Annotated in this window: 45 protein-coding genes and 9 pseudogenes (1 of these 54 only partly in view); 20 read left to right on the plus strand and 34 right to left on the minus strand. The window is 69.5% G+C overall.

The features are described from left to right. From ACFP2V_RS25670 to ACFP2V_RS25685, 4 genes and pseudogenes are all read left to right on the plus strand, one after another. On the plus strand, positions 1-834 hold an 834-nt coding region (locus tag ACFP2V_RS25670; protein WP_381217126.1), incomplete at its 5' end, for a methylmalonyl-CoA mutase family protein. A gap of 48 nt (positions 835-882) precedes the next feature. Continuing rightward, the gene (locus tag ACFP2V_RS25675; RefSeq protein WP_326755480.1) at positions 883-1,338 is read left to right on the plus strand and encodes a cobalamin B12-binding domain-containing protein; all 456 of its coding nucleotides are present in this window, start codon (positions 883-885) and stop codon (positions 1,336-1,338) included. Beyond that, positions 1,305-2,210 carry an ABC transporter ATP-binding protein gene (locus ACFP2V_RS25680; protein WP_079047581.1) on the plus strand — a complete coding sequence of 302 codons (906 nt, stop codon included), beginning with the start codon at positions 1,305-1,307 and terminating at the stop codon, positions 2,208-2,210. The genes ACFP2V_RS25675 and ACFP2V_RS25680 overlap by 34 nt, the downstream gene beginning before the upstream one ends. Positions 2,211-2,299: 89 nt before the next feature. After that, positions 2,300-3,133: pseudogene (locus tag ACFP2V_RS25685) on the plus strand (IS5 family transposase). A 437-nt stretch (positions 3,134-3,570) separates the two neighbouring features. On the opposite strand, the gene ACFP2V_RS25690 reads toward ACFP2V_RS25685, so the two are convergent. The 6 genes and pseudogenes from ACFP2V_RS25690 to ACFP2V_RS25715 all read right to left on the minus strand — a co-directional run bounded on the left by ACFP2V_RS25690 (position 3,571) and on the right by ACFP2V_RS25715 (position 9,335). Then, the gene (locus ACFP2V_RS25690; protein ID WP_211273129.1) at positions 3,571-5,073 is read right to left on the minus strand and encodes an aldehyde dehydrogenase family protein; all 1,503 of its coding nucleotides are present in this window, start codon (positions 5,071-5,073) and stop codon (positions 3,571-3,573) included. 49 nt (positions 5,074-5,122) lie between these two features. After that, positions 5,123-5,920 (minus strand): enoyl-CoA hydratase, encoded by a 798-nt coding sequence (locus tag ACFP2V_RS25695; RefSeq protein WP_381217132.1) that lies wholly within the window; start codon positions 5,918-5,920, stop codon positions 5,123-5,125. Further along, a complete protein-coding gene (gene mmsB / locus ACFP2V_RS25700; protein WP_055625445.1) occupies positions 5,917-6,846 on the minus strand; it encodes a 3-hydroxyisobutyrate dehydrogenase in 930 nt (309 codons plus the stop codon). Before mmsB ends, ACFP2V_RS25695 begins: the two co-directional genes overlap by 4 nt. Then, entirely contained in the window at positions 6,843-7,946 is a 1,104-nt protein-coding gene (locus tag ACFP2V_RS25705) for an enoyl-CoA hydratase/isomerase family protein (RefSeq protein ID WP_381217137.1), read from the minus strand. Before ACFP2V_RS25705 ends, mmsB begins: the two co-directional genes overlap by 4 nt. Further along, a pseudogene (locus ACFP2V_RS25710) lies at positions 7,943-8,065 on the minus strand (acyl-CoA dehydrogenase family protein); the annotation flags it as partial. The gene ACFP2V_RS25705 and the pseudogene ACFP2V_RS25710, both read right to left, overlap by 4 nt. A 49-nt stretch (positions 8,066-8,114) precedes the next feature. Continuing rightward, positions 8,115-9,335, minus strand: a complete 1,221-nt coding sequence (locus tag ACFP2V_RS25715; RefSeq protein WP_055625447.1) for a CaiB/BaiF CoA transferase family protein — start codon at positions 9,333-9,335, stop codon at positions 8,115-8,117. A 108-nt stretch (positions 9,336-9,443) separates the two neighbouring features. Here ACFP2V_RS25715 and ACFP2V_RS25720 point away from each other — a divergent pair, with 108 nt between their 5' ends. After that, entirely contained in the window at positions 9,444-10,367 is a 924-nt protein-coding gene (locus ACFP2V_RS25720) for a LysR family transcriptional regulator (protein WP_381217140.1), read from the plus strand. Positions 10,368-10,402: 35 nt separating this feature from the next. Here the strand turns inward: ACFP2V_RS25720 and ACFP2V_RS25725 are convergent, their stop codons facing one another. Further along, on the minus strand, positions 10,403-11,641 hold the full coding sequence (locus ACFP2V_RS25725; RefSeq protein ID WP_381217309.1) for an IS701 family transposase: 1,239 nt from the start codon (positions 11,639-11,641) through the stop codon (positions 10,403-10,405). A gap of 208 nt (positions 11,642-11,849) precedes the next feature. Between ACFP2V_RS25725 and ACFP2V_RS25730 the strand changes: the two genes are divergently transcribed. Continuing rightward, entirely contained in the window at positions 11,850-12,254 is a 405-nt protein-coding gene (locus ACFP2V_RS25730; RefSeq protein WP_381217143.1) for a type II toxin-antitoxin system PemK/MazF family toxin, read from the plus strand. Positions 12,255-13,581: 1,327 nt separating this feature from the next. On the opposite strand, the gene ACFP2V_RS25735 is transcribed toward ACFP2V_RS25730, so the two are convergent. Continuing rightward, a complete protein-coding gene (locus tag ACFP2V_RS25735; protein ID WP_381217146.1) occupies positions 13,582-14,541 on the minus strand; it encodes a dioxygenase family protein in 960 nt (319 codons plus the stop codon). Further along, positions 14,538-15,590, minus strand: coding sequence for a maleylacetate reductase (locus tag ACFP2V_RS25740; RefSeq protein WP_381217149.1), 1,053 nt, complete (start codon positions 15,588-15,590; stop codon positions 14,538-14,540). Before ACFP2V_RS25740 ends, ACFP2V_RS25735 begins: the two co-directional genes overlap by 4 nt. 277 nt (positions 15,591-15,867) lie before the next feature. On the opposite strand from ACFP2V_RS25740, the gene ACFP2V_RS25745 reads away from it, so the two are divergent. Further along, a complete protein-coding gene (locus tag ACFP2V_RS25745) occupies positions 15,868-17,268 on the plus strand; it encodes an MFS transporter (protein ID WP_381217152.1) in 1,401 nt (466 codons plus the stop codon). 14 nt (positions 17,269-17,282) lie between these two features. Next, positions 17,283-18,830, plus strand: a complete 1,548-nt coding sequence (locus ACFP2V_RS25750; protein ID WP_055626783.1) for an acyl-CoA synthetase — start codon at positions 17,283-17,285, stop codon at positions 18,828-18,830. A gap of 69 nt (positions 18,831-18,899) precedes the next feature. On the opposite strand, the gene ACFP2V_RS25755 is transcribed toward ACFP2V_RS25750, so the two are convergent. Further along, the gene (locus ACFP2V_RS25755) at positions 18,900-19,361 is read right to left on the minus strand and encodes a MaoC family dehydratase (RefSeq protein ID WP_055626781.1); all 462 of its coding nucleotides are present in this window, start codon (positions 19,359-19,361) and stop codon (positions 18,900-18,902) included. A 13-nt stretch (positions 19,362-19,374) separates the two neighbouring features. After that, on the minus strand, positions 19,375-20,610 hold the full coding sequence (locus ACFP2V_RS25760) for an FAD-dependent oxidoreductase (protein WP_055626780.1): 1,236 nt from the start codon (positions 20,608-20,610) through the stop codon (positions 19,375-19,377). A gap of 335 nt (positions 20,611-20,945) precedes the next feature. Here ACFP2V_RS25760 and ACFP2V_RS25765 point away from each other — a divergent pair, with 335 nt between their 5' ends. Then, a complete protein-coding gene (locus ACFP2V_RS25765; protein ID WP_381217156.1) occupies positions 20,946-22,568 on the plus strand; it encodes a helix-turn-helix domain-containing protein in 1,623 nt (540 codons plus the stop codon). Between the two features lie 192 nt (positions 22,569-22,760). Here the strand turns inward: ACFP2V_RS25765 and ACFP2V_RS25770 are convergent. From ACFP2V_RS25770 to ACFP2V_RS25785, 4 genes and pseudogenes are all read right to left on the minus strand, one after another. Next, positions 22,761-23,054: pseudogene (locus ACFP2V_RS25770) on the minus strand (aldehyde dehydrogenase family protein); the annotation flags it as partial. Further along, a pseudogene (locus tag ACFP2V_RS25775) lies at positions 22,996-23,684 on the minus strand (CoA transferase). The pseudogenes ACFP2V_RS25770 and ACFP2V_RS25775, both read right to left, overlap by 59 nt. Before the next feature lie 53 nt (positions 23,685-23,737). After that, positions 23,738-23,815, minus strand: a pseudogene (locus ACFP2V_RS25780) (CoA transferase); the annotation flags it as partial. A 69-nt stretch (positions 23,816-23,884) separates the two neighbouring features. Continuing rightward, positions 23,885-24,592: a nitroreductase gene (locus ACFP2V_RS25785; RefSeq protein WP_248843980.1), complete on the minus strand. Its 708-nt coding sequence runs from the start codon at positions 24,590-24,592 to the stop codon at positions 23,885-23,887. A 173-nt stretch (positions 24,593-24,765) separates the two neighbouring features. On the opposite strand from ACFP2V_RS25785, the pseudogene ACFP2V_RS25790 reads away from it, so the two are divergent. Beyond that, positions 24,766-25,147: pseudogene (locus ACFP2V_RS25790) on the plus strand (IS6 family transposase); the annotation flags it as partial. A 41-nt stretch (positions 25,148-25,188) separates the two neighbouring features. Here ACFP2V_RS25790 and ACFP2V_RS25795 read toward each other — a convergent pair. Together ACFP2V_RS25795 and ACFP2V_RS25800 are read right to left on the minus strand one after the other, a co-directional pair. Continuing rightward, complete coding sequence (locus ACFP2V_RS25795) at positions 25,189-25,590, minus strand: SMI1/KNR4 family protein (RefSeq protein ID WP_055626775.1); 402 nt, start codon at positions 25,588-25,590, stop codon at positions 25,189-25,191. Positions 25,591-26,240: 650 nt separating this feature from the next. Beyond that, a pseudogene (locus tag ACFP2V_RS25800) lies at positions 26,241-26,693 on the minus strand (rhomboid family intramembrane serine protease); the annotation flags it as partial. 360 nt (positions 26,694-27,053) lie between these two features. On the opposite strand from ACFP2V_RS25800, the pseudogene ACFP2V_RS25805 reads away from it, so the two are divergent. Together ACFP2V_RS25805 and ACFP2V_RS25810 are read left to right on the plus strand one after the other, a co-directional pair. After that, a pseudogene (locus ACFP2V_RS25805) lies at positions 27,054-27,239 on the plus strand (tyrosine-type recombinase/integrase); the annotation flags it as partial. Positions 27,240-27,375: 136 nt separating this feature from the next. After that, a pseudogene (locus ACFP2V_RS25810) lies at positions 27,376-27,552 on the plus strand (SDR family NAD(P)-dependent oxidoreductase); the annotation flags it as partial. Between the two features lie 155 nt (positions 27,553-27,707). Here ACFP2V_RS25810 and ACFP2V_RS25815 read toward each other — a convergent pair. The 10 genes from ACFP2V_RS25815 to ACFP2V_RS25860 all read right to left on the minus strand — a co-directional run bounded on the left by ACFP2V_RS25815 (position 27,708) and on the right by ACFP2V_RS25860 (position 37,771). Then, positions 27,708-29,171 carry a 4-hydroxyphenylacetate 3-hydroxylase family protein gene (locus ACFP2V_RS25815; RefSeq protein ID WP_381217161.1) on the minus strand — a complete coding sequence of 488 codons (1,464 nt, stop codon included), beginning with the start codon at positions 29,169-29,171 and terminating at the stop codon, positions 27,708-27,710. Between the two features lie 132 nt (positions 29,172-29,303). Further along, a complete protein-coding gene (locus ACFP2V_RS25820; protein ID WP_381217164.1) occupies positions 29,304-30,164 on the minus strand; it encodes an alpha/beta fold hydrolase in 861 nt (286 codons plus the stop codon). 37 nt (positions 30,165-30,201) lie between these two features. Further along, positions 30,202-31,092 (minus strand): alpha/beta fold hydrolase, encoded by an 891-nt coding sequence (locus ACFP2V_RS25825; protein ID WP_381217167.1) that lies wholly within the window; start codon positions 31,090-31,092, stop codon positions 30,202-30,204. Then, positions 31,092-32,258, minus strand: a complete 1,167-nt coding sequence (locus tag ACFP2V_RS25830; protein ID WP_381217170.1) for an acyl-CoA dehydrogenase family protein — start codon at positions 32,256-32,258, stop codon at positions 31,092-31,094. The genes ACFP2V_RS25825 and ACFP2V_RS25830 overlap by 1 nt, the downstream gene beginning before the upstream one ends. Positions 32,259-32,306: 48 nt before the next feature. Beyond that, entirely contained in the window at positions 32,307-33,185 is an 879-nt protein-coding gene (locus ACFP2V_RS25835) for a VOC family protein (RefSeq protein WP_381217173.1), read from the minus strand. A gap of 37 nt (positions 33,186-33,222) precedes the next feature. Then, the gene (locus tag ACFP2V_RS25840) at positions 33,223-34,422 is read right to left on the minus strand and encodes a flavin reductase family protein (RefSeq protein ID WP_381217177.1); all 1,200 of its coding nucleotides are present in this window, start codon (positions 34,420-34,422) and stop codon (positions 33,223-33,225) included. Further along, a complete protein-coding gene (locus ACFP2V_RS25845) occupies positions 34,415-35,221 on the minus strand; it encodes an ABC transporter ATP-binding protein (protein ID WP_381217180.1) in 807 nt (268 codons plus the stop codon). Before ACFP2V_RS25845 ends, ACFP2V_RS25840 begins: the two co-directional genes overlap by 8 nt. Continuing rightward, positions 35,218-36,006 (minus strand): ABC transporter permease, encoded by a 789-nt coding sequence (locus tag ACFP2V_RS25850; RefSeq protein ID WP_055626764.1) that lies wholly within the window; start codon positions 36,004-36,006, stop codon positions 35,218-35,220. The genes ACFP2V_RS25845 and ACFP2V_RS25850 overlap by 4 nt, the downstream gene beginning before the upstream one ends. Then, a complete protein-coding gene (locus tag ACFP2V_RS25855) occupies positions 36,003-36,803 on the minus strand; it encodes an ABC transporter permease (RefSeq protein ID WP_055626763.1) in 801 nt (266 codons plus the stop codon). Before ACFP2V_RS25855 ends, ACFP2V_RS25850 begins: the two co-directional genes overlap by 4 nt. Continuing rightward, entirely contained in the window at positions 36,800-37,771 is a 972-nt protein-coding gene (locus ACFP2V_RS25860; RefSeq protein WP_381217184.1) for an ABC transporter substrate-binding protein, read from the minus strand. Before ACFP2V_RS25860 ends, ACFP2V_RS25855 begins: the two co-directional genes overlap by 4 nt. Positions 37,772-38,021: 250 nt before the next feature. On the opposite strand from ACFP2V_RS25860, the gene ACFP2V_RS25865 reads away from it, so the two are divergent. From ACFP2V_RS25865 to ACFP2V_RS25880, 4 genes are all read left to right on the plus strand, one after another. Next, positions 38,022-38,789 (plus strand): IclR family transcriptional regulator, encoded by a 768-nt coding sequence (locus ACFP2V_RS25865; RefSeq protein WP_381217187.1) that lies wholly within the window; start codon positions 38,022-38,024, stop codon positions 38,787-38,789. A 371-nt stretch (positions 38,790-39,160) separates the two neighbouring features. Continuing rightward, positions 39,161-40,564 carry an MmgE/PrpD family protein gene (locus ACFP2V_RS25870; RefSeq protein WP_381217190.1) on the plus strand — a complete coding sequence of 468 codons (1,404 nt, stop codon included), beginning with the start codon at positions 39,161-39,163 and terminating at the stop codon, positions 40,562-40,564. Between the two features lie 70 nt (positions 40,565-40,634). After that, positions 40,635-41,474, plus strand: a complete 840-nt coding sequence (locus ACFP2V_RS25875) for an alpha/beta fold hydrolase (protein WP_381217193.1) — start codon at positions 40,635-40,637, stop codon at positions 41,472-41,474. Between the two features lie 19 nt (positions 41,475-41,493). Continuing rightward, positions 41,494-42,666, plus strand: a complete 1,173-nt coding sequence (locus tag ACFP2V_RS25880) for an acyl-CoA dehydrogenase family protein (protein ID WP_381217196.1) — start codon at positions 41,494-41,496, stop codon at positions 42,664-42,666. 111 nt (positions 42,667-42,777) lie between these two features. Here the strand turns inward: ACFP2V_RS25880 and ACFP2V_RS25885 are convergent, their stop codons facing one another. Next, positions 42,778-43,524, minus strand: a complete 747-nt coding sequence (locus ACFP2V_RS25885) for an IclR family transcriptional regulator (RefSeq protein WP_381217199.1) — start codon at positions 43,522-43,524, stop codon at positions 42,778-42,780. A gap of 195 nt (positions 43,525-43,719) precedes the next feature. Here ACFP2V_RS25885 and mhpD point away from each other — a divergent pair, with 195 nt between their 5' ends. The 4 genes from mhpD to ACFP2V_RS25905 all read left to right on the plus strand — a co-directional run bounded on the left by mhpD (position 43,720) and on the right by ACFP2V_RS25905 (position 48,010). Further along, positions 43,720-44,541, plus strand: a complete 822-nt coding sequence (mhpD, locus tag ACFP2V_RS25890) for a 2-keto-4-pentenoate hydratase (RefSeq protein ID WP_381217202.1) — start codon at positions 43,720-43,722, stop codon at positions 44,539-44,541. Then, the gene (locus ACFP2V_RS25895) at positions 44,538-45,485 is read left to right on the plus strand and encodes an acetaldehyde dehydrogenase (acetylating) (protein WP_381217205.1); all 948 of its coding nucleotides are present in this window, start codon (positions 44,538-44,540) and stop codon (positions 45,483-45,485) included. Before mhpD ends, ACFP2V_RS25895 begins: the two co-directional genes overlap by 4 nt. After that, the gene (gene dmpG, locus ACFP2V_RS25900) at positions 45,482-46,516 is read left to right on the plus strand and encodes a 4-hydroxy-2-oxovalerate aldolase (RefSeq protein WP_381217208.1); all 1,035 of its coding nucleotides are present in this window, start codon (positions 45,482-45,484) and stop codon (positions 46,514-46,516) included. The genes ACFP2V_RS25895 and dmpG overlap by 4 nt, the downstream gene beginning before the upstream one ends. Positions 46,517-46,800: 284 nt before the next feature. Then, positions 46,801-48,010 (plus strand): IS3 family transposase gene (locus ACFP2V_RS25905; RefSeq protein WP_381217211.1). Its coding sequence is split into 2 segments (ribosomal slippage): positions 46,801-47,072 and positions 47,071-48,010, totalling 1,212 coding nucleotides; the frame shifts between segments, so codons are not numbered across the junction. A gap of 266 nt (positions 48,011-48,276) precedes the next feature. Here ACFP2V_RS25905 and ACFP2V_RS25910 read toward each other — a convergent pair. The 6 genes from ACFP2V_RS25910 to ACFP2V_RS25935 all read right to left on the minus strand — a co-directional run. After that, positions 48,277-50,256, minus strand: a complete 1,980-nt coding sequence (locus ACFP2V_RS25910; RefSeq protein ID WP_381217213.1) for an oxidoreductase — start codon at positions 50,254-50,256, stop codon at positions 48,277-48,279. A 48-nt stretch (positions 50,257-50,304) separates the two neighbouring features. Further along, the gene (locus ACFP2V_RS25915) at positions 50,305-51,288 is read right to left on the minus strand and encodes a substrate-binding domain-containing protein (protein ID WP_381217216.1); all 984 of its coding nucleotides are present in this window, start codon (positions 51,286-51,288) and stop codon (positions 50,305-50,307) included. 1 nt (position 51,289) lies between these two features. Then, on the minus strand, positions 51,290-52,510 hold the full coding sequence (locus ACFP2V_RS25920; protein WP_381217219.1) for an FAD-dependent oxidoreductase: 1,221 nt from the start codon (positions 52,508-52,510) through the stop codon (positions 51,290-51,292). A 30-nt stretch (positions 52,511-52,540) separates the two neighbouring features. After that, positions 52,541-53,590 carry a cupin domain-containing protein gene (locus ACFP2V_RS25925; RefSeq protein ID WP_381217222.1) on the minus strand — a complete coding sequence of 350 codons (1,050 nt, stop codon included), beginning with the start codon at positions 53,588-53,590 and terminating at the stop codon, positions 52,541-52,543. A gap of 159 nt (positions 53,591-53,749) precedes the next feature. After that, complete coding sequence (locus ACFP2V_RS25930) at positions 53,750-54,511, minus strand: GntR family transcriptional regulator (protein ID WP_381217225.1); 762 nt, start codon at positions 54,509-54,511, stop codon at positions 53,750-53,752. Between the two features lie 155 nt (positions 54,512-54,666). Continuing rightward, positions 54,667-55,836: the 3' portion of an ABC transporter ATP-binding protein gene (locus tag ACFP2V_RS25935; RefSeq protein WP_381217228.1), read on the minus strand. It continues 21 nt past the right edge of the window; 1,170 of the gene's 1,191 nt are visible here — the last part of the coding sequence; the start codon falls outside the window, past its right edge; its stop codon occupies positions 54,667-54,669.

Genomic DNA, 55,836 nt, shown 5'->3' on the forward strand with positions numbered 1-55,836 from the left:
CGCCTGTCGTTCTTCTTCGTCTCCCGGACGACGATCCTGGAGGAGGTCGCCAAGTTCCGTGCGGCCCGCCGGATCTGGGCCCGGCTCATGAAGGAGGAGTTCGGGGCGAAGAACCCCAAGTCGCTGATGCTGCGCTTCCACACGCAGACCGCCGGTGTCCAGCTGACCGCCCAGCAGCCCGAGGTCAACCTGGTCCGCGTCGCCGTGCAGGGCCTGGCCGCGGTCCTCGGCGGCACCCAGTCGCTGCACACCAACTCCTTCGACGAGGCCATCGCGCTGCCCACCGACAAGAGCGCCCGCCTGGCCCTGCGCACCCAGCAGGTCCTGGCCTACGAGACGGACGTGACGGCGACCGTCGACCCGTTCGCGGGTTCCTACGTCGTGGAGAGGATGACCGACGAGGTGGAGGCCGCGGCGCTGGAACTGATGGAGCGGGTCGAGGACCTCGGCGGCGCGGTCGACGCCATCGAACACGGCTTCCAGAAGAGCGAGATCGAGCGCTCCGCCTACCGCATCGCCCAGGAGACCGACTCCGGTGAGCGGGTCGTGGTCGGCGTCAACCGCTACCAGCTCGACGCCGAGGAGCCGTACGAGCCGCTGCGCGTCGACCCGGCGATCGAGGCCCAGCAGGCCGAACGCCTGGCGAGGCTGCGCGCGGAGCGCGACCAGCGGGCGGTGGACACCGCCCTGGCCGCCCTGAAGAAGGCCGCGGAGGGCGAGGACAACGTCCTGTACCCGATGAAGGACGCCCTGCGCGCGCGGGCGACGGTGGGCGAGGTGTGCAACGCGCTGCGGGAAATCTGGGGGACCTACGTGCCGAGCGACGCCTTCTGAACGTTCGTAACGGTGCTCATCACAGGACGCCTTGAGAAGTGAGTGGCAATGACAACAACACCCAGTCCCCTGCGTGTATTGGTGGCCAAGCCCGGTCTGGACGGTCATGACCGCGGGGCCAAGGTGATCGCCCGGGCCCTGCGCGACGCTGGGCTCGAGGTGATCTATACCGGCCTGCATCAGTCGCCGGAGCAGATCGTGGAGGCGGCCATCCAGGAGGATGTCGCCGGAATCGGCCTGTCCGTGCTGTCTGGTGCCCATCTGACGCTCTTCGCCAGGGTTCTCGACCTGCTCAAGGAGCTCGACGCGGCCGACATCACGCTCTTCGGCGGCGGCATCATCCCGACAGGGGACATCCCTCCGCTGGAGCGGATGGGCGTCGCCCGCGTCTTCACCCCGGGCACGCCCACCCAAGAAGTCGTCGAGTGGGTCAAGGCGCACGTGGGGGTTCCGTCGCCGATCGCCCCCGTATGCGGCGGCAGTCCGACGGGAGTGGGTTCGTGAGAGCAACCGTGGCCGCGCTGAACGGCGTGAGCGTCCTGCGGTACCCGGAAGGTCAGGTCATCCTCGACCGCGTCGACTGGACGATCCGGGCCGGTGAGCACTGGGCTCTGCTCGGCCCCAACGGTGCCGGCAAGACGAGCATGTTGCGGCTGGTCGGCGCCCTCATGCATCCGACCAGCGGCAGCGTCGACGTGCTGGGCCACCGGATCGGCCGCGTCGACCTGCGCGAACTGCGCACCCGCATCGGTTTCGTGTCCCCGGGGCAGGAGGTGCCGCGCGACGCTACCGTGCACGCGGTCGTCCTCACCGGCGCGACGGGGACCGTGCAGCCGCTGTGGCGTGAGTACGGCCCTGCCACGCGCGAGCGGGCCCACGAACTGCTTGGCGAGCTGGGCTGCAAGGACCTGGCGGACCGCCCGTACGGCGTCTGCTCCGGCGGCCAGCGTGCCCGGGTCCTCATCGCGAGGGCCCTGATGTCCGAGCCGTCCCTGCTGCTGCTCGACGAGCCGTACAACGCGCTCGATCTGCCGTCCCGGGAGGACGTGATCGACGCCCTGCACTATCTCGCGACGACCCGCCCCGACCTGACCACCGTCACCGTCACCCACTACGTGGAGGAACTGCCGGCCAGCACCGGACACGCACTGCTCCTGCGAGGCGGGAGGGTCCAGGCGTCCGGTCCGGTCGAAGAGGTGCTCACCAGTGACGGCATGAGCGCGTGCTTCCAACGGCCCATCGAGGTCGAGCGGCGCGACGGCCGCTGGACCGCCCGCTCCGGCCGCGGGATGTCCCACACGGCGCTCGACCGAGGACCCCGGACCGGCGGCGGATCCAGAGCCGAGATCGGACCGCCCGTCTTCGAGCACCGTTAGGCCGTGTTTTAGGACTGGGCTACTTGCCGCGCCTCGTGCCGTGGTGATCGCGGTGGGGGCGTGGGGCTCTCTCGGATGAGCAGTGGGCTGTGCTGGAACCGCTGTTGCCCGTGGCACAGGTCGGCAGGCCATCTGCATGCCGACGCAGACTGGTTGATGGGATCCGACGGCGGGTGCGGACGGGGGCTCCATGGCGTGATCTGCCGGTGGAATACGGACCCCGGCAGACGGTCTATGGGCTCTTCCGCCGCCCAGCGGGCCGGTGTGTGGCAGATGGTGCTGGTCGGTCTCCAGGCCCGGGCGGATGCGGCAGGGCTGATCACGTGGGAGGTGAACGTCGATTCCACGATCTGCCGGGCGCATCAGCACGCGGCCGGCGCCCGCCGGGACGGACAGGGCCAGAAAGAGCCGCCCGGTGGCATCCGCGTTGAGCCGGACGACCATGCACTCGGCCGGTCCCGGGGCGGCTGGACCACCAAAATCCACCTGGCCTGCGAACAACGCCAAAGGCCCTTGTCTCCGCTGGTCACCGCAGGCCGGCGGAGGGGGGAGAGGCCGCATTTCCCGGCGTGCTGGAAGGCATTCGCGTGCCCCGGCTCGGGCCCGGCCGCTCGCGTCGGCGACCGCTGCGGGTGCGCGGCGACAAGGCCTGTTCCTCGCGCGCCAACCGTGCCTGCTTACGCAAGCGCAAGATCCGCAGCACCATCCCGGAACCGGCCGACCAGATCGGCCACCGCAAACGCCGCGGCAGCAGCGGCGGTGGTCCCCCGGCCTTCGACCGCGAGGACTACAAGGCCCGCCACGCTGTGGAGTGCGGCATCAACCGCCTCAAACGCAACCGGGCGGTGGCCACCCGGTTCGACAAGCTCGCCGTCCGTTTCCAGGCCACCGTCCACGTCGCAGCGATCAACGAATGGCTGTGACGTGGACGGCGGTGTCGGCCCCTCATGCCATGCTGACCATGACCGGGTGCCGGCACAGGAAGACCGGTTGGACCGGTTCGAAAAGCCGGCGGAACTGCTGCTCCAGCGCGCTGGCCAGGAGGAGCAGATACGCCGCAGCGCCGTCGGGCGACGAGGAACGAGTTCACGTCCCCGCCCGGGCGGAACCGTTTGCCCTCGGCGGTGACTGCGACCCCGCGCACCGCCGAGTCTTCGGAGCGTTACCGCGTCCCGGAGTGTGCGGGCTGCGGGCAGGTTGAAGGCGTGGGGGTCTCCGGACGTTCAAGGATGATCCTGCCGGCCCCGCCGTCCCGCTCGCACCGCGCGCAGCGGGGTTGCAGGTGGACCATCAAACCATTCCGGAGCAGTGCGTCCAGGCCTGCCCGCCACCGGTGCACATCCTGACCACACCGTATTGCTCAGCGCCGGATGCTCACGTTGATCTGCTTGGTTTGAGTGAACGAGGCGATCGCGCCCTCGATGGAGAACTCCCGCCCGGTCCCCGACTGCTTGTAGCCGCCGTAGGACTGCCCGACCATCTGGCTGCCGCCCTGATTTACCTGCACCCAGCCGGACTCGATCCGGTGGGCGGTGGCAAGGGCTTCGTCGAGGTCGGCCGACCAGACGTAGGCCGCCAGACCGTAGTGGGAGTCGTTGGCCATGGCGACGACCTCGTCCACGTCTCGCCACGGGATGACCACCAGAACCGGGCCGAAGATCTCCTCACGGGCCACACGCCAGCTGTTGCGCACACCGGCCAGGATGGTCGGGCCCTGGTAGAAGCCTTCGAGGCCCTCGGGGCTGAAGGTGCTGCCGTCGAGCACGACGCGCACGCCGGGCTGGCTCTTGCCGTCCTCGACGTACTCACGCACCGTCTGGTGCTGCTTGGCGTTGATGATCGTCCCCATGTCGGTGGCCTCATCGAGCGGGTCGCCGACCTTAAGCGCACCGACCTGGGCCGCCAGTCGGTCCAGGAAGGCCTCGTAGACGTCTTCGTGCACGAACAGCCGTGAGCCTGCGGTGCAGGACTGGCCCTGGCGGGTGAAGCGCATCGCCAGGAGCACGCCGGCGGCGGTCGCGTCGATTCGGTCGGGGGTCGCGGCGGAGGGGAAGACAATGCTCGGGCTCTTTCCGCCGAGCTCAAGCGACACGTGGGCCAGACGCTCACTGGCAGCGGTGGCGACGTGCCGACCAACCGACGAGGAGCCGGTGAAGGAGACCTTGTCGATCCCGGGGTGCTGCACGATCGCCTCCCCCACGATGCTGCCGCGTCCCGTGACCACGTTGAGGACGCCGGCGGGCAGGTGCTCGGCGGCGAGCTCCGCGAGCCGGAGGATGGTCAGCGGTGCATCCTCGGCGGGCTTGACGACGAGGGCGTTGCCGGCGGCGAGTGCGGCCGGGATCTTCATTGCGGCGATCATCAGCGGGGAGTTCCACGGCAGGATCGCGCCGACGACGCCGAGCGGCTCCAGCCGGGTGTACTGGAGCTGGTTCTCGCCCGCCGGCAGCACGGTTCCCTTGAACTCGCCGGCCACGCCGGCGAAGTAGCGGAACAGCGAGACGAGCGTGGCCGCCTCCGGACGCGCCTGGGTGCGCAAAGCGTTGCCCGTGTCCTGTGTGGTCAAGGCCGCCAGGGACTCCGCCTCGCCCTCGAGGGCGTCGGCGATCTGCAGCAGGGCTCGCTGCCGGGCCGTGAAGTGCAGGGCGGCCCAGGCCGGCTGCGCCGCTCGGGCGGCAGCGACAGCGCGGTCGACGTCGGCCGCGGAGCCGTTGGGGACCCGGGCCAGGACGGTGCCCGCCCGCGAGGGGCACACGACCTCGGTCCAGGCGCCCTCGACCGAGTCGACCCACTCACCGTCGATGTACATGGGCCAGTCGGGGGCGTCGGTGCTGTTCAGTTCGAGAACAGTCTGGTGCTTCAACGGATGCCAGCTTTCTGAGCAGGGGGTCTGGTCGGTGGGTCGGGATCGCTCAGCCGTGCTTGAAGGTGGGTGGCCGCTTCTCGACGAACGCGGTCATCCCCTCGGCTCGGTCTGCGAGGGCGAAGGTGGCGTGGAAGGTGCGCCGCTCGAAGGTGACGCCCTGGGCGAGGGTGGATTCGAATGCCTGGGCGATGGCTTCCTTGGCGGCGTAGGCCGCCGGCAGCGACATCGCGGCGATCTTCTCCGCGGTCTCGATCGCCTCGTCGAGGAGGCGCTCGGTCGGCACGATCCTCGAGACCAGTCCGGCCCGTTCCGCCTCGGCGGCATCCATCATTCGGCCTGTCAGGATCAGGTCCATCGCCTTGGCCTTGCCCACCGCCCTGGTCAGCCGCTGGGTTCCGCCGATGCCGGGGATCGTCCCGAGGGTGATCTCGGGTTGCCCGAACCGTGCGTTCTCGGCCGCGATCAGCAGGTCGCACATCATCGCGACCTCGCAGCCGCCGCCGAGGGCGTACCCGGCCACGGCCGCGATCGTGGGTGTGCGCACGGCCGCGAATCTGTCCCATGCCGAGAAGAAGTCGGAGAGCAAGACGTCGGCGTATGTCAGGCTGGCCATTTCCTTGATGTCGGCACCAGCGGCGAACGCCTTTTCCGAACCGGTCAGCACGATCGCGCCGATGCCATGGTCCTGATCGAACTCGGTTGCGGCAGCGACGACCTCTGTCATGAGCGCGGCGTTGAGGGCGTTCAGGGCCTGAGGGCGGTTGAGCGTGATGATGCCGACTCGCCCGCGGCGCTCGACGATGATGTTCTCGTAGCCATTCTGCTGTTCGGGGGTCGCGGTCATGGGGTTACCTCCTGGGCGGGTTCGAACGGTTCCTGGCGGACTTGCTCGACGATGGCCGAGAAGTCGCGGGTGCGGCCGCTGCCGACGGCGAAGTCGCGGTACAGGTCGGTGGCGAGCCGGCCGAGCCTGACGTCGGTCAGCGTGGCGTCCGCCGCCTTCATGGCGAGGGCGAGGTCCTTGGCCATCAACGGCGAGGCGAAGCCGGGTGCGTAGTCCCGGTTGGCGGGGCTGGTCGGGACCGGGCCGGGGACCGGGCAGTTGGTGGTCAGCGCCCAGCACTGTCCGGAAGCAGTGGACGCCACGTCGAAGAGCGCCTGGTGAGTCAGCCCGAGGCGCTCGCCGAGGACGAACGCCTCTGACACGGCGATCATCGAGACGCCCAGGATCATGTTGTTGCAGATCTTCGCTGCCTGCCCGGCACCGACACCGCCGCAGTGCACGACGCGGCCGGCCATCGGCTCGAGAATCGTGTGCGCCTCGTCGATGTCGGCCTCGTCGGCGCCGACCATGAACGTGAGCGTGCCGGCCGCGGCTCCGACCACCCCGCCGGAGACCGGCGCGTCGATCGCACGGTGGCCCGCCTCGACCGCATGACCGGCGGCGGTCCGAGCGTCCTGGACGGCGACCGTGGAGCAGTCGATCAGCAGAGCGCCCGTGGGGACGGCTTCCAGCAGCGGTGTGTCGCCACGGCGGCCGAGGTAGACGTCGAGGAGGTGGTCGCCGGTCGGCAGCATCGTGATGACGGCCTCTGCCCCGGCGGCGGCCTCCGCCGCGGACCCCGCCAGGACGACGCCCTTCTCCACGGCCTGCTCACAGGCGGCCGGTGAGGGGTCGAACCCGGTCACGGCGTAGCCCGCCTTCACGAGGTTCGCCGCCATCGGGCCACCCATGTTGCCCAGACCGACGAACGCGATCTTCCTGTTCATGCAGTTCCTTCCTGCTCCGGCGCCGCGGCCGGGCCTACTGACGAGGTGGGGTCGAACTCCAGCTCTGCGTCCTCCAGCGACGCGAAATGGGCGTCGACCTCGGCGGGATCGACGTCGGCTACCTGGGGCGGCTCCCAGCGCGGATTGCGGTCCTTGTCGATGACCTGCGCCCGGATGCCCTCAGCCATGTCGTGGCCGCGCAGAAGGCGGACCGCCAACCGGAACTCCTGCGCGAGCGCCTCCTCCAGCCGGGTCATCCGGCGGGCGGCGCGTAGCGCGCGGAGAGTGACAACCAGGGAAGTGGGTGACTTGGAGCGGATCGCCGTCAGGGCCTCGGCGGCCTCCGGCTCGGGTCGCCTGTTCAGCGCGTCGAGGATCTCCGCGACGGTGTTGTGGGCGAAGGCGGCGTCGACCCAGGTCCGCTGCTCGGCGAGCTTCGAGGGCGGTGCCGGTCGGGCGACCTTCGTGAGCGCCTCGTCGACCGGGTGGTCCACGAGCAGGTCGACGAGAGTCTCGAGATCGGCGGAATCCACGAAGTGGTCGGCCAGCCCGAGTGCTATGGCGTCGCCGGCGGTCATGTGGCCCGCGGTGAGCGCCACGAGGGTGCCGAGCTCGCCGGGGGCACGGGAGAGCAGCCAGGTGCCGCCCACGTCCGGGACGAACCCGATGCCGGTCTCCGGCATTCCGACCCTCGTCTTGTCGGTGACCACTCGGTGGCTGGCGTGGGCGGACACCCCGACGCCGCCACCGAGCACGATCCCGTCCATGAGCGCGATGTAGGGCTTGGGGTAGGAGGCGATGAAGGCATTGAGGCGGTACTCGTCGCGCCAGAAGTCCACAGCCCCGTGTCCACCGGATACGGCGTCCTGGTAGATCGAGACGATGTCGCCGCCCGCGCACAGACCACGCGCCCCCGCCCCCTTGACCACTACTGCGGTCACGGCCGGGTCGGTCGCCCAGTCGTCGAGCGCCGCCTGCAGCAGGCCCACCATCTCGTGGGTGAGTGCGTTGATCGAACGAGGCCGGTTGAGGGTCAACAGGCCAAGGGGACCACGTCGCTCGGCGAGGACCGAAGGCTCAATGGTCGGCTGGTCACTCATGCTGCTACCTCCAGTACTGTTCTGTTGATGATGAGCCGCATGACCTCGTTGGTGCCCTCGAGGAGCTGGTGCACCCGTAGGTCACGCACGATCCGCTCCACGGCGTACTCCGACAGGTATGGACGTGCGAGCTCTCGGCGAACTTTCGAACCGCTTGCATCATCGCCCTCAGGCCGACTTCGTCGATGCCCACGGCTTGTCTTCCGTGCCCAACGCAGCGGAGGTCAGTCCGAGCCACGCACGGACGGAGTCGTCGTGCTCGCCCAAGAGGGGCGGGTGGGTGTGGTGCTCCCGGGCGCCGGCATACGGGTTGTCGTCGAAGCGCAATGCCGGACCGGGCAGCTCGACCGGCCCGAGGGTGGGATGGTCGACCTCGACCAGCAGGCCCTGGGAACGGGTTTGGTCCCAGGTATAGACCTCGTCCAAGGTGCGTACCCGACCGGCGGGGACGCCCGCGTGCTCGAGCAGCTTCAGCCAGTGGTCGGCCGGCGCCCCCCGCAGCACGGTCTCCAACCTTGCGGTCACGCGGTCGCGGTGCTGAACGCGCAACTGGTTGCTCGCAAAGCGCGGGTCCTCGACGAACAGGTCCAGCACCTGGCACAGGCGCCGCCAGATCGCGTCGTTGCCGCAGGCGATTTGGATCGGGGCATCGGCAGTGCGAAAGATGCCGTACGGCGCGATGGAGGGGTGGTGGTTGCCTTCCCCCGTGGGCACTTGACCGGCGACGGTGTACCGGGTTCCCTGGAAGGCGTGAGCGCCGACGATGCTCGAGAGCAGGCTGGCACGGACCACCCGACCGCGACCGGTGCGTTCGCGTTCGAAGAGGGCGGCCACGATTCCGTAGGCGCCGTTCATCCCTGCCAGCAGGTCACCGATCGGAACACCCACCTTCGTCGGCTCGCCGGCCGGGCCAGTGAGGCTCATCAGTCCTGCCTCGCCCTGGGCGATCTGGTCATAGCCCGCACGCTGCCATTCGGGCCCGTCGTGCCCGAAACCGGTCAGTGAGCAGATCACCAGCCGCGGGTTCAGTTCGCGCAGACGCTGCTCGCCGAACCCCAGCCGCTCCAGCACTCCCGGCCGGAAGTTCTCCACCAGCACGTCGGCGACCTGGAGCAGCGCCGTGAGGAACGACCGGCCCTCCTCGGACTTGAGGTTCGCGGTCACCGACTCCTTGTTCCGGTTGCACGAGAGGAAATAGGTCGAGATGCCGTCGTCGCCGACGAACGGCGGGCCCCAGTGGCGGCTGTCGTCCCCATCGGGGCTCTCCACCTTGATCACCCGCGCGCCGAGATCCGCCAGCATCATCGTCGCCTGTGGCCCGGCGAGGGCTCGGCTCAGGTCGACGACCACCACTCCACTCAACGGCGCGATGTTGTGGACCTGCGGCATGGCGACTCCCGAGAGTAGGTGGACAAGAACGCGGCGACGAGAATTTGCTAGGACGCCCTAGTAAGTCTCTGGCAGCTCCTATCCCATATGCCTTCGACCCGAGGAGCAATGTCCAACCCTGCGGACTCACTCTGCAAGAATGCACACGTGGCAGACCTGCGAACCGACGACCTACTGGTGCTGTTGGCCGCTGCCCGGCGCCGCACATTCAGCGCCGCCGCCCGAGACCTTCGGGTAGATCACACGACGGTGGCCCGCCGGGTGCAAGCGCTCGAGGCTGCGATGGGCGGCCGACTGCTCGTCGAGGCGCCCGGTGGCTGGGAGCTGACCCCATTGGGCGAGACCGCCTGCGAGGGCGCCCGGGCGGTCGAGGCCGCGGTCGCCTCCCTGAGCCGCGACCCTCAAACCCGCGCGCTGCAGGGCCTGGTGCGCGTCACCGCCCCGGAGGTCTTCATGGCCGAGGTGGTGGCACCAGCCGCGGCGACGGTCAGCGAAGCACATCCAGACGTACACCTCGAGCTGATCTCGATGACCCGGACGACACCGACTCACGGCCCGAGCGCCGACCTCGACATCGGAGTCACTCGCTCGGTCTCGCCCCGTCTCCACACCACTCGGCTTGCCGGCTACCAGCTGGGACTGTTCGCTTCCCGCTCCTACCTCGAAGCCTGCGGCCCCCTGCACTCCCGCGACGATCTGCGCGACCACCTGCCCGTCTACTACGTGGAGTCGATGCTTCAGGTCACAGACCTCGATCTCATCGACCGGTTCTTCCCGGGCCGACCGGGACTCCTGGGAGCGACAAGCGTCGCGGCACAGGTGGCCTTGGTAACGGCTGGAGCGGGGATAGGCCTTCTGCCCGTGTACTTCGCCCGACGACACCGCGACCTGGTACCAGTTCTCGAGAACGAGGCGGTTGCGAACCTCAGCTACTGGATGACCGGCCGCCCCGCCAACTTGCGTCGCACGGAAGTCGCCGCGGTCAGCGACGCCATTGTTCGTCAGGCAAGGGCAAACCTCGGCGACGCCTGACGCCCGCCTAGTACTCCAGCTGTAGATCGTGATCTTCATGTCTGGTTCGCGGCTTGTCGGCGGTAATGGCTGGCTTGGGCTCGGGCCTGATGGCGGCGTCGCCAGTCGGACCAGCCGAGTAGGTGGGCCACATCGTGCACGGGCCGGACGACGAGCGTCGTGAATAGTTTCTGGATCTCGTTGCAGGTGAGCGGGATCAGCCCGTTGGGGGCGGGGTCGCGGGCGTGTTCGTGGGCACGGACGACGGCGAGGAAGGCGTGGGCGAGCATGGCGAGGGTGACCCAGCGAGACCACGAGGTGAAGCGGCGGAGTTGGTGCTCGTCCAGTCCGGCCAGGCCCTTTCCGGCCTGGAAGGTCTCCTCCACCCGCCATCTCGACCCGGCGACACGCACCAGCGTGGCCAAAGGCACCGTCGCTGGCGACCAGCAGCGGTAGTAAGCCAGTTCACCGGTGGTGCGGTTGCGGCGGATCAGCAGTTGATGGCTGCCGGGGCGGGGTTCGGCCAGGTCGATGACGGCCCAGTCGTAGAAGCGGTGTCCCTTGGCGCCGGCCCCTGCCGACAGCTTCTGCCAGGCCCGCTTGGGCACCTTCGCGGCCAGGGCATCCGCGCGGAACTTCCCCGCGCCGGTGGTGACTTCATGGGAGCAGGCGACGGCGAGCACGTAGCCGACCTGGCGCTCTTCCAGCGCGGTTCGCAGCTTCGGGTTGCCGCCGTAGACCTCGTCGCCCGCGACCCAGCCGGCGCGGTGCCCGGCATCGAGAAATCGGCCGATCATGCGGGCGGCCAGCTCCGGCTTGGTCGCGAAGACGGTGTCCTCGTCCAGGCCCGCGGCTCGGCAGCGATCTGGGTCGCGCGTCCAGGAGCGCGGGATGTACAGCTCACGGTCCACTGCCGCGTGTCCGCGGCGGCCCGCGTAGACGAGGTAGACGGCGACTTGCGCGTTTTCGATCTTCCCGGCGGTGCCGGTGTACTGGCGCTGGACACCGACGGTGTGCGTGCCTTTCTTCACGTCCCCGGTCTCGTCGACCACCAGCACCGCGTCCTCGTCGTGCAGATGCTCCAGGACGTATTCGCGCACGTCGTCGCGCACGGTGTCGGCATCCCATCGGGCCCGGCCGAGCAGGTGCTGCATGCCGTCCGGGGTGGCCTCTCCGGCCCACTCGGCGATGCTCCAGCAGTTTTTGCGTGGCAGGTCCGACAGCAGCCCCAGCACCAGATCCCTCACGCGGCGCCGGGGTTCAACCCGTGCGAACCGGCCTGCTATCCGGCTCATCAGGACCTCGAACGCCTCCTGCCAGCGGGCAGGGTCTACGCTGTGACCCGCGGCCACCGCATGATCGTTAGTCTTCACACACCGATGATCAACGGTGGCCGCACCCGTCTTCACCACCCGTCGGTCACGACGTGCGAAGACGGGGCCGCATCCGGTATCCCGCTCGGGCATGCAGCGTTCGCCCGCCGTCTCGTGCCAGGAGGACCACATGCAACGCGGCGAAGTCTGGTGGGTCGACTTCGACGAGCGACGCCCAGTCGTGCTGCTGTCGGATGACGAGTCATCCGGGTTCCAGGTCATGCAGGTCGTTGCGCCAGCGGGCGTCGACATCAGCGGCCTGGGCGTTGAAGTGGCGATAGGCGCCCGGGAAGGACTGCCCTTCGAAGGCGTGCTGCGGTTCGCGTTCCCGCGTCCAGGCTTTACTCCTTGCACCTGGCTGACCACCGTGGCCCGGGACGACCTGATCGAGCGGGCGGGCGTGTTGTCCTCCGCGAAGCTCAGCGAGGTCGGGGAAGCCCTTCGTGCCGCTGGACAGAGGAGGGAGTGGACCCCGATGACGGCTGCCAGGCTCCACGAGATCAAAGATGCCCGCCGTCTCGGAGGACTCGAGTAGCGGACGCCTCTGCTGGCCAGCTCGATCTCGTCGACGACCGGCGGCGGCCCCCTCTCCACCACACTCCAGCAACAAGATCACGATCTACAGCTGGAGTACTAGCCGTGCCACTCAGTAAAGGCGACGAGGTCCCGGCGACGGTACGGCTCCGCTTCCGGGTGGCAGTGGGGTCGAAGACGCGGCGGGGTCCCAGGAGCCGAAGGTCTTCCGGGTCAAGAACCCGTCGGCAGTTCTTCGGGGCACCAGCGCGGAGCGGTCCAGGCCGACACTGCCTCGGTCAGCAGGGATGCGTCGATGCTGCGGTATGAGAACACCGCGCGGCAGTTCCTGGCCCAGCGAGATGCCGGGACCCCCGCTTGGCAGGCCTGACCGGCGCCGGACTCAGTTCCTTCCTCCTGGCCGAGTGCGATCGCTGCAGCATGGACGCGGCCAAGGGTCGAGTCGCCGAGTTCCGTGCGCTGTTGCGCTACCTGTTCCTGCGCGGGCTCACCCCCACGCCGTTGGCGGCGACGACCCAGTCAGTGGCCGACTGGCATCACACCAGCCTCCCGCCGACCGCCTCAGCCGACGGCGTCCAAGCGTTGCTGGACAGTTGCGACCGTGGCACGCCAGGTGGGTACGTGACTTCGCGATCATCACCCTGGTCGCCCGGCTTTGGTCTGCGCTCGATCGAAGTTGCCAGTGAAGTCGGGGGACATCAACTGGCGGGCCGGTGCGGTCACCATCCGCAGCAAGGCCCGCCGTCGCGACGCGATGACGCTGCCACGGAGGTCGGGCAGGCGGTGGCCGGCTACCTGGTCGGCGCGCGACTTGCAACAGACCCAGCACCGCGCAGGCTGTTCCTGACCTGTCGTGCTCGTCGTGCCCGCGCGGACCTCTTCGGGGACGTCGTGGAGCGGGCATGCCGACGTGTCGGCATGCCCCTGGTGGGACCCCACCTCTCCAGCGCTGTCAACAGTCACGCCCCGGCCCGGCAGATGCTGACCCGCGGGTGTTGCTGACCGATATCAGCCAGGTGCTGCGGCACCGCGACCTGGCCATCACCGCGCTCGCGACAGCGAAGTAACCGGCATAGTTCCGAAATCGGCCTAGGCATGATTCATACCGACGTCGGCGCAGATCGACGAGCTCGGCTCCGCGCCGCTTGACGACACCGGCGCACAGCTTCGCGTCGACGACGGGCTCGGGCGACGCGAGCGCCGATCATTGCGGTCCACGACCGGTCGCCTGCACGAACGTCGAGTGGGACGGCGAGCAGCGCAGTTGTGTGGCGAACAGAGTCCGCCGCGTACACGCCGCGGAGATCTGACATCTTCACACTCCCGCGTCACACTCCTGCGGGTGCGAGGACGATGTCGAACCGGACGCGTGACCAGGTGCCGTCAATGACGCGTCCGTCGGGGGTCGGGGTGCCGGCAGCCTGGGGCTCGAACCTCTTGATCAGCGACTGCTTGACGCCGAAGACGGTGTCCTTCCACCCGATCGGGTCACCCTCGGGGAAGATGTGGGTCACCAGCGTGCGGGCGCCCTCGTGGCTGACCATGAAGTGCAGATGCGAGGCGCGCAGCGGGGAGCGGCCGACGGCGTCGAGCATCCTGCCGACCGGCCCGTCGTTGGGGATGGGGTACGGCGTCGGGGTGAGCCCCCAGAAGCGGTAGCTGCCGTCGGCCTCGGTGAACAGGTGCGCTCGCGCGGCCCGCTTCCCCGCGTCGTACTGCACGTCATACAGACCGGTCTCGTCGGCCTCCCACACCTCGATCCGCGCCCCGGCCAGCCGGTTGCCGTCGGTGTCGGTGACCGTGCCCTCGACCCAGCACGGCTCACCCGGTGCCTCGAATGCCATGTCCCCGCCGTTGTCGATGGCGGGGGAGTCCTCGACGAAGAACGGCCCGAACACCGTTGCCTCGGTGGCATCGGCATAGGCGGCGTTGTTGACGTTGATGGTCTGCATCGACGCACCCAGCGTGTCACTGAGGAGGATGAACTCCTGGCGCACGTCGTCGGTGATGTGCCCGGCCTTGGTGAGGAAGTCGATCGCGGTCCCCCACTCCTCTTCGGTCAACCGCACCTCGCGGATGAAGGAATGCAGGTGCTTGACGAGGGCGACCATCAACTCCTTCAGCCGCGGGTCCTCACACGCCTCGAAGGACGCCACCACATGGTCGACGAGCTGCTGCTCGACGGCCTGCTGCTCCGGGCTCACCTCTCGGAAGATCGTGCCGCGGGCATCCGCACCCGCAGTTTTGGGGTTCACCTGCGCGCGCTGTTTGGAAGCGGCGGTGGTCATAGCTCGGCTCCTTCCCAGGCCGCGCGCAGAAGCGCGGTCAGGTTCTCGTCGGTGACGGGGGTCGGGTTGTTGGCCGGGATCGCCGCCAGCACCGGGGCGACGGCCTTGGCGACGCCGTCCTCGGGCAGGCCGTAGTCCTTGAGCGCACGCGGCGCGTCCAGCCGCTCCCGCAGCGCGCGCAGCCCCTCGGTGGCGGTCGCAGATCCGAACGCCGCCGCGATACGCCGCTCCGCCTCCGGCGCGTTGGGTGCGTTGAACGCCAACACATACGGCAGCACGACCGCGTGAGTCTGGGCATGCGGGAGGTCGAACATCCCACCCAGGACGTGGCAGATCTTGTGGTGCATCCCGCTGCCGGCGGACGCGAACGCGACCGCCGCGAGGTAGGCACCATAGAGCGTCTGCTCGATCCCCTCCACACTCGCCGAGTCGGCCTTCACCCGCGGTAGCCCGGCCGCAAGGCCACGGATCGCCTCCTGCGCCATGGCCTGGTCGATCGGGTCCACCCGGGGGCCCCACATCGCGTCCACGCAGTGCGCGAGCGCGTTCAAACCGCTCGCAACCGTCATGTCGCCCGGCAGCGTCGTGAGCAGCGTAGCGTCGTAGACGATGGATGCCGGCAAGACCTTCGGGTCCACACCGGTCGTCTTCGTCTCACCGGCGGTCAGCCCCCACACGTTGGTGGCCTCGGATCCGGCGTACGTCGTCGGCACCGCCACGATCGGCAGGCCCGCAGTCAGCGCGACCGCCTTTGCGAGCCCCGTGGTCGACCCCCCACCGACCGACACGAGGACGTCCGCCTTGGCGGTGGCCGCGGCGTCACGCGCGCGGTCGGCCACCTGGACCGGAACATGCATCACGACCTCGTCGTGCCGAAGGGCGACCGGCAGTACCTCTGCGATCGGGTCGGCCAGCTTCTTTTCGCGGTCGGACGCGATCAGCATGACCTTCGAAGCGCCGAGTGCCTCGACCTCGGCCTTGACCGCAGTAGCCGCCTCACCGGAGGCGAAGGTGACGCGCTGGGGCAGGGACTCGTGAGTGAATTTCATGGATTCCACTCTCGCGATTATTGGACACAGGCGATGACACCGGCGAGGGTCCGACTCTCCGAATCCCTGCCGAATCCTTGGACGAAGCGTCCAGCCATGCTGCTTGCACGTGGTTCCATCGGAGAGCCAGCCGCCTGGCTGTATGTAATGGCCAATCCGCGAGGCAGCTTTCGTCCGGTCTGTACGTCGCTTCCCGCGAGTGCCTGCCCTCATTGTTGTCGTGCATCAGTTGTGACTGCCGTCACGCTGGCTGATTGTTTTAAGAGGGGACCCCTACATGGGAACAACCGCGGCTGTAAAGAGCCAGCGTCAGCAACTACGCCTGGCCGTCGTGTCCGGTTATCTGGGCACCACCATCGAGTACTACGACTTCCTGCTCTACGCCACGGCGTCGGCACTGGTCTTCGATAAAGTCTTCTTCTCGGACCTGAGCCCCGCACTGGCGACGATCGCAAGTCTGGGCACGCTGGCGGCGGGTTATATCGCCCGGCCGCTGGGCGGCGTGATCTTCGGCCACTTCGGTGACCGAGTCAGCCGCAAGCGCATGCTGGTCCTGAGCATGACGATCATGGGTGTGGCCAGCACGCTCATCGGCCTGCTCCCGACCTATGCATCGATCGGCGCGTGGGCCCCGGTGCTGTTGGTCTTCATGCGCGTGATCCAGGGCATCGCCGTTGGCGGCGAGTGGGGCGGCGCCGTTCTGATGGCGGCCGAGCATGCCACCTCCCGCCGCGGCCTCTGGGCCAGCTTCGGTAACGCCGGAGCTCCGAGCGGCATGGTGCTGTCGACCGCGATCCTGACGCTGTGCTCGGGGGCGATGAGCAATGCCGCGTTCATCAGCTGGGGGTGGCGCATCCCCTTCCTGTTCAGCGCGGTGCTGCTGGTGATCGGCCTGGTCGTGCGGCTGCGGCTCGATGAGCCGCCTGCGTTCACCGGCGCCGTCAAGTCGGCCCCGTCCCGTCTTCCGTTGCTGGACGTACTGCGGCACCACCCGAAGAACCTCGTCCTCTCGATCGGTATGGGGGTCGGCTACTTCGTCTCCCAGGCCACTCTGACGACGTTCGTCATCGCCTACGCCGTCAACCACGGGTTCGAGCGGCAGACCGTGCTCAATGCACTGACGACGTCGTCAGTGGTCGCCGTGATCGCCACTCTCATCGCCGGCGGGCTCTCGGACCGCTTCGGTCGCCGCGCCCTCGTCGCCGCCGGCGCCGGCTCACTGGCCATCTGGTCCTTCGTTCTGTTCCCGCTCATCGACAGCGGCTCGACTGCCCTCCTCGTGCTGGCGGTCGTCGTCGGTCAGGGAATTCTCCTGTCGTGCTGGTTCGGCCCGCTGGCGGCGTTGTACGCCGAGCTCTTCCCGACGCGGTACCGGTACACCGGCGCCTCGCTCGGCTTCCAGATCTCGGCCATCGGCGGCGGCCTCGCCCCCGGCGTCTTCGCCTCTGTCGTTTCCTTCAGTGGCGGCCCGCTGATGGTCTCGATCATCATGGCGGTGCTGTGCCTGATCTCGATCGGCTGCGTCCTGGCGCTGCGAGAGACGTCGCGACTGAGCCTCGACGACCTGCACACCCCTGCGACCGATACAGCATCCGCCTCCGATCCCCTGCCGACGCCGCCGGGTCCCGCCGGCGACGCCCAGGCCGAAGCCATCCTCCGCCGCGAGGTCCAGCAGTGACTCGGGACATCACCATGCATGCAGACATCAACCCCGCCACGTCGGTCAGCAGGAACGCGAAGTACTTCCGTGACTCGAGCGCGCTCATCTACGCCGGCGGCAACCTCACCTACGGAGAGCTCGAGGACCGCGCAGCGCGCGCTGCGTCCGTGTTCGCCGAGCACGGGATCGCGGCCGGCGACCGCGTCGCCTACCTCGGCATGAACAGCTCCGCCTACATCGTCACGATGCTCGCATCGATGCGCCTCGGAGCGATCTATGTCCCGTTGAACTTCCGGCTCACGGCCCCCGAGCTCCGGTCAGCCCTCCAGCACAGCGGTGCCACGGTTCTGGTCGGCGAAGGCGCGTACGCCGACGCGATCGATGAGATCAAGGACCAGACGGCGCTGAAGGCACTCCTGCTCGTCGATGACGATCCGGAGGCGCCTGCGCAGGCGGGCCGGCGCCGATGGGAGAGTTGGAGTGAGCTGACCAAGGCGGCGACCGCCTGGAGGCCCGCGATCTCGCGGGATTTCGACGATCCGGCTGTCATCCTCTTCAGCAGCGGGTCGACCGGGCGACCGAAGGGCATTGTCCTGACCCACGGAAACCTGTGGTGGAACTCGCTCAACACCGATCTCCGAATGGACACCCAGCGTCGCGACGTCACGCTCGCGGGCGCCCCGCTGTTCCATATCGGCGCGCTCAACAGCTTCACGCTGCGGTCGCTGGTCCGGGGCGGGACGGTCCTCATCCGACGCCGCTTCGACCCGGTCGACTTCCTCAACGATATCGAGAGCTACCAGGTCAAGACGACGTTCGCGGTGCCGACGATGCTCGACGCGCTCGAGGCGGTGCCGGACGCGTGGTCCCGCCTGTCAGGTCTGCGGACTCTCGTCGTCTCCGGCGCGCCGGTGCCACCCGAGCAGATCAGGCGGTTCGCCGAACGCGGGGTGCCGATCCAGCAGGCATGGGGCGCCACGGAGTTCGCTCCGACGGCTACCCACATGCCCGTGGAGGCCACGCTCGACAAGCCCGGCTCGGCGGGTGTTCCCATGCCCTACACCGAGGTACGCGTCGTCGACCCCGCAACCGGAGAGTTCGTCGAGCCCGGGACGCCGGGCGAACTGGTCGTACGCGGGCCGAACGTCACCCCTGGATACTGGGAGGACTCCGTCGCGACCGCGGCCGTGTTCGACGACGAGGGCTGGTTCCACTCGGGCGACATCGGCTACGAGGACGAGGACGGCTACTTCTTCATCATCGACCGCATCAAGGACGTCATCATCACCGGCGGCGAGAACGTCTACCCGGCAGAGGTGGAGCGCGTGCTCCGCGCAGTGCCGGGCGTCAGCGACGTGGCGGTGGTGGGGATGCCCGACAGGGAGTGGGGCGAGACGGTCGTTGCGGTCTGCTGCCCGACCGAAGGAGCCGAGGTCACCCTGGAGCGGGTTCGCGAGTACGCAGGCACCCAGATCGCCCGCTACAAACTGCCGCGACGGCTGGAGATCGTTGCGACGATGCCGCGGAATGCGACTGGGAAGCTCGACAAGCCCGGGATCCGAGCCCTGCTGCACAAGTGACGAATGAACGAGGGGGTCGGTACCGGAACTGGTACCGACCCCCTCGTGGTCTGCCTGGGGCAGTGTCGCTCACGCCTCGCCGTAGTAGCGCATCAGCATGTCGGCGACACACGCCGGACGGGCGAAGCCATCGCCCTCGACCACACACCGCCATACGGCGTCGACCGCGTCCGCCGTCGGCTCCCGCAGCTCCGCGAGGTCGACGACGAGGCGTAGCTTCGACCCGGACGGCACTGCCTCGGGGAAGCGGACCTTCTCGAAGCCGTAGGCGAGGATCAGTCGGGTCCGGTCCACCCGGAAGATCTGCTGCAGCAACCCGCCGATGATGGCCAGCGAGTGGCCCCCGTGAGCGATCGTGCTGCCGAACGGCGAGCTCGCCGCACGCTCGGGATCGGTGTGGACCCAGTTGTGGTCGTAGCTGAGGTCAGCGAAAGCGTTGATCGCAGCCTGGTCGATCGTGACCCAAGCGCTCTCGCCGATTCGCTCCCCGACGAGGGAGCGCAGTCCATCAAGGCCGTCGATGTGTCGCATCCGTGTGTCCTTGTCAGAAGCGGGAGCGCTGGCTGACGGGTGCGGTCGGGCCCATCGGGGCACGGTCCAGCCACCTGCCGGCGCGCTCGTAATGCGGTGCGATGAGAGCGGCCATCCGCTGCTTGGTGCGGTTCCAGAGGCCGCGGCCTTCCATGTGGACCAGGGCGGCCGCGGCCGCATCGCGGTTGGCAAAGCCGGCGTCTCGTCGCTCGGTCGCGATGGCGTCGATGATCTCGGCGGACTTTGCCGTGTCGCCAGCCGCCAGGGCATCGGCGATCGCCTCGATCTCGAAGATGGCGTCCGGGATGCCCGAGTTCAGGCCCCGACCGCCGCCGAACGGCGGGAAGAGGTGCGCCGCTTCCCCCGCGAGCAGCACCCGCGAGTTGGCGTCGGTGAAGGCCGAGGCCACCGAGTGGTTGAAGCGGTAGGTCGAGGACCACATCTGGCCGTCGGCGTACCCGGGCCCGGCGACCGCGGTGATCCACTGACTCAAGCCCGGTTCGGACGAGAATGCCTCGACGTTGTCCCCGGGGTTGCACTCAAGATCAAAGCGCCAGCCACCGCCGAAGGGGACCACGAGGACGTTGCGTCCGCCGACTGCGGGGTGGCGGTAGTGGAAGGTGCGGGTCAGCGACATCGGGTTGTCCGGGACATCCCTGACGTCGACGATGATGAAGCTCGATTCCGAGCGTCCGCCGTCCATGGTGATGCCGAGTGCCTTGCGGACGGTCGATCGGGCTCCGTCCGCAGCCAGGACGTAGGAGGCGCGGACCAGCGATCCATCCGCGAGGGTCAGGGTGACGCCTTCGGTATCCGTGGCCAGATCCGTGAGGCCGTTGCCCCAGCGGAACTCGACGCCTTCGCGTCGGCAGCGGTCCAGGAGCACGACCTCCTGGTCCTTCTGCGAAAGGCTGATGCCGAAGCGTCCCGGTTTCGCCGCCGGGAAGCGGCGGTAATAAACCTCGCGACCGGCGTAGGTGGTCCGCAGGTCCAGCCATGAGCGGCTCTGCTGGATGAGGGGCTCGGTCACACCGGGCGCGATCTGCTCGAGCAGGTCCAGGGACTCACGGAAGATGAACGTGGCTCGGCTTCCGGGTCGGATGCGGTCCTCGGGCTCCGCTTCGACCACTACCACCGGGAGGTCGTGATGGCGGGCGGCGAGCGCGGCGACCAGGCCCACTGGGCCGGCTCCCACCACGACGAGCGGAAGGACCTCAGGTACAGCAGCGGGTGAGGTGGCGTCATTCATACCCCAACCTTGCGGCCTCGAGGCCCGACCGCACTATGTTCGATCCGACCGGCAAATGAGTCGATCCTCGTGTGTTTCGTCCGACGCCCAGTCGGTCAAACAGCGCGCGATTCCCCACTCGCGGCTACTGCCTCACCGAGCGCCTGCCCACGCCGAGCTGCATGTGGTCCCGCACGCCGGGCACCGGATCCAAGCCGCGAAGGCGGAGCGGTCCGCCGAGCTGGCGCCGGCGGTTCCCGGCCCAGTAGGCCAACACGGAGCAGGCATCCGGGATTCGGATCTCCCGCTTCGGTTGGTTCAGACCAAGGATCTGCACCTTGTCGTATTCTCCATACATGCCGACATCTGAGTTGTCCGCGGCCGATGTCCTCATCGCTGTACGCGATATCGCCGAGACGACGACCGCCCGGGAAGTGCCCGCGTCCGCTCTCGTTGCGGCTCGCTCCATGCTCGGCGTCGACGCTGCAGTCTGGATGGATGTCGAGGGCGACGAAGTCACCATCCAGGCCGTCTCCGGTTTCCTTCAGCCCGAGACCCACCGAAGTCTGCGGATGAGTGCCCACGAGGGACTCATCGGCATGGTGCTCACCCAGGGCGAGCCCGTGGCCCTGCTGGACTACCTCCGCGAGACGTCCACTCCTCCTTCCCGGCGTGAGCTCCTCAGGCGCGAAGGCGTCGTCTCGGCAGCCGGCGTACCTGTCCCCGGCGAGGGCAGCCGCGGTGTCGTGGTCCTCATTTCCCGCACGGCACGCGAGTTCGCGGAGGCGGAGTTGCGGATGGCCATCGGCGTTGCCGGCATCGCCCAGCAGCTCAGGGACCTGCGCGTCGAGGCTGAGCGAGCTGCGGCGGCAACTCGGTTCCACCGGGCGGTCGACGCACTCTCGTTGGCCCTCCTGCGCGGCCAGTCTGCTGACGTCGCATTGGAGGGTACTTCGGACATCCTCGGCCCGCGCGTGCGGGTGGCCGGGCTTCCGACACCCGGGCCGGCGAAACACGCTTCCGACATCTCCGAGGACGCCACGAAACCTCCCCTCCTGCATGTTCCCATCCCCGGCGCTGAACAGGCGCAGCTCGCCGCAGAAGGCGGGCTCCCCGAGTCGGCGCTGCGGACCCTTGCACAGGTCGTCGGTCTCGACTTCGCCCGTCAGCGCGCCTCGATGGAGACCGAGATCCGGCTCACCGACCAGTTCGTCCACAGCCTCCTCACCGCAGACACCGACGAGCTCAGCCGGCTTTGGAGCAGCTCCGCACTGTTGGGTATGGACATGAAGGTCCCTCGGGCGGTGATCAGCATCAGCGCCAAGGAGCCCATCGGTCGCCCCTTGCTGGACCGGATCGTGCGCGAGATGCGGTCGCGGACCTTCAGTGGGCAGGCGACGACGTACAAGGGCGCGGCGTTCCTGCTCTGGCCGGTGTCCGATCAGGACGCGGAAAGGAAGCTTCCTGCGCAGATCAACGAGTTGCTGGTCGCATGTCGACCCCACCAGGTGAAGGCAGGACTTGGTCCCGTCTGCCGGGGCGCGGACGACTACCCGGCGGCCGTGAAGGAGGCGATCTTCGCCCGGCAAGTGGCTGCGTTCTCGAGCAGCGGTCGCAACCTGGTCGCCAGCAAGGATCTGGGCATGTACCGCCTGTTCGCCCACATAGGCGGCGTCGAGGCACTTCGCGGCACGGTGCGCGAGACCCTCGGCCCGTTGCTCGAAGCCGATGCAGCCAGCGGGTCGGACCTGACCCACACCCTTCGCGTCTACCTGGAGCGTGACCGACGCATCGCCGATACCGCGCGGGCGCTCCAGGTCCACGTGAATACGCTGCGCTACCGCATCGAGCGGATCGGTAAGCTGCTCAAGGTCGACCTCGACGATCCCGAGGCGCGCTTCTTCGTCACTCTGGCCCTGCGGCTCTTCCCTGTCGTGGAGGAGGACGCAGCCCGCGCCCACCTCCTCGACAAGGGATGAACCAACGGAGGGACCGACGATGCCCGCGGCCTCAGACGGTGAACTTGACGTTGATCCGCTTGGTCTGGGTGAGCCTTCGATGGCGCCCTCGATCGCGAACACCCGTCCGATGCCAGAGTCCTTGCACTCGCCCCAGGGCTGGCCAACGACCTGCCCGCCGCCCTGGGTGACCTGGACCCAACCGGACTCGACGCGGCGCGCGGTGGTGATGGCCTCGTCCCTCTCACGCCGCGGGATGACCGCAAGCACCGAAGCGAAGACCTCACGCGCAACGCGCCAGGAATTCTCCACGCCGGCGAGGATCGTGGGCGCCTGGAAGAAGCCCTCAAGGTCTCTGGTCCCACTCGTACACCTCGCCGAGGTGCGCACGAGACCGGCCGGTATGTCGACCTGCTCAAAGAACTCGAGCCAGTGCGCGGTCGGCGCTTCACGAAGCTTGGGCGTTGAGCAGCTTGATGATCTGGGCACGGTGAGTGACGCGGTCACAGTTGGTGACGAAGTGGTGATCCTGTGCGTCGATCCCAACCACCTCGCACAGACGGCGCCACAGCGAGTCGTTGCCGCACGCGATCTGCAGCGGTGAGTCACCGCTCTCGAAGAGCCGTAGGGCGCAATCGACGGATGGCGATTGCCCTCGCCTACCGGGATCTGCCCGGCCACGGTGTAGTGAGTGCCTGGTAGGCGTGGACGCCGACGATGCTGGCCTGCAGGCTCGCGCGCACTGTCCGGGCCCGACCGTTCGAGCTCGTTCGAAGAGCGCGGCGAGGATGCCGAGGGCTCCGTTCATGCCGATGAGCAGGTCGCTGATCGGAACGCGGAGCTTGGTCGGCTCACCGCGGGGGCCGGTGATGCTCACCAGCCCGGCCTCGTCCTGGGCGCTCTGGTCGTAGCCGACCCGCTGGCTCTCCGGAGCGTCGTGCCCGAATCCGGTGAGCGAGCAGTCATCAGCTCGGGGTTGAGCGCACGCAACCGCTCCTCGCTGAATCCGAGCTGAGGGAGGACCCCTGGACGGAAGTTCTCGATGAGGAGATCTGCGACGCGAACCAGCGCCTCCAGGAACTGTCTCCCGTCTTCGCTCTTGAGGTCGGCGGTGACCGACTCCTGTTGCGGTTGCACGACAGGTAGTAGGCGGCGATCGGGTCATCGGCGTTGCCGATGAAGGGTGAGCCTCAACGCCGGGAGTCGTCGCCCTCGGGGCATTCGACCTTGATCACACGTGCCCCGAGGTCGGCAGGTATCACCATCGCCTGCGGCCCGGCCCGGCCCGGCTCAGGTCGACGACGACCCCCTCAAGCGACACCGCATGCGCGGTCACGTCATTCGTTGACCCACGTGACGACTTCGGAGAGGTCGGCGCGGTCGGTGCGGAACGAGTTGGCCGGATGGTCCCGGTCGGGATAGCCGAACGAGATGCCGCAAACAACCTGGCGGGTGTCTGGGATGCCCAAGTGGTCGTGGATGAAGTCGGCGTATTCCCCCAACGCCCCCTGGGCGATCGACGCGACACCGAGGGAAGCCGCGGCGGTCATGAAGTTGGCGACATACCCTCCGCAGTCGACAGCGCTGTAGGGACCGAGCGCTTCCTCGCAGGTAATGACCGCGAGGTGCGGAGCGTCGAAGAAGACGAAGTTGCGTCCGGTCTGACGGGCGTAGCCGACTTTGTCGCCGCGCTCTACGCCGACGGCGTTGTAGAGGCCGAAGCCACAGGCGCGGCGACGCTCCAGGTAGACACCGGCATACTCACGGGGGCCCGGGATGTCGCGGCGGTGCTCGGCTCCGGTGGCGGCGTGCTCCGATAGTGCTTTACGGAAGCGCTCGGTACCTTCGCCGGAGGTGAGATGTACCCCCCACGACTGCATGTTGTTCCACGAGGCGGTTTTCTGGGCGGTAGTCAGGATCTTCCGGATCGTCTCCTCGGGTACTGGCTGAGGCAGGAAAGCCCGGCAGCTGTACCGCTCCGACATGATTCGATCGAGGGCCTGGTGGTCAAGGGTGTCCGCAATGACAGGGCTCTGGTTTGGCACCTCTCGACTATGCGATACCGATCACAACCGAAACGACGGCTGGAACGTACGAAACCCAATCGAACTGTTGGACAGGGCATCCAGGATGGAGCGCTGCGGCATTGCCAGGTTGGTTGCGGGCTTGCCGGTACGGTGATCTTCGGGTTGGCCCGCCGGGTTCGGGGAGGGGCAGCATGGAGGCCGCGCCGCCGTCGTACCAGGGCTTCCGGTACCCGGCGGAGATCATCGCGCACGCGGTGTGGCTGTACCACCGCTTCCCACTCTCCTTCCGCGAGGTCGAGGAGCTGCTGCTCGCCCGCGGCGTGATCGTCTCCCACGAGACGGTCCGGCAATCGTGCGCCCGGGTTCGGGCCCGAGTACGCCGCCGGGCTGCGCTGCCGCCGGCCGCGGGCCGACGACGAGCGGCACCTCGACGAGGTCTTCGCGAAGATCAACGGGGTGCGGCACTACCTGTGGCGCGTGGTCGATCAGGACGGCAACGTGCTGGACATCCTCGTGCGGTTCCGGCGCGACGCGGCGGCCGCGAGGCGGTTCCCGGCCAAGCCGATGAAGAAGCAATGCCGAGGGATCAGGCGCAAATTCCGTGAGGACGCCTGTCAGGAGGGCGAGGGCTCAGAGTCGTCCCCTTTCCATCCGGTTTCGGGGAACTGCTCAAGCAGGGCAGAGAGGGAAGTTGCCTGGTGGATGGCGGACGACCAGTCCTGAGCGGAGACGTCGAGCAGGACCAGAAGCGGGGGTTCCTGCCGAAAGTCGTAGGTGAGCATTTCGCGGCTTCCGTCCCCGCCGACGACGACGCTCCCGGGGAAGCGTTTCTGGAAGTCGCCGGCCTCATTGACTTCGATGAGCTCCGCAATGGCATTGATCATCAGGAAGTCGTCCGCAGGGGGAACGAACCGGGCCATGCTCCCCTCCGTGGCCAGGAAGTGGCGGTAGTCCTCGGGAAATCGGACTCCGAAGCGGCGCTCCGCCTGCGCGATCTGGGCGTCGTTCGAACTCATGAGGCCGTTCTCTCAAGGCCGGTCATGCCTGGTGGCGGTGGCTGCCTCGAGCTGCGGTGCACAGGACCCGCTTCCGGGGGAGGGGAAGTTTCGCTCGTCCGAAAATCTGGCGTTTGATCATCTTGATGTGGTTGACCCGTCCTTCCACCGGACCGGAGTTCCAGCAAGTGGTCAGGCCCTGGACGACGGCCTCCCAGTCCTTTCCATTCGGTGAGGCACTCATCGGGGCCCGAGGACCATTCGCCAAGACGGACGACCGGCCTGGTCGAGGTAGGAGAATGATGCGGAGTATCGCCGGTTTGGCTGACCGGGGAACTCCGGCTATGTTCCGCGCCGCCTCGTGATGTGACATCTTCGACGGGGGGTGCTCGGGAGCCCTGTCGGACTCGGCTGTGAGCCCCTGGGGCTGCCTCCATTCCGAGCCGTGATGGATGGGCTCGGTGTGACCCCTGTGGGGCGCTTCTCGCCTGACGGGGTGTCAGGAAAGTCGGCAATGGGTCAGCGTGAGCCCTGCCAGAGGCTCGAAAATCTGGCAAAACATGCAGGTGGTTGAATCGTTCAACAATCGACGGCTGGCCCGGGAATGCAAACGTCTCTTATGCAAAGCGATTCCGAGTTTCCTTGTGCTGTCCGGCCCTGGGCGTGCGGCCCTACCAGTCCCCTCGCGTCTGCCGCCCGAAGCGGATGCCGCCCGGTTCGGGCGGTGGGGGAGTACCCGGTTTGAGGGGCCAGGCGAGCAGCATGCCCACGACGAAACCGACCACGTGGGCCGCGTACGCCACCGTCCCGGCGCCGGTGACGCCCGCGCCCGACGAGTAGACCGCCTGCAGCACGAACCACAGGCCCAGCACGATCCAGGCCGGCAGCCGCAGCGGCAGGAAGATCAGGAAGGGGACGAGGACCCAGACCCGGGCCCTCGGGTAGAGCACCAGGTAGGCGCCGAGGACGCCGGCGATGGCTCCCGAGGCGCCGATCAGAGGAGTGGTGGCGTCGGTGTTCGTGAGTGCGAATCCGTATGCGGCCGCGTAGCCGCATACCAGGTAGAACAGCAGGTACCGCAGGTGCCCCATCCGGTCCTCGACGTTGTTGCCGAAGATCTGCAGGGTGGGCATCGGTGCAGGTCATGGGCGTGATTGCGGAGCCCTGGGTCAGCAAGCGGCCAGCAAGCGGCGAGCGGGAGACCCCGCCTTGCCGATCACGGGGGTCCGCCAGCAGGACCAGGTCCGCTGGGCCACTCGTCCTCCGGAAGGTGTCACTCCTTGGCTCGTCGGCTCGCCCGCGGCATGGGCTCCTTCTTCAAGCTCTGTGGCTGATCCAGGCCCAGCCGTTGCCCGCACACCTGCACCATCCGGTTTCGTGACGCTCGGGGAAGACAGCGAGAGGAAACCGGGTGTCGGACCCAGGACGTGGCGGTCGAAAGGCTGACGGAGCTGTACGCCGACCGGAAGAAGACGTCTCCTTCGGTGGCGGAGGCGCGCCGGGAACCGGGGCAGCAGACGATAGAGGAGTACGTCCGGATGTGGTTGCCCCGGCAGCGCCAGACAACCGCGTACTCGACCGCGAAAAACCTGGCGAGCCACTTCAAGGTGCAGATCAACCCGGTGATCGGATCACGGAAGCCGAATGCGGTGACACCGACCGTGGTGGAGGACTTTCTCGATCATGGACCAGGTCGCCGAGGGCTACCAGGCCATGGACGAGCGCCGCGCGCTCAAGGCCCTCCTCACGCCGTGACCACCGGGGCCGGGCACCGCCCGGCCCGCCACTCATCAACAAGGACTCACCGTGACCACGTTCACTCTCGTCGGCGCGGGCCCCGGTCTCGGGCTCGCCGGCGCCCGCCGCTTCGGCGCCGCCGGCCACAAGGTCGCGCTGCTGTCCCGCAGCGCCGAACACCTCGGCCAACGCGTCGCGGAACTCACGGCCGACGGCGTCCAGGTTCGTGACTACACCGCCGACGTCCGGAACTGTGGAATGCGGCGCGAACCAGGCGTGACCGAGAGCGTGATGGCAGACTCTTCGACCGGGTGCGGGAGGCAGCGGCCTGCCGGGGGACGAATCCGCGGCATCGGCCCGTGAGAGCCGGATGCCGCCTTTCGCCCGTCCGGGGGTCCGGGTCAGTTCGGGGTCCCGGCTCCCAGCAGGCGCTCGGCGAGGGCCTCCGCCTCGCGGGTCTTCGGCGCGTTGAAGAACAGCACCCTGCCGACGATCGGGTCGCCGGTGTAGTAGCGCTCGTAGAGTGCCTGGCGGGCGGCGAACGGGCTGCAGGTCATGTCCCAGACCATCCGCATCACCTGGAGGCGGCGCTCGGCGCTGATCCCCGGGCCGTGGACGTACTTCTCGACGAGGTGACCGATCTCCTCGTGCCGTAGTTCGCCCTCGGTCATCACGATCGCGCCGCTGCCGGCGACCAGCCGGAGCACCTCGACCGCCTTGGCGATCGCGTGCGGGAAGAAGAACGTCAACGCCGCGATGCCGACCCGCGACTCCTCGCCCGGACAGCCGTGGCCGCGCTGCACCGACCCGGGGTCGCGACGCTCGCCGAGCCGGCGGCTCAGGTCGAGCGCGGCACCGTCGAGGACGCCCTCGGCGACGTTCAGCAGGCCCATGACCTCGCCGAGTTCCTCCTGGTAGCGCGGCGAGGCCGCCCGGCCCGTCGTCCGTGCCGCCACGGTGGCCAGGCCGGCCAGGAACTTCAGTTTGGCGGTGCTGCGCGCCGCGCCCTGGAGGGGGCCGTAGCCGACCGCGTTGCGCACCACGTTGTTGTAGGCGTCCAGGTCGCCGACAACGACGACCCGGTCTTGGGGAACGAAGACGTCGTCGAAGACGAGGATCGCGTCGCCCTCGTCGAAACGGCTGCTGAGCGGGGTGTCGAAGACGCCGTCCCCCCGGTCGTAGGCCTGCCGACAGACGATCTTGAGCCCGGGCGTGTCGAGCGGAAGCGTACAGACCAGGGCATAGTCCTCCTGTCCGGGCCTGCGCGGCACGTACGGACCGACGAAGACCTCGTCGGCCACCGGGGCGAGGGTGGAGAGCAGACGCGCGCCGCGGACCACGATGCCGTCCTCGCGGCGCTCCACGATCCGCACCGCCTCCGGCGGGGCGTCCCGCGTCGAGCGGTCGCTCTGCGGGTCCACCAGGGTGTGGGTCACCGCGAGGTCCTCCCGGCGCAGGCGTGCGAGGTAGTCGCCCATCCGGGCCGCCTCCTCGTGCTTGCCGACGTGCTCGAGGCTGCTTCTGACGTCGAGCAGGTAGGCGTTCATGAAGTCGGGGAGCCGACCCATCATGCCGTAGGTGAGTTCGGTCCTGAGCCGGTCACAGCGCTGCCGGGCCAGCACGTCCTCGTGGTTCCGCGCCTCGAGCAGGGTGGTGCTGTGCTGCTCCCCGGTCGCGGCGTCCCGCACCGTCAGGACGTCGGCGAACTCCGGGTCCGACTGGGCGTCGTAGAGTCCGGCGAGCGTCGCGAGCACGCCCTGGAAGGCGGGGTGGGCGGTGACGTCGTCGACCCGGTCACCGTTGACGTACAGGCTGCGCCCGTCCCTCAGACCCTCCAGATACGCGGCACCCGAACGAATTCCCATGTCGTCACTCCTTGCGGTGAGGCTTGGTGGGTGCGTCCGAGCCGGACGCGAGGTGGGTGGCCCGGCTCCCGTACGCCGGGGCAGGGGGACGGCTGGGCCGTCACGGCGACGGCCCGGCCGGGGGAGCGGAGGTCAGCGGCCGAGCAGGAAGTCGAGCTGGATCCGGTTGAAGGTCTCGGTCTGCTCGTACTGGGGCCAGTGGCCGGCGTTCTCGATGACCGCGAGCCGGCCGCGCGGGATCAGGTCCGCGATCCGGCGTCCCTCGTCCACCGGACCCGAGGGGTCCTTGGTCGTCCACACAACCAGCGCCTCGGCACGGATCGCGCGCAGATCGTCGTCACCGAGCATGTTGCGCCGCCGGGTCTCCAGGTCCTGCAGCGCCATGTTCATCCGGCAGGCCATCTTCCAGTCCGGCTGCTCGAAGATCGCCTGCCGGGTCCTGATCAGATCGTCGGTGACCATCGACGGGTCGGCCATCAGCCACTCCAGACGGGCCTTGACCCGCTCCCAGGAGGGGTCCTCGGCAGCCTGCGTCGACAGCGTCAGCAGCCGCTCCATCACCTTGGGGTTCGCCATCGTGCCCCCCATGGTGTTGAGCACGATCCGCTCGGTGCGCCCGGGGTGCAGCTGCGCGAACCGCGCGGTCACCCAGCCCCCCAGCGACTCCCCGCTGAAGTACGCGCTCTCATGCCCCAGCGCGTCCAGCACCCGGTTGACCTGGTCGAGGTAGTGCGGGATCTCCAGCGGGTGCTCGGGCTTGGTGGAGTAGCCGTGGCCGATGAAGTCGATCGCGTAGCAGTTGAAGTGCTCCGCGTGCGCGGCCAGGTTCCGCACGTACGCCTCGGCATGTCCGGTGATTCCGTGCAGCATCAGCAGCAACGGCTTGTCCGGGCTGCCCGACTGGAGGAACCGGGTCCGGTACGGGCCCGTCTCCAGGTACCCCTGCCGGAACTCGACCTGCGCCAGGTCGGACCACACGCTCGTGTACGCCATCTTCTTCTCCTTGGATCTCGGCCCGGCTCGGGCGGGTTCAGGCGGCGGCAGGGCCGGCCGTACGTTCGGCGAGGAATCCGAGCACCAGCCGGGTGAACTCCGCGGCCCGCTCGTGGGGCACCCACAGCCCGGTGCGCTTGAACAGGTGCAGCTGGGCGTCGGGGATCTGCTTGAGCAGGAAGAGGGCGTTGTCGAAGCCCTGCACCCGGTTCTCGGTGCCCCAGACGATCAGCGTCGGCACCTTGATCCGGCCCAGCTCCTGCCACAGCGGCTCGGCCGGCACACCCGCCGATTCGGCGCCGGCCCGGCGCTCCTCGCCGCCGGCGACCGATTCCTGGTACCGCTCCTCGACGAGTTCGTCGGTGACCAGCCCGGGGTCGAACATCATCATCCGCAGGTAGGCGCGCATCTTCTCCCGCGACGAGCCCTCGCCCGCGTAGTAGGAGCGGATCGCCTTCTGGCCTTCGGAGGGCATCGCGCTGAACAGCGGCACCCCGCCGGCGCTGGAGACCAGCACCAGCCGGTCCACGCGTTCGGCGTGGTGCAGGGCCATCGCGATCGCGACCGCGCCGCCGGTCGCGAGGCCGACCACGCTCGCCCGCTCAATGCCCAGCTCGGAGAGCATCGCGGCGAACACGTCGGCGTAGGGCCGGTACTTGCCGCCGGACAGCTCGATGGAGTCGGACCGGCCGTAGCCGGGCAGGTCGACAACCAGGACCCGGGCATGCCGGGACAGCTCGGCGAGATTCGTGCCGAAGTTGCCCCAGCCCGAGGCCCCGGGCGCCCCGCCGTGGACGCACAGCAGGACCTCCGGGCCGGTGCCCGCCTCGTGGTAGTGGATGCGGGCGCCGTCGACCGTGACGAACCGGGACGTGGACTCCCGGGTGAGCGGTTCGTGGGCGGGCTGCTTGTGGGTGCCGGTCGCCATCAGACCTTCACCGCCGCCGGCATCTCGCCGCCGAAGTAGTTCATGCCGTAGGCCTGGTACAGCGGGCCGGCGTAGTTCTGTACGTGGTGCAGGGCACTCTGGCAGTCCCGCCACATGCGCTGCATCGGGTTCTTCGTGTGCAGCTGGGAGCCGCCGCTGACCTTGAAGATCTCGTCGGCGGCCGCGGCCGCGCGGTGCGAGGCGGAGACCTGGTTGCGGCGGATCTCGGCACGCTCGGACAGAGTGAGCAGCCGTCCGGAGGAGACGATGTCGAACGCCCGGTCCATGTCGTGCAGGACGTGGCCGATGCTGGCGTCGATGTCGGCGGCCGCCGGAGCCAGCACGGAAAGCTGGAACGGGTCGCGGCTGGCGGAGCCGAACCGGCTGCTGCGTTCCCGGGTCCACTTGACGTACGCGGCCAGGGTGCCCTGGGCCAGCGCGATCGTCGCCGTGGTGACCGCGCCCGAGAAGACCACGTTGCGCGGCATCGAGTACAGCGGCGCGTCCCGGCCCGCGATCGACCCGGCGCTGCCGTCGGTGACCGGGTTGGTCCGGATCAGCCGGTGCTCCGGCACGAAGGCGTCCTTGACGACGATGTCCTTGCTGCCCGTGCCGCGCAGTCCGATGACGTCCCAGGACTCGTGCAGGATCTCGTAGTCGCTGCGCGGGATGACGAAGTGGATCGTCTCCCGGTCGGTGACGTTGCCCTCCTGGTCGGTGATCAGGCCGCCGATCATCACCCACTGGCAGTGGTCGGTGCCCGAGGAGAACGGCCAGCGGCCGTTGAAGACGTAGCCGCCCTCCACCGGCCGCGCCCGGCCCATCGGGGCGTACGGCGAGGCGATCCAGGTGTCGGGGTCCTCGCCCCAGATCTCGCGCTGCATCCGCGGGTCGCCCTGGGCGAGCTCGTGCGGGTGCACACCCACCACGCCGGTGACCCAGCCGGCCGCACCGTTGCGCTGGCCGATCTCGTAGGCGGTGCGCAAAAAGTCGGTCGGGTGGGACTCGAAGCCGCCGAAGTCACGGGGCTGGAGCATCCGGATCACACCGGACTCGCGCAGCACGTCAGCGACCTCGTCGCTGACCCGGCCGAGCTCCTCGGAGACGGGTCCGTCGCTCTCCAGCAGCTCGGCGTGCCGCATCACGCGGTCAAGCACGGCGTTCATGGCGCCTTCCTCTCTGGTGTGGCAGTCAGGTCAGTTGTGGCAGTCAGGTCAGTGGTGATCGACGGAGTGGTGGCCCCAGAAGTGCGCGGTGTCGTACCGCGTGGGCGTCCAGGTCTCGTCGTCGATCTTGATGCCGCCGGTGCCGAACTCGAGCCCCACGTCGGAGGGGGTCAGCAGGTAGAAGCTGGTCATCCGGTCGTTGCTGTGCCGGCCGAACGTCTTCAGCAGCCGGTGCGGCTCGTCCTCGATGTGCTCCATCGCCCGGCCGATCACGTCGAGGTCGGTGACCTCGAGCATGAAGTGGCCCACACCCAGCGGCCGGCTTCCCACCTTCGGGGTGAAGGCGAAGGAGTGATGGCGGGGGTTGCAGTGCAGAAACGTTGCTGCAAGGTCCGGGGCGAGGTCGATGTGGTCGGAGAGCCTGAAGCCCAGCACGTCGAGGAAGAGCGACTCGTAACGGGCACGGTCCGAGACCACCTGGAGTACGTGCCCCAGGCCCTCGCTCCCGGCGACGAACTCCGCGCCGATCGGGGAGGCGAACCGCGCCGAGGAGGTGCTCAGGCCCCAGAAGATCTCGTGGTCGTAGCAGTCGTCGGGGTCGCGGAACCGGATCAGGTCCGAGACCATCCGCTCCTTGGCCACCGCCTCGCCCGGCCGGGTCACCTCGTACCCGGCGGCGACCAGGCGCGCCTCCAGCTCGGCGAGCTCGGCGGGCCCCCTGGTCTCCCAGCCGACCGCGGTCACGCCGCCCCGTTCGCCGGGACGCACCTCGAGCCGGTAGCTCTTCTCGTCCACGCGGAACAGCAGGCGGTCGTCACCTCTGCGGTCGGCCATCAGCCCGAGCACCCGCTGACCGAAGTCCTGCCAGTGGTCGAGGTCGGTGGCCGCGAACTGTAGGTAACCCAGGGCGGTGACTCGGGTGGTCATGTCTCTCCTTGCGGTCGTTCTCTGTGCGTGTGGGGGCTCAGCCCAGCACACGATCCTGGCCGAACCGGATCTGGATCAGGTCGGCGACCTCGGCGGCCCGCTCGCGCACCTGCGCCCCCCACCGGGCGACGGTCCTGCCGTCGGCACCGGCCGGAGGGAAGGACATCCGGATAGCCAGTCGCGGAGTGCCGGCCATCGGCACCGCGACGGTGATCGAGCGGACGTCGTAGGTGCCGTCCGGGTCGAGGTCGGGTTCGTAGTAGTCGAGGCGGTCCAGGTGCATGCTGAGCACCTGGCGTCGGCGTCGCGGTGTCGGCTCGCCGTGGATGTAGCGGGTGACGTCCTGCCAGGTCTCCTGGTCCGGGGCGTGGCCGACCAGGCAGAGCGAATAACCCTGGGCGACGACCCGCTCCGCGAGCTCCCGGCAGCGCTTGCGCGACGCCTCGTCCTTGCGCGGCAGCCGGTCGAGCCAGCGGGCGAGGCCGGCCTCGTTCCCGGGGTCGAGATGGACCGCGCCGATGGGCGGCAGGTGCGGCAGCCGCAGGCCGATCTCGAAGTAGGTGGGCGTCACCGAGCCGCGCTCGGTACCGATCACCACGTCGTGGTCGCCGACCAGCGCGAGCAGCGAGACATCGGCCGACTCCTCGGCGGCCAGGGCGGCCAACGGCTCCATCGCCGCCTCGCTGAGCCGGGCGGCCCGGATCAGGTCGTTGTCGGCGGGCACCAGGAACGACGACGGGGCGAAGCCGCCGAACCCGCCCTGGAAGAAGAGCAGCGGTGACGTCGGACGCTGCACCTCCAGCGTACGGACCTCGCCGAGCACGATGTAGTGGTCGCCGGCGTCGACGAGCCGGTGGTAGGAGCAGTCGATCCAGGCGACCGACTCCTCGAGGATCGGCGCACCGGACGGCGCCGGCCGCCACTGCACCCCGTCGAACGACTCCGGACCGCGCCAGCCGGTGACGAGGTCGGCCTGGTCGGCGGCGAGCACGTTCACGCAGAACGTGTCCGCCTCCCGCAGCCGGGCGAAGGTGCGCGAGTTGCGGTCCGGCATGAACGCGACGAGCGGCGGGTCGAGCGAGACGGAGTTGAAGGTGCCCACCACCATCCCGATGTGCTCGCCGCTGTCGAGGGTCGCGGTGATCAGGGCCACCCCGGTGGGGTAGTGACCGAGGGCCTCGCGGAACGTGTGCGGGTCGATCGCGGTCAGGGCCGCGCCTGTGGTCGGTTCAGACATCGCGGATCAGCCTGTAGACCTGGCTGCGCAGTTCGGCGAACCGCGGCAGCGCCTTGGTGGAGACCTGCTCGCGCGGGGCGGGCAGGTCGACGGTGAGGAGACTGCGGATCCCGGCCGGCTTGCCGCCGAGGGCGAGGACCCGGTCGGAGAGATAGACCGCCTCGTCGATGTCGTGGGTGACCAGGAGCACCGTGATGCCGAGGTGCTCGCGCACCCGCAGCAGCAGGTCCTCCAGGTCGGCCCGGGTCTGAGCGTCGACCGAGGCGAACGGCTCGTCCATCACCACGACGGCCGGCCGGTAGGCCAGCGCCCGCGCGATCGCGACCCGCTGCTGCATACCGCCGGACAGCTGCCAGGGGTAGTGGCCGGTGAAGTCGGAGAGACCGACCTCGGCCAGCGCCTCCCGGGCCGTCTTCTCCCGCTCGGCCTTCTCCAGGCCCGCCGAGCGCAGCGGCAGCACCACGTTGTCGAGGACACTGAGCCACGGCATCAGCGAGCGGCTGTAGTCCTGGAAGACGATGGCCAGCCCGCGCGGCGGCGCCTCGATCCGCTCGCCGTCGAAGAGCACCTCGCCCTCGCCGGGGCGGCGCAGCCCGGTCAGGCACTCCAAGAGCGTGGTCTTGCCGACGCCGGAGGGGCCGACGATGCACATCAGCTCGCCGCGGCCGACCTCGAAGTCCAGTCCCTCGAGGACCTGGCGTTCGCCGTAGCTGTGGCCCAGCCCGCGGATCCGCATGATCGGGCCGGAGGCGGCGGCGCCGTCCGGCTCGCCCTTGCTCAGGGTGGTCTGCGTCTTCATCGCTGGTCCTCCTTCTGCTTGGTGTAGCCGCGGTGCCAGGCCAGCACCCAGGCCTCGACGAGGCCGAACGCCTTGTTCGCCGCGTAGCCGATCAGGCCGAGGACGATCAGGCCGGTCCACATCGCGACGATGTCGAACGTGCGCTGCGAGTTGAGGACGAAGTAGCCCAGCCCGCCCGGACTGCCGACCATCTCGGTGAGCACCATCGCCACCACCGACATCGACAGCGCCACCCGGGCGCCGGCGAAGATCTGCGGCATGGCGGCGGGGACGATGAGGTAGCGGATCCGGTGCCAGGTGCTGAGCCGGTAGCCGGCCGCGACCTGGTGCAGCACCGGGTCGACGGAACGGACGCCCTCGACCGTGTTCAGCAGGATCGGCCAGGTGGAGACGAAGGCGATGGTGATCACCTTCATGTCGTCGTCGGTGCCGAGCAGCAGCATCATGATCGGCAGCAGCGCCACGCTGGGCAGCGCGCGCATGAACTCCACCAGCGGCCGGGTCGCGTCCTCCAGCGCCGGCACGGACCCGAGGACCAGGCCGAGCACCACGGCGACGGCGAACCCGACGCCGAACCCGGTGACCAGCCGGATCACGCTGGGCAGCGCGTCCTCGACGAGGTGCTCGAAGAACCACAGGTCGACGAAGCGGTCGGTGATCTCGGCGAGCGGGGGCCAGTAGATCGAGGTGTTGCCGGCACTGAGCCACCACCAGGCGGCGACCAGGAGCACCGGGAGCCACAGTTCCCGTGCGACGGCGGAGACGACGCGCAGCGGCCTGCTCATGCCGCACCTCCCTTGCGGACCGAGGTGTGCCACCACAGCACGCGGCGCTGGAGCAGCACGAAGATCAGGTTGAGCACCAGGCCGAGGATCGCCGCGGTGAACGAGTAGACGAACGCTCGGTGGGTGTCGTTGATCTGCATCGCCTGCAGCAGCAGGTAACCCAGTCCGTCGGAGCCACCGAGGAACTCCGAGCTGATCGCCATCAGCAGCGAGATCGTCGCGGCGATCCGCAGGCCGACGAAGACGAACGGCAGCATCGACGGGGCGATCAGGTAGCGCAGCCGGTGCCACCGGGTGAGGTGGTAGGCCCGCCCCACCCGCCGCAGCTGTGGCGGAATCTCGCCGACGGCGTACGAGGTCTGGATGATGACCGGCCAGACCGCGGACACCACGATGAGGATCAGGCCGAGGCTGCGGGTCGCGCCGAACAGCAGCAGGAACAGCGGCAGCAGCGCGATCGCGGGCACCGTCCGGCCGAAGTCCAGGATCAGCTGGGTGCTGCGCCGGGCGTGTTCGTTGGCTCCGGTCAGCAGACCGATGGGCAGGCCGATCAGGAGGGCCAGGCCCAGCCCCAGCAGGGCGGTCTCGACCGAGGTGGCGATGTTCGACCAGTAGACGGACGTGCCGGCCAGGTCGACCGCGGACTCCAGGCTCTCCAGCGGCGTGGGGAAGCCGCTGGAGGATCCCGGTCCGCGGGCGAACAGATGCCAGACGACGAGCGCGACCAGGATCGCCAGGAGCCTGTTGACCAGGCGCCGGACGCCGGGTGGCGCCGCTCGGAGGGTGGTACGGGTCACGGCAGGATCAGCTTCTCTGCGTCCGGGGCGGCCTTCTCGAACATGTCGTACTTGTCCATGTACTGGACCGAGAACTCGATGTCGTCCTTGGTCAGCGGCTTCTCGGAGTAGACGGGGAAGGCCGCCTTCTCCAGCAGCGCGGCGTCCGCCTTGAGGACGTCGGCGGCGGTCTTCACCAGCAGGTCCCGGTCGCCGTTGACGGCCTTGTTGCCCTCGCGCACCGCCTCCGCGAACGCCTTCACCTTGTCCTTGTTGGCGTCGGCGAAGGCCCGGGTGGTGACCCAGACGTACGCCGATCCGCCGCCGCCGGAGTTCACCGGGCCGAGCGGGTGCAGCTCGCCCTTGGCGCGCTCCACGGTGCCCACCGGCTCGGGCGTGGTGGTCGCGTCGACCTGGCCGGACTTCAGGGCGGCCAGCGGGTCCGGGGACTCGACGAACTTGATGGTGGAGCTGTCGCCGCCGGCCTCGTCGACCGATCCGCGCAGGTCGACCCAGGGCGCGCTCTTGATCTGCGGCACGCCGACGGTCTTGCCGGTCAGGTCGGCCAGCGACTTGATCGGGGAGTTCTTCTTGACCCACACGTTGGCGAAGCTGAAGTCCTCCTGTCCCTTTGGAATGCCCCCGTCGGTGGCCGCGGCGACGTAGACCAGGTCGACGCCCTGACCGGCGGCGACCAGCGAGGTGGCCATGTCGACCAGAGCGAGGTCCACCTTGCCGCCGAGCAGCTGCGGGACCATCTCGGTGGACGTCTTCGCCGTGCTGATCTCGACCTCCAGGCCGTGCTTCTCGAACACGCCCTCCTCGTCCGCGGCGAAGGCCGGAACGCCGTTGAGCGAGGCGAAGACGGCGAGATCGAGCGGCCCGTCGGCCGACGCGTTCGAGCCGGAGCCGTCGGAGGAACAGGCGGTACAAAAGGCCAGCGCCGCGACGGCGGTCGCGGCGACAGCGCGAAAACGAGTGGAAGCCATGAGGGTCCAGTCCTTCTGTCGTGCCCGGGAGTGCGGCTCGTTCGGAGGTTTCGTCTGTGGCGGGCATGACGACAGTCGCAAAACGGGGCCCTCGAGTGGCCCGATCCCTCATCAATCGGAATTTGGACCCGGCGCTCGAGGAAACCTCGACGGAACGCAGGGCGTCGCGTACGTTCCGTATACACCTAACGTTCTGGCTGAAAATGGTTGGCCGACGAGCAATACCGGTCGCAGGCGGGATGGAGTCGAGATGAGTGGGATCAACGGCAAGCGCGGCGTGCTGGCGAGGGCCTTCGACATCCTCGGCTGCTTCACCGGCGGCGAGCCCGAGCGCTCGGTCGCCGACATCTGCGCGGTGACCAACCTGCCGCCGGCGACCGTGCACCGTATGCTGGCCACCCTCTCCGAGCACGGCGCGATCGAGCGGACCGGCCGCGGCCGCTACCGGCTCGGCCCGCGCCTGTGGCGGCTCGGCCACGGTGTCCCGGACATCCGGCTGCTGCGCGACTGCGCCCGCCCGGCCCTGGTCGACCTGCACGCGAGTACGCGGCTGCCGGTCGCCCTGGTGACCCGCGACGGCGACCGGCTGCACATCATCGACAAGATCGCCGGACGCAGTACCGTCCGAGTCTGGGAGCAGTTCGGGTTGCCGACGCTGGACGAGCACCCCGCCGGTCTGGTCCTCCTGGCCTGGGGACGGGACCCGGACCACCGGCCGACGTCGCGCCCGTTGCGCAGCGAGGAACAGTTCGCCTGGCGGCAGACGCTCGCCCAGGTGCGGCAGAACGGCTTCGCGTACTCTCCCACCGGCACGCAACACACTTCCCCGCTGGTCTGGGCGGCCGCTCCCGTCTTCGCCGAGGACCAGACGGTCGGCACCTGCGTGATGATCGGCGGGCGCCGGGGCCAGCACCCGCCGGTGTCGCTGGGCCGCCAGGCCCGAATGACCGCCCGGGAAATCTCCGCCGGCCTGCGCGGCCGCGACGAGGACACCACGCCCGGCAGGACGCACGCCTGACGGGGCGCCCCCCGCCGCGGAGGCCACCCGGGCGAACGGCCTCCTCGGCAGGTGAGCCGGGGTGAGCCGCCGACGCGAGCGGCGGGCCCCGACGCCGTAGTGCTCGGCGCACCGCGGCGGAGGTGCTGCCCGGTGAGCCGGAAGTCGTGGCCCCGCACGTTGACGCGCCGGCCATGCGCTGCACCGGCGCCGGGCCGGCCGGCACGCGCACGCGTGACCTGCCTCGCCGGCAGCCGGGCCCCTCGTCGCACCCCGCTCACCAACTCGCTTTCCGCTGGATGCGAGCCACGGACCGCTTGGCACCCCGTCCTCCGAGACTGGTCACCGAGGGCCGCCGGGCGGCCCGCAGGCCCACCACCGAGAGGACAGCCGTGAGCGTCGCCTCCCCCGTGCCGCAGCAGGTCGGCGCGACCGCGCAACTGGTCGACTTCGTCTGCGGACGGGACCGCCGCACCGAGCCCGTCACCCGCGCTGCCCTGCGCGGCCTGACGGTCGACACCGTCGGGGTCGCCGTCGCCGGACTCACCACCCCGGCGGCCGTGCTGGTGCGCGACTGGGTCGAGGACCAGGCACCCTCCGACGCCGTCGCGCCGGCCGGGACGGCAGCCGTGTGGGGCTCCTCGATCAGGCTCGGGCCTGCCGACGCCGCCCTGGTCAACGGCACCGCCGCGCACGCCCTGGACTGGGACGACGCCGCTCCCTCGATGGCGATGCACCCCGCCGCCGTCCTGCTGCCGACACTCTTCGCGCTCGCCGCCCGCCGTCCGGTGACCGGAGCCGAACTCGACGCCGCCTACAGCGTCGGCTCCGCCGTCTTCCGCGCGGTCTCCGAGGCACTCCCGCACGCCGTCCACTACGGCCGGGGCTGGCACAACACCTCCACCACCGGACGACTGGCCGCCACCGCCGCAGCCTGCCGACTGCTCGACCTGGACGGCGGTGTGACCGCCCATGCCCTGGGCATCGCCGCATCCCAGGCGGCCGGAAGCCTGGCGAACTTCGGCACGATGACCAAGCCGATGCACGCCGGCCTGGCAGCCCGGGACGCCGTGATGGCCGTAGGGCTGGCCGGTCGCGGCTTCACCGCCAACCCCGCCCAGCTGGAGGCGCGCGGCGGCTTCCTCGACCTCTTCGGCGACCACGACCCACAGCGCACGGCGGTCCTGGGCGAGCGGCTGGAACACTGGGCGACCGGCTGGGTCGACGACTACGCGATCAAGGCCTACCCCTCCTGCTTCGCCACCCAGCGCGCGATCGACGCGGGACTCTCCCTGCGCGAGGAACTGGGCGCCGACGTCGACAGGATCTCGCGGATCGCGGTGACCCTCGAACACGGTGGCACCCGGCCACTGCGGGACACCGCTCCGGGCAACGGACTCGAGGCCAAGTTCTCCCTGGAATACACCCTCGCCGTCGCCCTGCTGACCGGGGACGTACTGCTCAGCGACTTCACCGACGAGGCCCTGGAGCGGCAGGGCGTCGCCGAGCTGATGGACCGGATCGAACTCACCGAGCGGCCGCCGGCCGAGGAGCCGGGCCACACCGTCGTCCGGCTGCACACGGATGACGGCCGGCTCCTGGTCCGCGATGTCCACCACTCCCGCGGCGACTCGCACCGGCCGCTCTCGCACGCCGAGCTGGCGGCCAAGTTCCACCAGTGCGTGGGACGGGGACCCGCGAACGAGTCCTGGTTCGACGCGCTCCACACCGTCCCGGACGCCGACGAACCGCAGGACCTGCAGACACTCCTCGCCGGCCCGTTCGCACGTGGCTGACCCGGCCTCCGGCCTCCCCTTCGGCCGCGACGCGCGTCGCGCCGTACCCGACACCAGGAGAAATCCGATCATGACCGACACCTTCACCGAGGAAGCGACCAGCCGCTTCGTGGAATTGCCGAGCGGGCGCGTCCACTACCACGAGTACGGCGAGGGGCACCCGCTCGTCCTGCTGCACGGCTCCGGCCCCGGCGCGACCGGCTGGAGCAACTTCGCGGCGAACATCCGCGAGTTGGGCAAGCGGTTCCGCTGCCTGGCCGTCGACATGCCCGGCTGGGGCAAGTCCGACCCGGTCGGTTACGACAACCGGGACCACGCCGCGACCGCGCTGGAGTTCCTCGACGCGCTGGAGATAGAGAAGGCGGCGTTCATTGGCAACTCGATGGGCGGCGCCACCTCGGTCATGGTCGCCGCGACCCATCAGGAGCGGACCAGCCACCTGGTCACCATGGGCGCCGGGGTCGGCGGCGCCCACCTCTTCGTGCCCGGAGGCGGGCCGAGTGAGGGCGTGAAGGTGCTGCAGCGGACCTACCGCGAGCCCACCGAGGAGAACTTCCGTGACCTGGTCGACGTGATGACCTTCGACCCGGCGCACGCCTCGGAGGAACTGGTCCGCCAGCGCCACCGGGCCGCGGCCGAGCGTCCGGACCACCTCGCCAACTTCGCCGACGGGATCGGCCGGCCGCGCCCGCACATGGCCACCCACGCCCAGATCGCTGGCATCACCGCACCGTCACTGTTCTTCCACGGCCGTGACGACCGGGTCGTGCACTACGAGAGCTCGCTGAAGCTGGTCTCGCTGGTGCCCCGCTCCCGGATGGTGCTGCTGGCCGGCTGCGGCCACTGGGCCCAGCTCGAGCACGCCGACGAGTTCAACCGCACTGTCACCGACTTCCTTCTCCACAACTGAGGAAGAAAGGGCTTCTGCCATGCACGAGGTACACGAGCGGATCCTGGCCCGCGCCGAGGAGATCGCCGCCGAGGCCGCGCCCAGCGACGAGCTGGGCCGGCTGACCGACAGGGCCGCTGAGGTGCTCCGTTCCAGCGGCGTCATCCGGATGCTCCAGCCGGCCGAGTTCGGCGGCCACGAGGCCGGTCCGGTCGACTTCTTCCGCACCCTGCGTGACATCGGCGTCCACTCCTCCTCCGCGGGCTGGGTGGCCGGCGTGGTCGGCGTCCACGCCTTCGAGGTGGCCCAGATGGACATCGCCCTGCAGAAGGAGATCTGGGGAGAGGACCCGGACACCTGGATCGCCTCGCCGTACGCCCCGCTGGGGCGCGCGACCCCGGTCGAGGGCGGGTTCCGGTTCAGCGGCTGCTGGCCGTTCTCCTCGGGCACCGACCACTGCCGGTGGATCATCCTCGGCGGCCTGATCGTGGATGAGGACGGCAAGCCGGTCCCGGGCGGACTGCGCCACTTCGTCCTTCCCCGGAAGGACTACGAGATCGTCCAGGACTCCTGGGACGTCGTCGGGCTGCGCGGCACCGGCAGCAAGGACATCGTGATCGAGGACAAATTCATCCCGGAGCACCGGATCCTCGACCCGGTCCCGATGGAGGACGGCGGCCTGGCCCACAAGGTCGGCCGCGGAGACTCGCCGCTGTACCGGATGCCGTTCCACCCGATGTTCACCGCGGGCATCACCACCGCCACGGTCGCGATGGCGCAGGGCGCCCTTGCGGCGTTCATCGCCTCGATGCGGGGCCGGGTCACCGCACGCGGGGTGAAGACCGCCAACGACCCGCACCAGCTCGCCGTGCTAGGCCGGGCGATCTCCGACCTGGAGGCCGGTGAGGTCCAGCTCTTCGACGACATCGAGCGGATGTGGGAGCAGGCGCGGCGCGACGAGCGGTTCTCGCCCGAGGAACGGCTGAGGGTCCGCCGCAACCAGGTCCGCATCGCCCGTCGCGCGGTCAATGTCGTCGACGAGCTGTTCCTGCACGCCGGCGGTACGGCGCTGCGCAGCGACTCCACGCTGCAGCGGTGCTGGCGCGACCTCCACGCCGCGATGAACCACGCCAGCAACAACGCCGACCCGATCTACCAGGCCTACGGTCTGAACACCTACGGACACCCGCTGCCGGCGTCGGTGCTCTTCTGAGTAACCCGCAGGACCCGGCCCTGCCGCCCGGGACGACGAAGCCGCCCGCGGCAGCGCCGCGGGGAGTCCGCGCAGCCGGTGGCGGGCGTGAGCACGCGGCCCGGTCACGGCTCAGGACCGGGTGGCGGACGCCGCGTCCCTGCCCGAACGCAGGACCCGGGACAGCCCGAGGGCGGCCGTCCGCACGGCGGGGGCCAGCTGGGCGGGGTGGAAGCGGGCGCGGGGCACGGCCACCGACAGGGCGGCCACCGCCGTTGGGCCGTCGAAGACGGGCGAGGCTATGCAGTTCACGCCCAGGGCTGCCTCCTGCTCCTCGTAGGCGAGGCCGGACACCTGGATCTGTTCGACGGCGGTACGCAGTCGTGCCGGGTCGGTGATCGAGTGGGGGGTCAGCCGGGGCAACGGCTCCGCCAGTACCTCCTCGGTCAGCTCGGTCCCGGAGAACGCCAGCAGGGCCTTGCCCACCCCGGTGCACGTCAAGGGGAGCCGTCCGCCGATGCGGGAAGGCAGCGACAGGGCGTCGTGACCGTGAATGCGCTCGACGTAGATCACGTCGTGTCCTTCCCGCACTCCGAGGTGGACGGTCTCACGCGTGGCCTCGAAGAGGTCCTGGAGGAAGGGCAGCGCAGTCTCCCGGAGGTCGTGCCGACGCGGTACCAGCGACCCCAGTTCGAAGAGCTTGCCGCCGAGCCGGTAGGTCTCGGCGTCGCGTTCGAGCAGTCCGAGGCGCACCAGGTCGGCACAGAGGCGGTACACGGTGGACTTGGGGAGGCCGGTACGAGCAGAGAATTCCGTCAGACGGAACACTTCCCGATCCGGATTGAAGCAATTGAGGAGGAGAACCGCCTTGTCAAGCATGTTTCCTTGCGCGCTGTTCCGTGACATGGAACGAATTTTGCCACGGCTCGATCCGCACGCCTATACCTGTGGTGCGCGAACGCGACACCCGCGTCCCGTCCGGCGAACCCTTCACCACCACGTCCGTCCCTTCTCGGAGGTAGCTCGCATGCCCGTTCCGCACCGCACTCTCACCCACCAGGACAGGAGGCACACATGAGCGCCCCCGGGTCCGCCGGTACCGTGACCGAGGCGGCGGCCGTCCTGGACGAGGCCGCCCGCACGGGCGTGCCCTGCCCGCCGGTCCGCTCGCTCCTGCCCGAGGCGGACGTCGAGGCCGCCTACGCCGTGCAGCGCCTGTACGTCGACCGAGCCGTCGCCGAGGGCCGCCGACCGGTGGGCCGCAAGATCGGTCTGACGTCACCCGCCGTCCAGCGTCAGCTCGGCGTCGACCGGCCCGACTTCGGCGCGCTGTTCGCCGACATGGCGGTGCCCGAGGGAGAGCCGATCGCGGCCGGCCGGCTGCTGCAGCCGAAGGTCGAGGCCGAGGTCGCCCTGGTACTGGGCGCGGATCTGCCGCACCGGGACCCGACCGTCGCCGACCTGCTGCGGGCCACCGCTTTCGCCCTGCCTGCGCTGGAAATCGTCGACAGCCGTATCGCCGGCTGGGACATCACCATCGTCGACACCATCGCCGACAACGCCTCCTGCGGCCTGTTCGTCCTCGGCGGCACTCCCGTGCCGCTCGACCGCGTCGACCTGCGCGGCGTGCGAATGACGCTGACGAAGAACGGCGAGACGGTCTCGCGGGGCACCGGCGCCGACTGCCTGGGCAGCCCGCTCACCGCCGCCCTCTGGCTCGCCTCCGCTCTCGCCGGCCTGGGCGACCCGCTGCGCGCCGGAGACATCGTCCTGACCGGCGCACTCGGACCCATGGCGGTCGCTACCGAGGGCGACGAGTTCTCGGCGCACATCGAAGGACTCGGCACGGTCGGAGCCGTGTTCGCGTCCGCCACCGCGGAAGGAGCGGGAGCATGACCACGAAGGTCGCCGTCATCGGGTCGGGCAACATCGGAACCGACCTCATGATCAAGATCCTGCGGCTCTCCGACTCCCTGGAGATCGCCGCCATGGCCGGTATCGACCCCGGCTCCGACGGCCTGGCCCGTGCACGCCGGCTGAAGGTCGCCACCACCCACGAGGGTGTGGACGGCCTGGTGAAGATGGACGAGTTCGCCGAGGTGTCGACCGTCTTCGACGCCACCTCCGCCGGCGCGCACCGCCGCCACGACGAGGTACTGCGCTCGCTGGGCCGTACCGTCGTGGATCTCACCCCCGCCGCGCTCGGCCCGTACGTCGTGCCACCGGTCAACGGTGACGCCCACCTCGACGCACCCAACGTCAACATGGTCACCTGCGGTGGCCAGGCCACCATCCCCGTGGTCGCCGCCGTCGCCGCCGTGACGCCGGTGCATTACGGGGAGATCGTCGCCTCGATCTCCTCGCGTTCGGCAGGTCCCGGCACCCGGGCCAACATCGACGAGTTCACCGAGACCACCTCCGCCGCCATCGAGAAGGTCGGCGGCGCCGCCCGGGGCAAGGCCATCATCGTCCTCAACCCGGCCGAGCCCCCGCTGATCATGCGGGACACCGTGCACTGCCTGGTCGGCGACTGCGACGACGCCGCGGTGGCCGCCTCGGTGGAGGAGATGGCCGCCCGCGTCCAAGCCTACGTCCCCGGTTACCGCCTCAAGCAGAAGGTCCAGTTCGACCGCGTCGCCGACGACGACCCGCTGCGCTCCCTGCTTCCGGCCGGCTCCCGGTCCGGCCGGGCCGCGAAGGTGTCCGTCTTCCTCGAAGTGGAGGGCGCCGCCCACTACCTGCCCGCCTACGCCGGAAACCTCGACATCATGACCTCGGCCGCCCTGCGCACCGCCGAACGCATGGCCGCACACCGCACCCCGGAGGTGGCATCCCGATGACCAAGCCCCCCAAGAAGCCCTCCCTGTACGTGCAGGACGTCACCCTGCGGGACGGCATGCACGCCGTCCGCCACCGCTACACCGTCGACCAGGCCCGCACCATCGCCGCCACCCTGGACGCCTCCGGCGTCGCCGCGGTCGAGATCGCCCACGGCGACGGCCTGTCCGGCTCCAGCATCACCTACGGCGTCGGCGCCCACACCGACTGGGAGTGGATCGAGGCCGTCTGCGACGCTGTGACCCACGCGGTGCCCACCACCCTCCTGCTGCCCGGCATCGGGACCCTGCACGACCTGAAGCAGGCCCACTCCCTCGGCATCCGCTCGGTGCGCGTGGCCACTCACTGCACCGAGGCCGACATCTCCGCGCAGCACATCGCCGCCGCCCGCGAGCTGGGCATGGACGTGGCCGGATTCCTGATGATGTCCCACATGGCCGAGCCCGCCGAACTGGCCCGCCAGGCCAAGCTGATGGAGTCCTACGGCGCCCACGCGGTGTACGTCACCGACTCCGGCGGACGGCTCACCATGGACGGCGTCCGCGTCCGCGTCCGCGCCTACCGCGACGTCCTCGACCCGGCGACCGGGCTGGGCATCCACGCCCACCACAACCTCGGCCTGGGCGTGGCCAACTCGGTCGTGGCCGTCGAGAACGGCGTCACCCGCGTCGACGCCTCCCTGGCCGGGCAAGGTGCCGGGGCAGGCAACTGCCCGCTGGAGGCGTTCATCGCCGTCGCCGACCTGATGGGCTGGGGCCACGGCTGCGACCTGTTCCCGCTGATGGACGCCGCCGATGACCTCGTCCGCCCCCTGCAGGACCGCGAGGTCCGTGTCGACCGGGAGACCCTCACCCTCGGCTACGCCGGCGTCTACTCCAGCTTCCTGCGCCATGCCGAGGCCGCCGCCCACCGTTACGGCCTCGACACCCGCGCGATCCTGGTGGAGGTCGGGCGCCGGGGGATGGTCGGCGGCCAGGAGGACATGATCACCGACATCGCCCTCGACCTCGCGGCGTCTCGCCCCGTCGGCTGACCAGGAGCGACCGGTGCCGGGCCCCGTTGGCACCTGGCGGGGCCGGTCCCACCGCCGATGCTCCTGTCGCCTGTCAAGCGGCTTGAAGCCAGTTGGGGATCCTCTGGAACCACCTTGACGCGGCCAAGATCGCCGCGATCCCGGCTTTGCAGACCAGGGCGAACCGCTGACAGCCAGCGTTTGGGGCGTCGGTTGGTTGAGCCCGCTTCTTTGAGCTGCACTGATCTTCGTGGTTCTCCTTACGCCTGGGTTACGCCTTCCAGGCGTAAGGAGAACCACGAGCAGTGCCAGCACCCCGTAAATACCCCGATGAACTCCGCGAGCGTGCCGTCCGCGAGGTCCGCTCGACGGGACGCCCGGTTGCCCACGTCGCCCGCGAGCTCGGCATCCACAAGGAGGCTCTGCGGTCCTGGGTCCGCCAGGCCGAGGCCGACGCCGGCGAGCGCGACGACCGCCTCACCAGTGCTGAACGCGACGAGCTGAAGGAACTCCGCAAGGAGAACGCCGAGTTGAGGCGGGCCAACGAGATCCTCAAGGCCGCCAGCGTGTTTTTTGCCCAGGAGATCGACCGTCCCCGGACGAGGCCGAGCTGGGGGTGCCCCCTCTGGGGGAGTGATCGACCATCTGCGCGACAAGGGCCTCGGGGTCGATCCCGTCTGCCGGGTGCTGGACCTGTCCCCGTCGACGTACTTCGCCTGTAAGACGCGGCCGAAGTCGGCCCGCCGCCTGCGGGACGAGGAGCTGATTCCGCTGGTCACAGCGGTGTGGGAGGACTCCGGCCGCACCTACGACGCCCGCCGCGTCACCCGCGCACTGGCCCGCGCGGGGCACCGTGTCGCGCGGTGCACCGTCGAGCGGCTGATGCGCCAGGTCGGCATCGAGGGCTTCATCCGCGGACAGCGCCGCCGCACCACGATCCACGAGCCGGCCGCCCCGCGCCCGCCGGACCTGGTCAACCGCCGGTTCGCCGCCGAGCGGCCGAACCAGCTGTGGCTGGCCGACCTGACCTACATCCGCACATGGTCGGGCTGGGTCTACGTCGCCTTCGTCCTGGACGCGTACTCCCGCCGGATCGTGGGCCGGCAGGTCGCGAATCACATGCGTACGGACCTGCCGCTAGACGCGCTGGAGATGGCGCTGTGGCGGCAGAAGATCAAGAAAGACGCCGACCTCATTCATCACAGCGACCGCGGGCAATACGTGTCCATTCGGTATACGGAGCGTCTCGCCGAGGTCGGCGCCTCGGCGTCGGTCGGCTCCGTCGCGGACTCGTACGACAATGCGATGGCCGAGGCCCTGAACGGCACGTTCAAGGCCGAATTGATCGACCATCAGGGTCCGTGGCGGGACTTCGACGAGGTCGAGCGGGCCGTCTTCCAGTGGGTCGCGTGGTACAACGGTGAACGGCTCCACTCCGCCCTCGGCTACGTGCCCCCCGACGAGTACGAACAGGCGTACTGGACGAGACAGGAGCAAGTCCCGCAGACCGCTTGATCACACGATCGCGGACTCCACGAAACTCGGGGCAGCTCAGTTCCGCCTGGGCCGTCTCCGGTGGGTCATGGAGACGTCGATGCTGAAGATTCTGGCCGAGAAGCACCGGTCGAGCCGACGCCCCCCACCTCCAACGCCCTACGGAGAGCTTCGAGCCTGACGCCGGCAGCGTCGCCATCACCAAGACATCTCACGGAGGGCTGATCCGGCTGGCGCCGGAAGGCGGGCAGGGATCGCCAGGCCCCTGCCCGCCTTCCGGCGCCCCCTCAGAGACGGGAGCCGATACGGGCGCCGTCGAGCGTGGCATGCACCAGCCGTCGCGGCGCCAGGCAGTCGCCGATGCGGTAGAACTCGCCGTCGGTCTCGGGGAAGTCGACCGGCTCGGCGCCGGTGGCGAACACCACCGAGTCGAAGGCGCCGATGTCGGAGGTCTCCCCGGAGAAGACGTTGCGCACCTGCGGGCGTGCTCCCCCCTTCACCAGCTGGGTGAGCGCCTCGATCCGTACGTGCTTCTCCAGCAGCCGCTTCGTCAGCAGGTGCAGGATCGACGGCTCGGCGGCCTGACCGGGCAGGATGCACTCCGACAGCAGCACGACCTTCTTGCCGTGGCCGGCCAGCAGGTCGGCGGCGGCCAGCGGCGCGAGGTGGTCGTTGAGGCCGCCGACGACCAGCACGTTCTCACCCAGCTCCGTGAGGTCCGTGTCGAGGATGTCCAGGGCGGTGTAGGCGCGGGTTTCCTCCAGGCCGGGGAGGTCCGGGAGGGCAGGGAGTGCGCCGGTGGCGACGACCACCGTGTCCGGCGCGATCTCGGCCACGGACTCGAGGGTCACCTCGAAACCGAGCCGCACCTCCACCCCGGCCTCCGCCACCTCCCGGGTGAGGTCGTCGATCAGCGAGGCCATCTCGCGGCGGTGCGGGTCACGGGAGAGCAGGGTGATCTTGCCGCCCAGCGTCTCCTTCTTCTCCGCCAGCACCACCGAGTGGCCCCGGCTCGCCGCCGTGCGGGCGCACATCAGGCCGGCGGGGCCACCGCCCACCACCAGGACCCGCTTGCGCCGGGTGGGAGCAGGCACGTCCAGCTCGCGCTCCCGGCCCGCCCACGGGTTCACCGGGCAGGAGGAGACCCGGTCGGGGTAGTGGCATTCGTTGATCCCGATGCACTTGTGGATGCGGTCCGCCCGCCCGGCCGCGGTCTTTTTCACGAACTCCGGGTCGGCGATCAGGGCGCGGGTGGTGCCCACCAGGTCCGCGACACCGCTGCGGAGCACGTCCTCCATCAGCGCGGGGTCGTTCATCCGGCCTGTGAGGATCACCGGCACGGAGACCGCCTCCCGGACGGTGGCCGCGGCGTCCGCGTTGAAGCCGGGCTCGTAGTGGCTGGAGGCGACGTAGGGGAGCACCACGCCGTCGTGCAGGGCGCCGATCGTCCCGGCCGTGATGTTGACGTAGGCCAGGGAGGACTCCACGGTCTTGACGACGGCCGCGATGTCGTCCGTGGTCAGCCCGCCGGGGTGGGCCTGAAGGCCGCTGATGCGCATCCCGATGGGGAAGTCCGCTCCGCACTCCTCGCGGATCGCCTCGAGCACCTCGGTCAGGAAGCGCATCCGGTTGTCCAGTGAGCCGCCGTAGCGGTCCGTGCGACGGTTGGTGGACGGCGAGAGGAACTGCTCGACCAGGTAGCCGTGGGTGGCGTGCACCTCGACGCCGTCGAGCCCGCCCCGCTGGATGCGCGAGGCGGACCGGGCGAACAGCCGCACCACCCGCTCCACTTCGCCGGTGGTCATCTCGCGCGGCTGGGCCCGCACGTGCGGGTCCGGTATGCCGCTGGGCGAGACCATCGCCTGGAAGGTCTCGGGCAGCCGGATGGAGCCGCGGTTGGCCACCTGGCCGAAGACCAGCGCCCCGTGTCGGTGCGCGATCTCGGCGCGGGCCCGCAGCGGCGGCAGGAGGAGGGAGTCGAAGAACTCCCTGCCCTCCTCGGTCTCGGGGTCGGCGGTGCCGTCCAGGTCCCGGGCGGAGATCCCGTCGAGCTGGCCGGGCGTGACATAGGCCAGGGTCGAGATGGTCTCGTTCAGGACCGGTATGCCGACCATCCCGACCCCGCCCGCGACCCGGGTCTCCAGGTACTGCAGGTAACGCTCCTCGCTCATCTTCGGGTTGTGGGTGGTGAGCATGATCCGGTTGCGGACCGTCTTGCCACCGATGGCGAAGGGGCTCAGAAGCGTTGCGAACTCACCGCTGCTCATCAGCGTCTCCCAATTGGTAGGTCATATGCGGCGCTCGCGCGCCGCCCACTACACGACGAAGCTCTCGTGGGTCTCCGGGGCGAACAGATCCTCGGGGGCCAGCAGCCGTCCGGTGAGCCCCTGCTCGTGCAGGTAGCGCAGGAAGGCCGTCAGGCAGGCGTGGTTGGGCGCCAGGCCGTAGGGCCAGATGTCCTCGCCCATGACGTCTCGTGCCGACTGCGCCGCCAGATGGCCCCACGGCAGCATCCCGGACAGCGCGACGGTCTCGCCGAGCGCCCGGTCGGCGTGTTCCTTGGCCTCCTGGAAGGCGTCGGTCAGTGCCCTGGCGAGCCAGCGGTTGCGCTCGTAGACGTCGCGTCGCAGCACCACGGTGTGCATGATCGGGAAGATGCCGGTCCGCTTGAAGTACTCCTTCTCGGCGGCGGCCGGGTCCGCCCACAGCCGGCGCACCCGGCGGGTGCCGTCGGTGAAGTGGCGGGGCACCCGGGCGGTGTAGAGGGCGTCGATCTCGCCGGCCTCCAGCATGTCGGAGAGGTTCTGCCCCTCCGCGATCGGCGTGATGTCCACGCCGGGGACGTGGATGGCCAGCTTCTCGGTCCGGCCGGGTTCCAGCAGTCCCCCGGTGCGGTAGGAGACCGAGTCCACCGGAAGCCCGTAGTGCTCGTCGAAGATGCCCCGCATCCACACCGCGGCCGTCATCTGGTATTCGGGGATGCCGACGGTCTTCCCCTTGAGCTGCTCGGGGTGGGTGAATTCGCTGTCGGCGTGGACGTACACCGCGTGGTGCCGGAAGGTGCGGGAGGGGAACACCGGGATCGCCACGAACGGCCGGTCCCGTTCCAGCGTCAGCGTGTACGAGGACAGCGACATCTCGGAGGCGGAGAACTCGCCGTGCCGCGCCATCCGGAAGAAGATCTCCTCGGCGCTCAAGGGCAGCCAGGTGAGGTCCACTCCGGGGACGCGCACCCGGCCGTCGGCGAGCGCCGCCGTGCGGTCGTAGGGCCCGCAGGCCATGGTCAGGTCGATGGTCACTTCATTGCCCCTCGGTGTAGAAGTCGAGCCGGGCGGGCGGCTGCGGGGCGGGCGCCCCGCCGGTGCCGTAGAGCCACTCGGCGAGCGAGTAGTCGTCCGCTGCCAGGGAGCTGAACGCGAAGTCGCGCAGGACCGCGCCGACGCCGCCCAGGTGGACCATCTCCCCGAAGAAGCGGGTGTTGCGCTGCACCGCGGCGGCCCTCGGGAAGCGGATCTCCTCGTACTCCTTGAGCGCCGTGACCGGGTCGTCCGGGCTGTCGGCGAGGGCGGCGGCGAGCGCGACGGCGTCCTCCATGGCCTGGCCGGCGCCCTGTGCGAGGTACTGGCGCATGGGGTGGGCGGCGTCGCCCAGCAGCGCGACGCGTCCCTGGGCCCAGCCGGGCATGGGCTTTCTGTCGAACTGCTCCCACCGCTTGCCGAGGTCCAGGTGGTGCAGTGCCTCCCGCACGGGGTCGCAGGTGTCGGCGAACTTCTCGAAGAGCTCCTCCGGGGTGGCCCAGGTGTCGCTGCCCGGCGCACCGCGGACGCTGCGGAACGAGGCCACCCTGTTGAGCAGTTCGCCGCCCTGGATCGGGTACTGCATCAGGTGCAGCCCGTCGCCCGCGTACAGGGTGACCGCGTCCTGCACCCCCTCGGGGCGGGGTCCGGGGCCACGGTAGATGGCGTACCGGGAGACGGCCGGCTCGCTGTCGTCGAGCACCTCGCGGCGGACGGCGGACCGCAGGCCGTCGGCGCCGATGACGATGTCGGCCGGGTGGGTCGACCCGTCGGCGCAGGTGACGGTGGCGCCGCGGGCGTCCTGTTCGACGCCGACGACCTCCTTGCCGGTGAAGGCCGTCACCAGGCCGGTGGCGAGGCTGCCCTGGAGCAGCGTGTCGAGCAGGTCGGCGCGGTGCATCACCGTGTACGGGGCGCCGAACCGCTCGGCGAGCGCCTGCCCGAACCGTGCCTGGTAGATCTCCCGGCCGGTGTAGGCGTCCAGGATCACGAACCGTTCCGGGAGCACGGCGGTGCGCAGCACGCTGTCGAACACGCCGAGTTCGCCGAGCAGCCGGCCGGCGTTGGGACCGAGTTGCAGCCCGGCGCCGATCTCCTTGATCTCCGGCGCGCGTTCCAGGACGTGCACCGACATACCGCGCCTGGCGCACGCCAGGGCCGTGGTGAAGCCACCGATTCCGCCGCCGATCACGAGAACGTGCGGCCTGCTTTCCGGGCCGGCCATGGGGACCTCTTTCCTTGGAGTCGTCATGGGTCAGGCGAGCTGTTCGCGGTAGAGACCGAAGGGTTCGAGCATCGGCCGGTCGCTCATGGCGAACAGGGTGACGTCCGGGCTTCCGTCCGCCGCGACGTGCTCGTACCAGGTCCAGGAGGGGACGACGAAGAAGTCGTTCTGCTCCCAGTCGTAGCGCCGTCCGCCGATCACGCTGTGGCCCGAGCCCCGGGTCACGCAGAACACCGTGCTGGAGGTGTGCCGGCGACGGAGGGTGCGGCGCCCGGCCGGCAGCAGCTGCGCGGCACAGCCCAGGGTGGGCATCACCGGACCACCGGTCTGCGGATCGGTGTACTCGACGGTGACCCCGTGCTCCGGGTCGCCCTCCGACTCCCGCAGCCGCTCCAGACTCTCCAGGGTGGCGGCGTAGGAGTACTTCATCAGGGGCGAGTGCGCCCGGCCGGTCCGCGGGCCGGCCGGTACGATGCCGGCGCCGTACCGCGCCACGCTGTCGTCCTCGGCGACCCGCGCCGGCTGCATCCGCTTGTCCTCGTAGTCCTCGTAGAACTGGGCGTTGAGACCGCGGACGAAGGGGACGTCGAGGCCGTCGAGCCAGATCATGGGCTCGTCGCCCGCGTTGCGGTGGTCGTGCCAGTTCCATCCGGGGGTGAGGACCAGGTCGCCGGGCTCCATCAGCACCGGCTCGCCCTCGACGGTGGTGTGCCCCCGGCCGGCGAGCATCAGCCGGACCGCGGCGGGGGTGTGCCGGTGCGCGGTGGCTTCCTCACCCGGCAGGACCAGCTGGTAGCCGGCGACCATGGTGTGCGTCGTGCCCCACTGGCGGGCGGGGTTGACGCCGTTGAGCGCCCGGCGCTCCGCCTCACTGCCCAGGTCGATGGTGCGGCCGGCCTCCTCCATGAGGGGGATCAGTTCCCGCCAGCGCCACACGTGCGGGACCTCGGCCGGTTCGGGCTCCGGAGCGTCCGTGCCCGGGACCCGCCACAGCGGCACCACATGCGCCCCGGCCAGCCTCTCGTAGAAGTCCGCCGGTGAATCGGCCGGGGAATCGGTTCGGTTTTCCACCGTCGTCATATTTCCTCCACTCCTCTGATTCGGGCACCCGGGTACCGGGCCATAAAAAAACGCCGTCGAAATCACCGGAAAAGGCAGCGTCGAACCTGCACACCCTTTCCAGAAGGCTGGAGAAAAGTGCGCTTTCTCGTGTTCCTGCGTTATCCGGCGCGCAGGGCGTCAGCTTTCCTCGGGCACCATGACCACGCCACCGTCACCCCTGATGTCCAGGCGTGAACGCCATTCGTACAGATCACCGCGGTACCAGCTGTGCAGTACGTCGATGGGGCCGTCCACGGAGCTCAGGATCCGCTGGGAGAACAGCACCGGCGCACCCAGTTCGGTCTCCAGATGCCTGGCCACCTCGGTGTCGGCGAGCTGCGCCGACACCCGCTGCTCGGCTCCCTCCATGGCCACCCCGTCGCTGTGCAGCACCGTCAGCAGCCCGTCGGTGCGCAGGCGGGGGTCCCGTGCGAAGTGCTCGATCTGCGGGGCCAGATAATGGGTCGAGTAGACGAACACCGTGCCGCCGGCGGTACGCCGGTTCCAGATGACGTTGCCGGTCTCCCGGTCGGTGCCGAGGGTCGCGCGGACCGAGGCGGGAAAACGGACCCCGATCTCCACCCCGACGTCATGGAGCGGCATGCGCGGCGTACCGGAGATGAGGTCGAGCAGGGACCCCCGGAAGACACTGCCGATCTTCTCTTCCGCGTCCCCGTACACGAACGTGCCTTTCCCCTGCCGGCGAAACACCAGTCCGCGGGCGATGAGCTCGTCCACGGCCTTGCGGATGGTCGCCTTGCTCACCGAGAACTCGGCGACGAGCCGGTCCTCGGTGGGCAGTGCTTCTCCCGCCGGGTAATCACCCAGACGAATCCGCTGGTAGATCACCCCGAATACTCGCTGATACAGAGGAGCGGGGGGTGGCGTGTGCTGCATCATTCCCCTAAGAGGTCACGGAGCATTTCAACCCTGCATAGTAACAGCCGGATAAACCGGCACGTGGGTGGACGGAATTCTCTCGGCGGACGTTCCGGAAGAAAGAAGTCTCTCCCGTCCGGAACGCCAGCGTTCTGGTCGTCGGCACAGCCGTTCGGCTACCGCGCCAGCGCCCTGACGTCGGACGGCGCGACCGAGAGCCGCACGGAGCCGCCCGTCTCCAGGGGCACGTCCCCCGTCGCCCAGTGCATGACCTCGTGGTCCCGGTCCCCCAGCGTGATGCGGCTGTCGGTGAAGGATCCGTAGAACTCCGAGGTCCGCACCGTCCCCGGCCAGCAGTTCCCGCCGCCGTCGGCGCCGTTGAGGACCGTGCGGTCGGGCCGCCAGACCGCGGCGATCTCCTGCCCGGTGCGCAGGCCGTCCTGTCCGGTGGCGGCCTCGATGTCGCCCAGCGCGGTGGCGACCGTGACGCTGCCGTCGCCCCGGACGGCCGTGACCGTGCCCTCCACCTCGTTGAGCTTGCCGATGAACCGCGCCACCCTGAGGTTGGCCGGCCTGAGGTAGACCTCGCGCGGAGTGGCGACATGGGCCACGACCCCGTGGTCGATGACGGCGATACGGTCGGCCATCCCGATCGCCTCCTCCTGGTCGTGGGTGACGTAGACCGCGGTGAAGCCCAGGCGCTTCTGCATCTCCCGGATCTCTACGCGCAACTGGTCACGCACCCGGGCGTCGACGTTGGACAGCGGCTCGTCGAACAGGACGATCCCGGAGTCCTTGACCAGTGCCCGGGCCAGCGCGACGCGCTGCTGCTGGCCGCCGCTGATCTGCGCGGGGTGCTGTTCCGCGAGATGCGCGATGCCCATCATCTCCAGCACGTCCATCACCCGTTCCCGGATCTGCTCCCGGGTCAGGCCCTTGTGGTGGCCCGTGGTCAGCGGGTAGGCGACGTTCTTGAAGATGGTCATGTGCGGCCACAGCGCGTACGACTGGAAGATCATGCTGATGTCGCGCTGCTCGGGCGGGACGAAGACACCGTCCTCGGCGGAGGACAGGATCTTCCCGCGGCTCTCGATGCTTCCGGCGTCGGGCTTCTCCAGACCGGCGATGCACCGCAGGAAGGTGCTCTTCCCGCAGCCGCTGGCACCGAGCAGCACCAGCACCTCACCCTCGTGGATGTCCAGGGTGGTGTCATCGACGGCGGGCACCGACTCCCCGTCGCTGCGGCGGTACATCTTGCGGACGCCCCTGATCCTGAGCGCCGGCTCCGGAGCGGCCGGTGCCGGAGGGTGCGCGGCGGCCTCGCGGGCCGTGACGTCTCCCGTGTC

This window comes from Streptomyces incanus (assembly GCF_042656345.1).
In the GTDB taxonomy this organism is placed as follows: Bacteria; Actinomycetota; Actinomycetes; order Streptomycetales; family Streptomycetaceae; genus Streptomyces; species Streptomyces incanus.

What these genes read in the sequence shown, in the direction of transcription:
- ACFP2V_RS25675 (WP_326755480.1), top strand. Translation starts at nt 883, where the DNA reads ATGACAACAACACCCAGTCCCCTGCGTGTATTGGTGGCCAAGCCCGGT.
- ACFP2V_RS25680 (WP_079047581.1), top strand. Translation starts at nt 1,305, where the DNA reads ATGCGGCGGCAGTCCGACGGGAGTGGGTTCGTGAGAGCAACCGTGGCC.
- ACFP2V_RS25695 (WP_381217132.1), bottom strand. Translation starts at nt 5,920, where the DNA reads ATGACCGCGACCCCCGAACAGCAGAATGGCTACGAGAACATCATCGTC.
- mmsB (WP_055625445.1), bottom strand. Translation starts at nt 6,846, where the DNA reads ATGAACAGGAAGATCGCGTTCGTCGGTCTGGGCAACATGGGTGGCCCG.
- ACFP2V_RS25705 (WP_381217137.1), bottom strand. Translation starts at nt 7,946, where the DNA reads ATGAGTGACCAGCCGACCATTGAGCCTTCGGTCCTCGCCGAGCGACGT.
- ACFP2V_RS25715 (WP_055625447.1), bottom strand. Translation starts at nt 9,335, where the DNA reads ATGCCGCAGGTCCACAACATCGCGCCGTTGAGTGGAGTGGTGGTCGTC.
- ACFP2V_RS25720 (WP_381217140.1), top strand. Translation starts at nt 9,444, where the DNA reads ATGTCCAACCCTGCGGACTCACTCTGCAAGAATGCACACGTGGCAGAC.
- ACFP2V_RS25725 (WP_381217309.1), bottom strand. Translation starts at nt 11,641, where the DNA reads ATGAGCCGGATAGCAGGCCGGTTCGCACGGGTTGAACCCCGGCGCCGC.
- ACFP2V_RS25730 (WP_381217143.1), top strand. Translation starts at nt 11,850, where the DNA reads ATGCAACGCGGCGAAGTCTGGTGGGTCGACTTCGACGAGCGACGCCCA.
- ACFP2V_RS25735 (WP_381217146.1), bottom strand. Translation starts at nt 14,541, where the DNA reads ATGACCACCGCCGCTTCCAAACAGCGCGCGCAGGTGAACCCCAAAACT.
- ACFP2V_RS25740 (WP_381217149.1), bottom strand. Translation starts at nt 15,590, where the DNA reads ATGAAATTCACTCACGAGTCCCTGCCCCAGCGCGTCACCTTCGCCTCC.
- ACFP2V_RS25745 (WP_381217152.1), top strand. Translation starts at nt 15,868, where the DNA reads ATGGGAACAACCGCGGCTGTAAAGAGCCAGCGTCAGCAACTACGCCTG.
- ACFP2V_RS25750 (WP_055626783.1), top strand. Translation starts at nt 17,283, where the DNA reads ATGCATGCAGACATCAACCCCGCCACGTCGGTCAGCAGGAACGCGAAG.
- ACFP2V_RS25755 (WP_055626781.1), bottom strand. Translation starts at nt 19,361, where the DNA reads ATGCGACACATCGACGGCCTTGATGGACTGCGCTCCCTCGTCGGGGAG.
- ACFP2V_RS25760 (WP_055626780.1), bottom strand. Translation starts at nt 20,610, where the DNA reads ATGAATGACGCCACCTCACCCGCTGCTGTACCTGAGGTCCTTCCGCTC.
- ACFP2V_RS25765 (WP_381217156.1), top strand. Translation starts at nt 20,946, where the DNA reads ATGCCGACATCTGAGTTGTCCGCGGCCGATGTCCTCATCGCTGTACGC.
- ACFP2V_RS25795 (WP_055626775.1), bottom strand. Translation starts at nt 25,590, where the DNA reads ATGAGTTCGAACGACGCCCAGATCGCGCAGGCGGAGCGCCGCTTCGGA.
- ACFP2V_RS25815 (WP_381217161.1), bottom strand. Translation starts at nt 29,171, where the DNA reads ATGGGAATTCGTTCGGGTGCCGCGTATCTGGAGGGTCTGAGGGACGGG.
- ACFP2V_RS25820 (WP_381217164.1), bottom strand. Translation starts at nt 30,164, where the DNA reads ATGGCGTACACGAGCGTGTGGTCCGACCTGGCGCAGGTCGAGTTCCGG.
- ACFP2V_RS25825 (WP_381217167.1), bottom strand. Translation starts at nt 31,092, where the DNA reads ATGGCGACCGGCACCCACAAGCAGCCCGCCCACGAACCGCTCACCCGG.
- ACFP2V_RS25830 (WP_381217170.1), bottom strand. Translation starts at nt 32,258, where the DNA reads ATGAACGCCGTGCTTGACCGCGTGATGCGGCACGCCGAGCTGCTGGAG.
- ACFP2V_RS25835 (WP_381217173.1), bottom strand. Translation starts at nt 33,185, where the DNA reads ATGACCACCCGAGTCACCGCCCTGGGTTACCTACAGTTCGCGGCCACC.
- ACFP2V_RS25840 (WP_381217177.1), bottom strand. Translation starts at nt 34,422, where the DNA reads ATGTCTGAACCGACCACAGGCGCGGCCCTGACCGCGATCGACCCGCAC.
- ACFP2V_RS25845 (WP_381217180.1), bottom strand. Translation starts at nt 35,221, where the DNA reads ATGAAGACGCAGACCACCCTGAGCAAGGGCGAGCCGGACGGCGCCGCC.
- ACFP2V_RS25850 (WP_055626764.1), bottom strand. Translation starts at nt 36,006, where the DNA reads ATGAGCAGGCCGCTGCGCGTCGTCTCCGCCGTCGCACGGGAACTGTGG.
- ACFP2V_RS25860 (WP_381217184.1), bottom strand. Translation starts at nt 37,771, where the DNA reads ATGGCTTCCACTCGTTTTCGCGCTGTCGCCGCGACCGCCGTCGCGGCG.
- ACFP2V_RS25865 (WP_381217187.1), top strand. Translation starts at nt 38,022, where the DNA reads ATGAGTGGGATCAACGGCAAGCGCGGCGTGCTGGCGAGGGCCTTCGAC.
- ACFP2V_RS25875 (WP_381217193.1), top strand. Translation starts at nt 40,635, where the DNA reads ATGACCGACACCTTCACCGAGGAAGCGACCAGCCGCTTCGTGGAATTG.
- ACFP2V_RS25880 (WP_381217196.1), top strand. Translation starts at nt 41,494, where the DNA reads ATGCACGAGGTACACGAGCGGATCCTGGCCCGCGCCGAGGAGATCGCC.
- ACFP2V_RS25885 (WP_381217199.1), bottom strand. Translation starts at nt 43,524, where the DNA reads ATGCTTGACAAGGCGGTTCTCCTCCTCAATTGCTTCAATCCGGATCGG.
- mhpD (WP_381217202.1), top strand. Translation starts at nt 43,720, where the DNA reads ATGAGCGCCCCCGGGTCCGCCGGTACCGTGACCGAGGCGGCGGCCGTC.
- ACFP2V_RS25895 (WP_381217205.1), top strand. Translation starts at nt 44,538, where the DNA reads ATGACCACGAAGGTCGCCGTCATCGGGTCGGGCAACATCGGAACCGAC.
- dmpG (WP_381217208.1), top strand. Translation starts at nt 45,482, where the DNA reads ATGACCAAGCCCCCCAAGAAGCCCTCCCTGTACGTGCAGGACGTCACC.
- ACFP2V_RS25910 (WP_381217213.1), bottom strand. Translation starts at nt 50,256, where the DNA reads ATGAGCAGCGGTGAGTTCGCAACGCTTCTGAGCCCCTTCGCCATCGGT.
- ACFP2V_RS25920 (WP_381217219.1), bottom strand. Translation starts at nt 52,510, where the DNA reads ATGGCCGGCCCGGAAAGCAGGCCGCACGTTCTCGTGATCGGCGGCGGA.
- ACFP2V_RS25925 (WP_381217222.1), bottom strand. Translation starts at nt 53,590, where the DNA reads ATGACGACGGTGGAAAACCGAACCGATTCCCCGGCCGATTCACCGGCG.
- ACFP2V_RS25930 (WP_381217225.1), bottom strand. Translation starts at nt 54,511, where the DNA reads ATGATGCAGCACACGCCACCCCCCGCTCCTCTGTATCAGCGAGTATTC.